This window comes from Desulfovibrio piger, assembly GCF_900116045.1.
Taxonomy (GTDB): Bacteria; Desulfobacterota; Desulfovibrionia; order Desulfovibrionales; family Desulfovibrionaceae; genus Desulfovibrio; species Desulfovibrio piger_A.
In genome coordinates this window covers 164609-212500 of record NZ_LT630450.1, presented here as the reverse complement: position 1 = coordinate 212500, position 47892 = coordinate 164609, and the positions used below count along the sequence as shown (strand labels likewise).

50 protein-coding genes and 1 other RNA gene (1 of these 51 running past the window's edge) are annotated in these 47892 nt (G+C 64.7%); 10 read left to right on the top strand and 41 right to left on the bottom strand.

Annotated features, from left to right (window positions below; genetic code table 11):
- Nucleotides 1-185: 185 nt before the first annotated feature.
- The 12 genes from rny to DESPIGER_RS01065 all read right to left on the bottom strand — a co-directional run bounded on the left by rny (nt 186) and on the right by DESPIGER_RS01065 (nt 13202).
- Nucleotides 186-1736 (bottom strand): ribonuclease Y, encoded by a 1551-nt coding sequence (gene rny, locus DESPIGER_RS01120; protein ID WP_231927598.1) that lies wholly within the window; start codon nt 1734-1736, stop codon nt 186-188.
- Nucleotides 1737-1913: 177 nt separating this feature from the next.
- Nucleotides 1914-2092: non-coding RNA, 6S RNA (gene ssrS / locus DESPIGER_RS01115), on the bottom strand.
- A 17-nt stretch (nt 2093-2109) separates the two neighbouring features.
- The gene (gene zapA / locus DESPIGER_RS01110; RefSeq protein WP_072331948.1) at nt 2110-2388 is read right to left on the bottom strand and encodes a cell division protein ZapA; all 279 of its coding nucleotides are present in this window, start codon (nt 2386-2388) and stop codon (nt 2110-2112) included.
- Nucleotides 2389-2396: 8 nt separating this feature from the next.
- Nucleotides 2397-2642, bottom strand: a complete 246-nt coding sequence (locus tag DESPIGER_RS01105) for a DUF904 domain-containing protein (RefSeq protein WP_072331945.1) — start codon at nt 2640-2642, stop codon at nt 2397-2399.
- A gap of 322 nt (nt 2643-2964) precedes the next feature.
- Nucleotides 2965-4320 carry a bifunctional UDP-N-acetylglucosamine diphosphorylase/glucosamine-1-phosphate N-acetyltransferase GlmU gene (gene glmU / locus DESPIGER_RS01100; RefSeq protein WP_072331943.1) on the bottom strand — a complete coding sequence of 452 codons (1356 nt, stop codon included), beginning with the start codon at nt 4318-4320 and terminating at the stop codon, nt 2965-2967.
- Between the two features lie 394 nt (nt 4321-4714).
- Complete coding sequence (gene clpB, locus DESPIGER_RS01095; protein WP_072331940.1) at nt 4715-7315, bottom strand: ATP-dependent chaperone ClpB; 2601 nt, start codon at nt 7313-7315, stop codon at nt 4715-4717.
- Nucleotides 7316-7518: 203 nt separating this feature from the next.
- Entirely contained in the window at nt 7519-7821 is a 303-nt protein-coding gene (locus DESPIGER_RS01090; protein ID WP_072331938.1) for a chaperone modulator CbpM, read from the bottom strand.
- Nucleotides 7822-7836: 15 nt separating this feature from the next.
- Nucleotides 7837-8760 carry a J domain-containing protein gene (locus DESPIGER_RS01085; RefSeq protein ID WP_072337451.1) on the bottom strand — a complete coding sequence of 308 codons (924 nt, stop codon included), beginning with the start codon at nt 8758-8760 and terminating at the stop codon, nt 7837-7839.
- Between the two features lie 312 nt (nt 8761-9072).
- Entirely contained in the window at nt 9073-10173 is a 1101-nt protein-coding gene (gene secF, locus DESPIGER_RS01080; protein WP_072331936.1) for a protein translocase subunit SecF, read from the bottom strand.
- A gap of 18 nt (nt 10174-10191) precedes the next feature.
- Nucleotides 10192-11772 carry a protein translocase subunit SecD gene (gene secD / locus DESPIGER_RS01075; protein ID WP_072331933.1) on the bottom strand — a complete coding sequence of 527 codons (1581 nt, stop codon included), beginning with the start codon at nt 11770-11772 and terminating at the stop codon, nt 10192-10194.
- A 154-nt stretch (nt 11773-11926) separates the two neighbouring features.
- Nucleotides 11927-12262 (bottom strand): preprotein translocase subunit YajC, encoded by a 336-nt coding sequence (yajC, locus tag DESPIGER_RS01070; RefSeq protein ID WP_083575236.1) that lies wholly within the window; start codon nt 12260-12262, stop codon nt 11927-11929.
- Nucleotides 12263-12443: 181 nt separating this feature from the next.
- Nucleotides 12444-13202, bottom strand: coding sequence for an alpha/beta hydrolase (locus tag DESPIGER_RS01065; RefSeq protein ID WP_072331927.1), 759 nt, complete (start codon nt 13200-13202; stop codon nt 12444-12446).
- Between the two features lie 78 nt (nt 13203-13280).
- Between DESPIGER_RS01065 and DESPIGER_RS01060 the strand changes: the two genes are divergently transcribed.
- The 10 genes from DESPIGER_RS01060 to DESPIGER_RS01015 all read left to right on the top strand — a co-directional run bounded on the left by DESPIGER_RS01060 (nt 13281) and on the right by DESPIGER_RS01015 (nt 24599).
- Entirely contained in the window at nt 13281-14609 is a 1329-nt protein-coding gene (locus DESPIGER_RS01060) for an amidohydrolase (protein ID WP_072331924.1), read from the top strand.
- Between the two features lie 166 nt (nt 14610-14775).
- On the top strand, nt 14776-15039 hold the full coding sequence (locus DESPIGER_RS01055) for a PxxKW family cysteine-rich protein (RefSeq protein ID WP_072331921.1): 264 nt from the start codon (nt 14776-14778) through the stop codon (nt 15037-15039).
- Between the two features lie 152 nt (nt 15040-15191).
- The gene (locus DESPIGER_RS01050; protein WP_072331919.1) at nt 15192-16454 is read left to right on the top strand and encodes a M20 family metallo-hydrolase; all 1263 of its coding nucleotides are present in this window, start codon (nt 15192-15194) and stop codon (nt 16452-16454) included.
- The gene (gene mnmG, locus DESPIGER_RS01045) at nt 16435-18366 is read left to right on the top strand and encodes a tRNA uridine-5-carboxymethylaminomethyl(34) synthesis enzyme MnmG (protein ID WP_072331917.1); all 1932 of its coding nucleotides are present in this window, start codon (nt 16435-16437) and stop codon (nt 18364-18366) included. The genes DESPIGER_RS01050 and mnmG overlap by 20 nt, the downstream gene beginning before the upstream one ends.
- A 371-nt stretch (nt 18367-18737) precedes the next feature.
- The gene (locus DESPIGER_RS01040) at nt 18738-19601 is read left to right on the top strand and encodes a hemolysin family protein (RefSeq protein WP_072331914.1); all 864 of its coding nucleotides are present in this window, start codon (nt 18738-18740) and stop codon (nt 19599-19601) included.
- A gap of 1 nt (nt 19602) precedes the next feature.
- Complete coding sequence (gene lnt / locus DESPIGER_RS01035; protein WP_072331911.1) at nt 19603-21147, top strand: apolipoprotein N-acyltransferase; 1545 nt, start codon at nt 19603-19605, stop codon at nt 21145-21147.
- Between the two features lie 5 nt (nt 21148-21152).
- Nucleotides 21153-22266, top strand: a protein-coding gene (gene prfB / locus DESPIGER_RS01030; RefSeq protein WP_173783277.1) for a peptide chain release factor 2 whose coding sequence is annotated in 2 segments (ribosomal slippage) — nt 21153-21227 and nt 21229-22266 — 1113 coding nt in all. Because the reading frame shifts where the segments join, the coding sequence is not laid out codon by codon here.
- 185 nt (nt 22267-22451) lie between these two features.
- Nucleotides 22452-22727, top strand: a complete 276-nt coding sequence (locus tag DESPIGER_RS01025) for an HU family DNA-binding protein (RefSeq protein WP_006004403.1) — start codon at nt 22452-22454, stop codon at nt 22725-22727.
- Between the two features lie 37 nt (nt 22728-22764).
- On the top strand, nt 22765-23646 hold the full coding sequence (gene dapA, locus DESPIGER_RS01020) for a 4-hydroxy-tetrahydrodipicolinate synthase (RefSeq protein WP_072331905.1): 882 nt from the start codon (nt 22765-22767) through the stop codon (nt 23644-23646).
- Between the two features lie 251 nt (nt 23647-23897).
- Nucleotides 23898-24599 carry a LexA family transcriptional regulator gene (locus DESPIGER_RS01015; protein ID WP_072331902.1) on the top strand — a complete coding sequence of 234 codons (702 nt, stop codon included), beginning with the start codon at nt 23898-23900 and terminating at the stop codon, nt 24597-24599.
- Nucleotides 24600-24756: 157 nt separating this feature from the next.
- On the opposite strand, the gene tnpA is transcribed toward DESPIGER_RS01015, so the two are convergent.
- The 29 genes from tnpA to DESPIGER_RS00870 all read right to left on the bottom strand — a co-directional run.
- A complete protein-coding gene (gene tnpA / locus DESPIGER_RS01010) occupies nt 24757-25212 on the bottom strand; it encodes an IS200/IS605 family transposase (RefSeq protein WP_072331899.1) in 456 nt (151 codons plus the stop codon).
- Nucleotides 25213-25438: 226 nt separating this feature from the next.
- Nucleotides 25439-26179, bottom strand: coding sequence for a DNA-methyltransferase (locus DESPIGER_RS01005; protein WP_072331896.1), 741 nt, complete (start codon nt 26177-26179; stop codon nt 25439-25441).
- A 75-nt stretch (nt 26180-26254) separates the two neighbouring features.
- Complete coding sequence (locus tag DESPIGER_RS01000; RefSeq protein WP_231927597.1) at nt 26255-26995, bottom strand: hypothetical protein; 741 nt, start codon at nt 26993-26995, stop codon at nt 26255-26257.
- Nucleotides 26956-27171 carry a Com family DNA-binding transcriptional regulator gene (locus tag DESPIGER_RS00995; protein WP_072331893.1) on the bottom strand — a complete coding sequence of 72 codons (216 nt, stop codon included), beginning with the start codon at nt 27169-27171 and terminating at the stop codon, nt 26956-26958. The genes DESPIGER_RS01000 and DESPIGER_RS00995 overlap by 40 nt, the downstream gene beginning before the upstream one ends.
- Before the next feature lie 173 nt (nt 27172-27344).
- Nucleotides 27345-28235, bottom strand: a complete 891-nt coding sequence (locus DESPIGER_RS00990) for a tyrosine-type recombinase/integrase (RefSeq protein WP_231927596.1) — start codon at nt 28233-28235, stop codon at nt 27345-27347.
- Nucleotides 28236-28255: 20 nt separating this feature from the next.
- Complete coding sequence (locus DESPIGER_RS00985) at nt 28256-28984, bottom strand: hypothetical protein (protein ID WP_072331890.1); 729 nt, start codon at nt 28982-28984, stop codon at nt 28256-28258.
- Nucleotides 28974-29498 carry a hypothetical protein gene (locus DESPIGER_RS00980; RefSeq protein ID WP_072331887.1) on the bottom strand — a complete coding sequence of 175 codons (525 nt, stop codon included), beginning with the start codon at nt 29496-29498 and terminating at the stop codon, nt 28974-28976. The genes DESPIGER_RS00985 and DESPIGER_RS00980 overlap by 11 nt, the downstream gene beginning before the upstream one ends.
- A gap of 588 nt (nt 29499-30086) precedes the next feature.
- Nucleotides 30087-30905 carry a hypothetical protein gene (locus DESPIGER_RS00975; RefSeq protein WP_072331884.1) on the bottom strand — a complete coding sequence of 273 codons (819 nt, stop codon included), beginning with the start codon at nt 30903-30905 and terminating at the stop codon, nt 30087-30089.
- Nucleotides 30906-30907: 2 nt separating this feature from the next.
- Nucleotides 30908-31492, bottom strand: coding sequence for a YmfQ family protein (locus DESPIGER_RS00970; RefSeq protein ID WP_231927595.1), 585 nt, complete (start codon nt 31490-31492; stop codon nt 30908-30910).
- Complete coding sequence (locus tag DESPIGER_RS00965) at nt 31492-32547, bottom strand: baseplate J/gp47 family protein (RefSeq protein ID WP_072331878.1); 1056 nt, start codon at nt 32545-32547, stop codon at nt 31492-31494. The genes DESPIGER_RS00970 and DESPIGER_RS00965 overlap by 1 nt, the downstream gene beginning before the upstream one ends.
- 103 nt (nt 32548-32650) lie before the next feature.
- A complete protein-coding gene (locus tag DESPIGER_RS00960; protein ID WP_072331875.1) occupies nt 32651-33139 on the bottom strand; it encodes a phage GP46 family protein in 489 nt (162 codons plus the stop codon).
- Entirely contained in the window at nt 33136-33783 is a 648-nt protein-coding gene (locus DESPIGER_RS00955) for a phage baseplate assembly protein V (protein WP_083575234.1), read from the bottom strand. Before DESPIGER_RS00955 ends, DESPIGER_RS00960 begins: the two co-directional genes overlap by 4 nt.
- Nucleotides 33771-34838, bottom strand: coding sequence for a phage baseplate assembly protein (locus DESPIGER_RS00950; RefSeq protein ID WP_072331870.1), 1068 nt, complete (start codon nt 34836-34838; stop codon nt 33771-33773). The genes DESPIGER_RS00955 and DESPIGER_RS00950 overlap by 13 nt, the downstream gene beginning before the upstream one ends.
- A complete protein-coding gene (locus DESPIGER_RS00945) occupies nt 34831-36012 on the bottom strand; it encodes a DNA circularization protein (protein ID WP_072331867.1) in 1182 nt (393 codons plus the stop codon). Before DESPIGER_RS00945 ends, DESPIGER_RS00950 begins: the two co-directional genes overlap by 8 nt.
- Nucleotides 36013-36015: 3 nt before the next feature.
- Nucleotides 36016-38007, bottom strand: coding sequence for a phage tail tape measure protein (locus DESPIGER_RS00940; RefSeq protein WP_072331864.1), 1992 nt, complete (start codon nt 38005-38007; stop codon nt 36016-36018).
- Between the two features lie 64 nt (nt 38008-38071).
- Nucleotides 38072-38566 carry a hypothetical protein gene (locus DESPIGER_RS00935; RefSeq protein WP_072331861.1) on the bottom strand — a complete coding sequence of 165 codons (495 nt, stop codon included), beginning with the start codon at nt 38564-38566 and terminating at the stop codon, nt 38072-38074.
- A 2-nt stretch (nt 38567-38568) separates the two neighbouring features.
- Nucleotides 38569-38925 carry a phage tail tube protein gene (locus DESPIGER_RS00930; RefSeq protein WP_072331858.1) on the bottom strand — a complete coding sequence of 119 codons (357 nt, stop codon included), beginning with the start codon at nt 38923-38925 and terminating at the stop codon, nt 38569-38571.
- Between the two features lie 3 nt (nt 38926-38928).
- Entirely contained in the window at nt 38929-39153 is a 225-nt protein-coding gene (locus DESPIGER_RS00925; protein WP_072331855.1) for a hypothetical protein, read from the bottom strand.
- A 12-nt stretch (nt 39154-39165) separates the two neighbouring features.
- Entirely contained in the window at nt 39166-40641 is a 1476-nt protein-coding gene (locus DESPIGER_RS00920) for a phage tail sheath C-terminal domain-containing protein (RefSeq protein ID WP_072331852.1), read from the bottom strand.
- Nucleotides 40641-40838, bottom strand: coding sequence for a DUF2635 domain-containing protein (locus tag DESPIGER_RS00915; RefSeq protein WP_072331848.1), 198 nt, complete (start codon nt 40836-40838; stop codon nt 40641-40643). Before DESPIGER_RS00915 ends, DESPIGER_RS00920 begins: the two co-directional genes overlap by 1 nt.
- Complete coding sequence (locus DESPIGER_RS00910) at nt 40831-41385, bottom strand: hypothetical protein (protein WP_072331845.1); 555 nt, start codon at nt 41383-41385, stop codon at nt 40831-40833. Before DESPIGER_RS00910 ends, DESPIGER_RS00915 begins: the two co-directional genes overlap by 8 nt.
- Nucleotides 41386-41394: 9 nt before the next feature.
- On the bottom strand, nt 41395-41934 hold the full coding sequence (locus DESPIGER_RS00905; protein ID WP_072331842.1) for a phage virion morphogenesis protein: 540 nt from the start codon (nt 41932-41934) through the stop codon (nt 41395-41397).
- A complete protein-coding gene (locus DESPIGER_RS00900) occupies nt 41934-42356 on the bottom strand; it encodes a phage protein Gp36 family protein (protein WP_083575233.1) in 423 nt (140 codons plus the stop codon). The genes DESPIGER_RS00905 and DESPIGER_RS00900 overlap by 1 nt, the downstream gene beginning before the upstream one ends.
- Nucleotides 42357-42364: 8 nt before the next feature.
- Nucleotides 42365-43306: a hypothetical protein gene (locus tag DESPIGER_RS00895; RefSeq protein ID WP_072331839.1), complete on the bottom strand. Its 942-nt coding sequence runs from the start codon at nt 43304-43306 to the stop codon at nt 42365-42367.
- Between the two features lie 15 nt (nt 43307-43321).
- A complete protein-coding gene (locus tag DESPIGER_RS00890) occupies nt 43322-43696 on the bottom strand; it encodes a capsid cement protein (RefSeq protein ID WP_072331836.1) in 375 nt (124 codons plus the stop codon).
- A gap of 9 nt (nt 43697-43705) precedes the next feature.
- On the bottom strand, nt 43706-44830 hold the full coding sequence (locus DESPIGER_RS00885; RefSeq protein ID WP_072331832.1) for a phage protease: 1125 nt from the start codon (nt 44828-44830) through the stop codon (nt 43706-43708).
- Nucleotides 44831-45204: 374 nt separating this feature from the next.
- Complete coding sequence (locus DESPIGER_RS00880; protein ID WP_072331828.1) at nt 45205-46347, bottom strand: PBECR2 nuclease fold domain-containing protein; 1143 nt, start codon at nt 46345-46347, stop codon at nt 45205-45207.
- Entirely contained in the window at nt 46334-47824 is a 1491-nt protein-coding gene (locus DESPIGER_RS00875; RefSeq protein ID WP_072331825.1) for a phage portal protein family protein, read from the bottom strand. Before DESPIGER_RS00875 ends, DESPIGER_RS00880 begins: the two co-directional genes overlap by 14 nt.
- A protein-coding gene (locus tag DESPIGER_RS00870; RefSeq protein ID WP_072331822.1) for a terminase large subunit domain-containing protein crosses the window boundary here: on the bottom strand, nt 47824-47892 show its end. The gene runs 1302 nt beyond the window's last position; only the last 69 of its 1371 coding nucleotides appear in the window; its start codon lies beyond the right edge, outside the window — the gene reads right to left on this strand; the stop codon is at nt 47824-47826. Before DESPIGER_RS00870 ends, DESPIGER_RS00875 begins: the two co-directional genes overlap by 1 nt.

The following is a 47892-nucleotide window of genomic DNA, read 5'->3' as shown; positions in this document are numbered from 1 at the left end:
ATGCCGTCCGCCTGTACGGAACGAAGGAACGAGACGCAAAGACCATTGTCACGCCCCGGCAGCGACAGGACAGGAGCCACCATACCCAGGCCGGCACATATCCCGGACCCACGGCAAGGGCCCTGGCAAAGCAAAAGGCGGCCACCGAAGTGACCGCCCTGAATGAGGCCTGTTTTCGCTCCGCCCTACTTGGCAAAGCCCATGGCACGGCGTTCGCGGATGACCGTCACCCGGATCTGGCCCGGATAGGTCAGGTTTTTTTCGATCTTCTCCGCAATGTCCTTGCACAGCAGATAGGTGGCATCGTCGTCCACGTTGTCCGGGTTGACCATGACCCGGATCTCGCGGCCCGCCTGGATGGCGTACGCCTTGGACACGCCCTCGAAGCTGGTGGCGATGCCCTCCAGTTCTTCCAGGCGTTTGACGTAGTTTTCCAGCAATTCCTTGCGCGCGCCGGGGCGGGCACCGGAGATGGAGTCAGCCGCCTGCACCAGCACGGCCAGGGCCGTCGAGGGGCGCTGATCCTCATGGTGCGCGGCGATGGCATGGACGATGTCCTTGCCCTCGTTGTACTTTTTGGCGATATCGGCGCCAATGAGGGCATGGGGCCCTTCGACTTCATGGTCGACGGCCTTGCCGATATCATGCAGCAGACCGGCGCGCTTGGCCTTTTTGACATCCATGCCCAGTTCCGCGGCCATCATGCCGCACAGGGCAGAGACCTCCAGGGAGTGCTGCAGCACGTTCTGGGTGAAGGACGTACGGTAACGCAGCTGGCCCAGCAGGCGGATGATCTCGGGATGGATGCCGTGCACCCCGGCATCAAACGTGGCCTGTTCGCCCACCTCGCGCACCTGGGCATCCAGTTCCTGCTCGCATTTCTGGACGATGTCCTCGATGCGGGCGGGATGGATGCGGCCATCCTGGATCAGGCGCTCCAGGGCCATCTTGGCCACCTGACGGCGCAGCGGACTGTACGCGGACAGGATGACGGTCTCCGGCGTATCGTCGATGATGAGGTCCACACCGGTGGCGGCTTCGAGAGCGCGGATGTTGCGCCCCTCACGTCCGATGATGCGTCCTTTCATGTCTTCGCTGGGCAGGGACACCGCCGTGACGGTCTGCTCATTGACGTAGTCCCCGGCATAGCGCTGGATGACGTTGCACAGGATCTCCTTGGCCTTGCGGTCGGCGGTCTCCTTGGCCTCCGTCTCTATCTGGCGGATCATCTTGGCCGATTCATGGCGGGTCTTGGCTTCCACTTCGGCGAACAGACGGGCCTTGGCTTCTTCCGCCGTCAGGCCGGCGATCTCGGAAAGGCGCTGTTCTTCCTCATCGATGCGTGTCTGCAGAAACTCTTCCGACTCGGCCAGCTGGCGTTCCTTGCGGGACAGATCCTTTTCTGCGGCAAGCAGCTCATGCTCCTTGGCCGTGGCCTTTTCCAGCTTTTCTTCCAGCCGGCTGCCCATCTCTTCCAGCTTGCGCTCACGCAGTTTGACTTCGCGTTCGCGTTCCTTGAATTCGTTCTCCAGCTCACGTTTCTGGTTGAAAAGGTCATCCTGCCCCTGGATGAGGATTTCCTTCTTCTGCGCCTGGGCCTCCTTGCGCGCTTCTTCCACGATGCGCTTGGCCAGCTCGTCAGCGTCGCCGATACGCTTGGTGGTCACACTTTTGTGCACCAGCGCACCGACCAGCAGACCGGCCACCGCGGCCAGGGCCAGCCATACAATATCCATAAAGTCCATAACCATCCTCTATAATCAACGGGGATCACCCGGGTATCATAAATGGCGGAAGCCAGTCTCCGCACGAGGTCAACTGGCGGGGACTGGCTTCTGACCGCAAAAACGGCATAAGGATGGCTGCAGGCAAAGACCACGCCGGAGCGTGCAGGGAGTACGGTGCAGGACAGAAAAATCCCCAGAGCGCCGTGTCATGACTTCGATGCAGAACCTGGTCTCCCAGGGGGGGGCCGTGTACTTTTCTACAGGCTTCCCGTAAACGGGCGTGCTCACAAAAAGCAGGGACAGCTCCCGATTTTATGCTTGTAAGGTCAGCACCGAGTCATAAATCACGCACACTCCAGGGAAATATGCTGTCATTGATGACTTAAACGGACTCTTCTTCTATCTTTGAAAGCATGGCTTCGATGCGATTCTGCACATCGTCCAGCTTTTTTTGCGATTGCAACAAATCATCCGCCAGACCAAGAGCCAGAACCGTCAGCAGAATATCTTTGTTACTCTGCATGCCGTGTGACCTCAGTTTCTGGTCTGCAAACCGTTCTTCCACAAGAGCGATGGCCTCATGCACACGCTCCATGTCGGCACTGTGGCGGAACGTGACCGCAGTGCCAAGAACGGTAAGGTTAAAGTGTTCCTGACTCACTCGAAAACCTACTCGGCGCTTTCATGCTCCTGGATAAGTCTCAGCAGAGCATCCATGCGGTTGATGGCATCGCCCCGCACCTGCTCTTCTTTGCTCAGGTTCTCGCGCAGTTCGCGGTTTTCTTCTTCCAAAGACATCTTCGCGGCGATAGTGGCCTCAAGTTCGGAATGGAGACGACGGGTCTCCGCCAGAAGCTGGGCTTTCTGTTCCAAAAGGGCCAGTACCTGCGTTTCGAGTTGCTCTAGTGCTTCCATGATTCTGGGTATAGCACCGGCCCCTACCGATGGCAAGGCGGCCCCTGCGGCAAATCACGATTCCATGCAGGGGTAATCCGCCGTTTTTCTTTGCCATTCAACGAAATTTCCTTCTCTGGAAAAAGAAAAAACTTTTCCTGCGTACCCCACGCAAAGAGGGAGGCTCCGGGCCTCCCCCAAAGGATTTTTTTGTCCGGGGCGCTTTCCCCGGGGCCGGAGCCGCCCGGGCAGTCAGCCAGATGCCTGATGCCGCCGCACGACAGCCGGCCCGCCCGCAGCGGGCAGGCACCGCCGGGAGCTTTCCCCTGCCCTGGCGGGACGATCAGACAGCTTTGCGCGGCAGGTTCTTCTGCCGGCCGCGGGCGATGCCCATCTCACCATCGGGCACGTCCTTGGTGATGACCGAGCCCGCACCGATCAGCGCGCCGTCGCCCACGCGCACCGGCGCCACCAGGGCCGTATTGCTGCCGATGAAGGCCCCTTCGCCGATGGTGGTCTTGAACTTGTGCTTGCCGTCATAGTTGCAGGTGATGGTGCCCGCGCCGATATTGGTGCCCGCGCCGATCTCGGAATCCCCCAGATAGGTCAGGTGGTTGGCCTTGGCGCCCTTGCCCAGGCGGGATTTTTTGAGCTCCACGAAGTTGCCCACATGCGAGGCCTCTTCCAGTACGGCGCCGGGCCGCAGGCGGGCATAGGGGCCCACCAGGGCGGCCTCGCCCACATGGGCATCCTCAAAATGGCAGAAGGAGCGGATCTCCGCCCCGGCTTCGATGACGGTATCGCGCAGCACGCAATGGGAGTCGATGCGGGCGCCCCGGCGCACCACGCTGCGGCCGTAGATCTCGCACGGGCCCGTGATCTCCGCGCCCGGTTCCACCGTGGCCAGCGGGCTGATCCGTACCAGCGCGGGCGCATGCAGCATCACGCCGGAACGCAGCAGGCCGTCCACCACACGCCCACGCAAACACTCTTCGCTGCGGGAAAGTTCCAGGGGCGAATTGACGCCCATCAGGCTCTCGTCCCGGCCGCACTGCACGCCCTGCACCTTGCAGCCCTCGGCCACGGCCAGGGAGATGAGGTCGGTGATGTAGTATTCGCCGCTCTTGTTGGCATTGCCGATGCGCGGCAGCAGACGGGCCGCCAGATCCAGGCGCACGCAGTACATGCCCGCGTTGACCTCGTGCGGTTCGGGCCCGTACAGCGCGGGGTCGTAGTCCTTGGCCTCCACGATGGCCCGCACGCCGCCCCCGGCGGCACGCACCACCCGGCCATAGGCGGCGGGATCGTCCAGCTCGATGGTGGCAAAGGCCAGGTCGGCCCCTGCCGAGGCCTCCACGAAGTGGCGCACCACGTCCTCGGAGAGCAATGGCGTATCGCCGTTGACCACCAGCACACGCTCGCACTGTCCCTCCAGCGCGGGCATGGCCTGCATCAGGGCATGGCCCGTGCCCAGCTGCTGCTCCTGGCGGACGAAGGCCGCGTCCGGGAAGGCGGCCTCCACCATGCCCGCCTGATGGCCCACCACCACCAGCACGCGCCCGTCGAACACGGGGCGGACGGCTTCCAGCACATAGCGCAGCATGGGTTCACCCAGGACGGTCTGCAGTACTTTGGGTTTGTCGGAATGCATGCGGGTGCCCTTGCCCGCGGCCAGAATGAGGGCGGCAGTTTGCAACATGGTGGCTCCTTGCGAAAAAGATGGGGAGAAAATAGCCCCTCAGCCCGCAAAGGGCAAGCTGATGGATACGGGGGGGAGGAAAGGCCCTTTTGGCCAAGTCCCCCCTTTCCCCTCGCACTCCCCTTTTCCTCCCCGAAAACGTTTGCTCTGGAGGATGACGGGCGGTATGGGCGCCAGGAGCGGACACACGGCCGCAGGTCCCCCGCCTGGGGGAACGGATCGGCGGAATCGTGCGGACATGCTTTGGGGGGAAAGCACTGCCCCGCTTTGGTCATTCCGACGGAGCACAAAGACGGGCAGGATACGAAAAAGGCGGCCCCGAAGGGCCGCCTTTGCTGTGCGGATCATCCCGGCAGGCTGGCAGGCAGACATGCCGGAACGACTTTGTTCAGGCTCAGGCGTTCTGGAAGACCAGTTCGCCGTCGCGCACGTCGATCTGGACGGTCTGACCATCCAGGATACGGCCGCTGACCAGCTCGCGGGCCAGGGGCGTTTCCACATACTGCTGCATGTAGCGCTTGAGCGGACGCGCGCCGTACACGGGGTCGTAGGCTTCGCCGGCGATGAATTCGCGGGCGGCATCCGTGATGCCCAGCGTGATCTTGCGTTCTTCCAGACGCTTGCGCAGGCGATCCATCTGCAGGTCCACGATGCGCGTCACCTGGTCGCGCCGCAGGGGCAGGAAGAGCACGGTCTCGTCCACACGGTTCAGGAATTCCGGCCGGAAGTGGCGGCGCAGCTCTTCCATCACCGCCTCCCGGGCGCCTTCCTTCAGGCTGCCGTCCTCACCGATGCCGTCCAGCAGATGCGGCGAACCGATGTTGGACGTCATGATGACGATGCAGTTGCGGAAGTCCACGGTACGGCCCTGGCTGTCGGTCAGACGGCCATCGTCCAGCAGCTGCAGCAGGGTGTTGAAGACGTCGGGATGCGCCTTTTCGATCTCGTCGAACAGCACCACGGAGTACGGCTTGCGGCGCACGGCCTCGGTGAGCTGGCCGCCTTCATCATAGCCCACATATCCTGGAGGCGCACCGATGAGGCGGGACACGGAGTGCTTTTCCATGTACTCGCTCATGTCCAGACGCACCATGTTGTCCTCGGTGTCGAACAGGGCTTCGGCCAGGGTCTTGCACAGTTCGGTCTTGCCCACGCCCGTGGGGCCCAGGAAGATGAACGAGCCCGTGGGACGCGCGGGGTCGGACAGACCGGCACGGGCACGCAGCACGGCATCGGCCACGGCCTGCACGGCTTCATCCTGGCCCACCACACGCTTGTGCAGCTGATCGGCCAGATGCAGCAGCTTTTCGCGTTCGGATTCCATGAGCCGGGTCACCGGGATGCCCGTCCATTTGGCCACGATCTCGGCCACGTCGTCGGGGCGCACTTCTTCCTTGAGCAGACGCGGCCCGTCGGCACCGGCGGCACTGGAGGCCTCGGCCAGCTGTTTTTCCAGGGCCAGCAGGGTGGAGTATTTGAGCTCGGCGGCCTTGTTGAGGTCATAGGCCCGTTCGGCCTGCTCGATGGCCAGCTTGGTCTGCTCGATCTTCTCCTTGATGCCGCGCACGCTGTCGATGGCGCTCTTTTCCTTTTCCCACTGCTGGCGCAGCTCGCCCTGCTGCACCCGCAGCTCGCCCAGTTCGCTTTCCAGCTTTTCCAGGCGGTCGCGGGAGGCATCGTCGGTCTCGCGGCGCAGGGCCTCACGCTCGATCTCCAGCTGCATGACCTTGCGGTTCACCTCGTCCAGATCGGACGGCAGGGAGTCGATCTCGGTACGGATCAGGGCCGCGGCCTCGTCGATGAGGTCGATGGCCTTGTCCGGCAGCTGACGGTCCGTGATGTAGCGGTGCGACAGGGTCACGGCCTCCACGATGGCGGAGTCGCTGATGCGCACGCCGTGGTGGACCTCAAAGCGTTCCTTCAGGCCACGCAGGATGGAGATGGCGTCCTCCACCGTGGGCTCGTCCACCAGCACGGGCTGGAAACGGCGTTCCAGGGCCGGATCCTTTTCGATGTACTTGCGGTACTCGTCCAGGGTGGTGGCGCCGATGCAGTGCAGTTCGCCACGGGCCAGCATGGGCTTGAGCAGGTTGCCCGCGTCCATGGAGCCTTCGGTCTTGCCCGCGCCCACGATGGTGTGCAGCTCGTCGATGAAGAGGATGATCTTGCCTTCGCTCTTCTCCACTTCATTGAGCACGGCCTTGAGGCGTTCCTCGAATTCGCCGCGGTACTTGGCACCGGCGATCAGCGCGCCCATGTCCAGGGCGTAGAGCTTGTGGCCGCGCAGGCCTTCAGGCACGTCGCCCTTGACGATACGGAAGGCCAGGCCTTCCACGATAGCCGTCTTGCCCACCCCGGCCTCACCGATGAGCACGGGGTTGTTCTTGGTACGGCGGGACAGGATGCGCACCACCCGGCGGATCTCGGCATCACGGCCGATGACGGGGTCCATCTTGCCCTGACGGGCGGCTTCCACCAGGTCACGGGCGTACTTGCTCAGGGCCTCCACCGTATCCTCGGGGGTGGGGCTGGTCACCCGCGCGCCGCCGCGCAGGCTCTCCATGGCCTGGCCGAAGCTGGCGCGGCTGATGTTGTATTCCTTGAAGACCTCGCCCAGCGGCGTGCCGGGCGCGTTCTCGGCCAGCGCGGCGAACAGATGGTCCACGCTGACGTATTCGTCCTTCATGCGCCGGGATTCGTTCTCCGCGTCGCCAAGCACCTTGGCCAGGCGCTGGGTGATGGAGATGCGGTTGGGGTCCATGCCGCCGCCGGAGACGGAGGGACGCTTGCGCAGTTTTTCCTCCACGGCCACGGCCAGGGCGGCGGTCTGCACGCCCATCTGCTCCAGGATGCGGGGCACGATGCCCTGTTCCTGACGGATCAGGGCCAGCGCCAGATGCTCGCTGTCGATATCCTGATGGCCCATGCCCACGGCGATGCTTTGCGCCTGGGTCACGGCCTCGCGGGCTTTTTCCGTGAATTTGTTGATGTCCATATATCCTCCACAATGCCGCTATGGACGGGGCCCGTCATGCGGGCCGCCCCACGGCGGAAGGTAAGCAAAATCTTTTTTGTGCGCGGGCCACGCGGGCGGCGGGCTTCAGAGGGCCCGGAGCCTGTCCGGGCGGCGGCACAGGGCCGGAGAGGTCTGCGGGCCGCCGCACGGATCCGTGTCCGCGGGCTTTCCGGCACAGGGGATCAGTCTTCAAATCCCTGCAGTTCGCGTACCTTGTGCTCCAGCGCGTCGATGCGCTCCAGCAGGTCCACGATGATGGTGCCGCCCACCACGGGCAGCTCGAAGTCACAGCAGATGCGTTCCAGTTTGCGCACACGGTAGATGTCCGCGTCACGGAAGAACTGGACGCTCCCCTCCGTGCGGCTTTCCAGCCAGCCCAGGGCCATCAGCTCACGCAGACGCTCGGGCGCGATGCCGGTACTTGCCATGAATTCCTCGCAGGCCATGACCACGGTGGTCATGTCGTCTCTGTCAGACGTGCTCATATCACAACCTCCATCCTAGCCGCGGGCCCGGAAGGACGACGTGTCCGCCAGCTGCTGCCACAGGGCCTTCTCCTTGTCCGAAAGCTGCCCGGGCACCCGGATCATCACGCGGGCCAGCAGGTCGCCGCGGTGCTGTGCCGAACCAAGCCCCTTGCCGCGCAGGCGGAACTTGCGCCCCGAGGACGAACCGGCGGGGATGTTCATCTCCACCTGGCCTTCCAGGGTGGGCACGGGCACACGGGCACCCAGGGCCGCCTCCCACGGGGCCAGGATCACGTCGCACTGCAGGTTGTCGCCGTCCACCTTGAACACGGGATGCGGCAGATAGCGCACCCGCAGGAACAGGTCGCCGGGCGCGCCGCCGGGCGCGGGCTCGCCCTGCCCGCCCAGACGCAGCTTGGCGCCCTCGCGGATGCCGGAGGGCACGTTCACCTCCAGCGTCTTGGGACCGAAGGACGTCTGCAGGCTCACGCTGCGGCGGCCGCCACGGGCCACCTCTTCCAGCGTCAGGGGCAGCTCGGCCTCCACGTCACGGCCGCGACGCGGCTGCTGCTGCCGGAACCCCCCGAACGGGTCGCCGCCGAAACGGCTGCCGCGCCCGCCGAACAGGGTCTCGAAAAAGTCCGAGAAGCCCGCACCGTCGAAATTCTGGCCGTTGAAGTTGAAGTGCATATTTTCAAAGCCCGGAGCGCCCTGGAACTGCTGGCCATGCTGCCAGTTGGGGCCGAGCTGATCGTACATACGCCGCTTTTCAGGGTCTTTGAGCACTTCGTAGGCTTCGTTGATATCCTTGAATTTCTCTTCGGCCTGCTTGTTGCCCGGGTTCAGGTCCGGGTGGTACTTGCGGGCCAGCTTCTTGTAGGCTCTGGCAATCTCGTCCGCACCGGCGGAACGCTCCACGCCCAGAAGTTTGTAATAATCCTTGTATTCTACTGCCATGATGCTCTCCCCCAATCGGGTCTTCTTGCCAATAGGTAAGACGTTCTTGCCCGGCGTCAAGAAACCGTCACACAAAAAATATTCTCCGGCATCGCCCCCTGTCCGGCCGGGGCACAGCAGCCATGCGGGGGCGCTCCCCGGCCCGGGGGCCGCCCCCCGCATGGCCGGGAGCAGACACGGCCTCCCCGCCGGCAGACGCTCCCTGCCCGAGCGCCGCAGGCGCTGGGCGGCAGGCCGGGGCGCGCAAAAAAAGCCGGGAAGGACCAACGTCCCTCCCGGCCATGAGATCAGGCTCCGGTGTGCCCGGAACGGCTAGACGATGCCGTGCTCGCCAGGCTTTTCATACACGGGGCGCTCCTGCTGGTGCACATAGAACTCCGTGTCGCCCAGGGCCAGCAGGACGGCCGAAGACACATAGATGGACGATGCCGTGCCCACGAACACGCCGATGAGCATGGTCAGGGCGAAGTCGTGGATCACACCGCCGCCCAGCAGGTACAGGGCCAGGGTCGCCACAAAGGTGGTACCGCTGGTCAGGATGGTACGGGACAGGGTCTGGTTGACGCTGCGGTTGATGAGGGAGGCCAGGGGCTGCTTGGGCGCGGCCCGCAGGTTCTCGCGCAGGCGGTCATAGACGATGATGGTGTCGTTGAGCGAGTAGCCCACCAGGGTCAGCAGGGCCGCCATGACGTTGAGGTCGATCTCCACGTTCATGAGCGACAGCAGGCCCACCGTGATGAACACGTCATGGATGAGGCCCACCAGGGCGCCCAGGGCGAAGTTGAGCTTGAGGACGAAGCAGACCACCAGGGTGATGCCCAGGGCCACCAGCACCAGCCAGCCCATGCCCAGGCCCGTGAGCCCGGCCAGGTACATGCCGCCCCAGAGGACGGCGGCCATGGCCACACCGGCCATCCAGCGCTGTTCGAAGCGGCCGGAGATGTACACGGCGATGAGCAGGGTCGCATAATACAGGGCGCCCAGGGCCTTGTTGGTCAGGTCGTCACCGACCTTGGGGCCCACCATTTCAAGGCGCTGGATCTCCACATCGTTGCCGGGGAAAGCCTTGGCCAGAGCGGCCAGCACACTGGTGCGCAGGGCCGCGGCATCGGTGTTTTCGGCCGAGGAGAAGCGCAGCAGGTAATCACGCGCGCCCTCGCCGAAGCGCTGGGTGCTGATGCCCGGCAGCTCGGGGATGTCCAGGCTCTTTTTCAGGACCTCGTCCTCCACGGGCTGGGCGAACTGCACCTGCACGATGACGCCGCCGGCGAAGTCGATGCCCATGCGCAGGCCATTGCCCCACAGCGCCGATCCCAGCCCCACCAGAAGCAGCAGGATCGAGATGGCGTAAGCGATATGGCGCTTGCCGATAAAATCTATCTTGGTGTCATGCTTGATGAATGCGAAAGCCATGATTCTCTCCCGGCCAGCCTAGATGCTGATGCCCTTGGGGCCGCACTTGCGCGCCCAGTATTCAAAGATGGCCCGCGACACGAAAATGGCCGTGAACATGGAAGCCACGATACCCAGCGACAGCGTGACCGCAAAACCGCGGATGGGGCCCGTGCCGAACTGGTACAGGATCACCGTGGCGATGATGGTGGTCAGGTTCGAGTCGGTGATGGAGATGGTGGCGCGCTCGAAACCGGCCTTGACGGCCGCCAGGGGCGAAAGGCCCAGATGCAGTTCCTCGCGTATGCGTTCGTAGATCAGCACGTTGGCGTCCACGGCCATACCGATGGTCAGCACGATGCCGGCGATGCCGGGCAGGGTCAGGGTGGCGCCGAAGGCGGCCATGCCCGCCATGACGATGAGCATGGTGAAGCAGAGCATGACGTCGGCGATGACGCCGCTCATTCCGTAGTAGATGGCCATGAACACGACCACGGCGGCGGCACCCACCAGGGCGGCGTTGATGCCGCTGTCGATGGATTCCTGGCCCAGGGAAGGGCCGACGGTGCGTTCTTCCAGCACCGACACGGGCGCGGGCAGCGAACCGGCACGCAGCACGATGGCCAGGTCCGTGGCTTCCTGGGTGGTGAACTGGCCCGTGATGACGGCACGGCCGCCGGCGATGCGCTGCTGGATCACGGGCGCGGAGTAGACCTTGTTGTCCAGCACGATGGCCATGCGGCGGCCCACGTTCTCGCCCGTGATGTTCTCGAACAGGGTGGCGCCGCGGCTGTTGAAGCTCAGGCTGACGCTGGCGCGGTTCTTCTCGAAGGTGGGCTGGGCATCGGCCACGTCCTCACCGGAGAGCATGGTGTCCTTTTCCACCGCGATCAGGCGCGTGGCGGTCTCGCTGCCGTCATGGCCCTTCTCCAGCAGGGGCAGGGCCATGAAGCCGCTGGGCAGCACGGCCTTGTTGGGGTCCACATCGTCACGGACAAGGTGGAATTCCAGGTGGGCGGTCTGCCCCAGGATCTGCACGGCACGGCGCGGGTCGGACAGGCCGGGCAGCTGCACCTGGATGCGGTTGCCTTCCTGCTTGCGGATGTCGGGCTCGGCCACACCGAACTGGTCGATACGGTTGCGGATGGTCCGCAGGGCCTGGTCCAGGGACATGTCTTCGATGCGGCGGATCTCTTCGGGGCGGAACTCGGCCACATAGCGCAGGCCGGCTTCCGAGCGCCGGGGTTCGGCCACCTTCAGCTGGGGGAAATGCTTTTGCAGGATCTCCTGCAGCCTGGCCTCATCCTCCACACGCGGCAGGACAAATTCCAGTGTGTCATTGCCCACCACGCGGGGATGCAGCACGACGATCTTCTCGTCCTTGGCAAGGCGGCGGATATCCTGCCCGGCCAGCGCCAGCGAGTTGCTGACAGCCTTGGCCACGTCGACCCCCAGGGTCAGGTGGATGCCGCCCTTCAGGTCCAGGCCAAGGTTGATTTTTTTGGATGGTAGGACGTTTTCCAGCGCCGTACCGATATAGGGCACGCTGGGCAACGCATAGACAAGGCAGAGGCCGAACACGAGCACGGCCACGGCCAAGCGCGAGCGCAAACCAATCATTTGGGATACCTTCCGCACTTGATGGGGGATGTCCGTACAAACGGAAAGAGGCGGCCGGCCGGAGCCGGAGCCGCCGACACGGCCCGGCGCCCCCCTGCGGACAGGGAGACGCCTAAGCCGCAACCATTACCGATTCCGAAACAAGGACGGAATGCTATTTCTTTTCTTCGGCCTTGACTTCAGCCTTCTCGGCGCTCTTGCCGACCAGGCCGCCGATGGCGCCGCGGCTCATGCGCAGCTTGGCGTCACCACATTCGATGACCACTTCTTCTTCGCTGATCTCCATGATGCGGCCGATCAGGCCGCTGCTGGTCATCACGTGGTCGCCGCGCTTCAGTTCGGCCAGCATCTGCTTGTGGGCCTTGGCGCGCTTCTGCTGGGGACGGATCAGCAGGAACCAGAAGATGGCGAACATCAGGATCAGGGGAACAAACTGCATCAGCATGTCGCCACCGCTGGGGGCGGCGCCGCCGGCCTGGGGGGTACCCATGGCGAAAGCAACGGATTCAAACAACAAGACGAACCTCCAAAGGGATGCTGTAGGCAGGCCGCGCACTATGCGGGATGCCCGGGGTAACAAATTTTCAGCGCACAATCATATCCTGCTGCCCAAAAACTTGCAAGCCCTTCTCCTGAGCGGAAAAAACGGCATCCGGCGGCCGAAAAGCTCCTCAGCCCTCCAGCACGGCCCGGACGAAATCGCAGGCGATGCGCACCACCTCGCCCCGGCTCTCCCGGTGTGCCAGGGGCAGATGTCCGCCGTGCCGGCTGACCGTGCGCAGCACATGGGTCTCGGCCCTGCGGGAGGACGTGCAGATCCACTCCACGGCATTGCGGCGCGGGCAGCTGCTGTCGTGCCAGAGCTGGGCATAGCAGACCGGGACATCGCAGGCGGGCAGCAGGGCCCGCAGCCGGGGCTGCTCACGGGCGATCTCGGCCATGTGGCGCCAGCAGACCACCCGCTCGTGCCCCTGCCAGGGCGCTGTCTCCCGCGCGGCCTCGCTGCGCGGGGAACAGATCTCCACCGGCTGGCGCCAGGCTTTCCAGGCCAGCCGCCAGCGCAGGGCCCGCTCGCCCAGGCGGCCGGGGCGGGACGACCAGAAGAGCGGCGCGGCGAAGACCAGCAGGCAGCGGGGCGCGGGCAGGCCCCTCGCCCGGGCCCAGAAGAGCGTATCCAGCGCCAGCAGGCCGCCCAGGGAATAGCCCGCCAGCAGGGGCGGCTCCGGGCTCCGGCCGGCAAGGACGGCGTAGGCCTCATGGGCCGCCGCGCTCCACTGGCTCCAGCGGCTGCGCACGAAGGCCTCCCAGCCGGCACCATGCCCCGGCAGGCAGGGCGCATGGCACGCCACGCCCCATGCCGCCAGCCCTTGCGCCAGCGCGTCCATATCAGCGGGCCCTCCCCCCAGACCGTGAAGCAGCAGCGCGTCCATTCTTGCCCTCCCCGACGCATGAGGATACAACTACGCCTGTTTTTCCTGTCCGCAGACCTTAACCTGTCAGGAGCATCCATGCAAACCTGCGACACGCTTCTCCATGCCGGTGTCCTGCTGACCCAGGACGATGACCGGCGCGTCCTTGAAAACGCCGCCCTGGCCATCGACGGCGGGCGCATCGTCGCCCTGGGCTGCGGCCGGGATGTGACGGCCGCATGGCAGGCACGTGAAATCCTCGACCTTTCCGGCATGCTCGTCATGCCCGGCCTTGTCAACGCCCATACCCACGCGGCCATGACCTTCCTGCGGGGCCTGGCCGACGACATGCCGCTCATGGACTGGCTGCAGCAGAAGATCTTTCCCGTGGAACAGGGCCTGACGCCCGACCTGGTGCGCCTGGGCAGCCTGCTGGGCTTTGCCGAGATGCTGCGCACCGGCACCACGGCCTGCGTGGACATGTACATCTTCGAAGCCGCCGTGCTGGAAGCGGCGGACCGGGCAGGTCTGCGCTGCCTGGCCGGCGAGGGCGTGTTCAACTTTCCCTCGGCCTGCTGCCCCGATGCCGATGCGGCCCTGGCCTGCACCCGGGAGATGGCGCAGCGCTGGGCCGGGCATGACCGCCTGCATGTGGCCGTCATGCCCCACAGCGTCTATACCACCACGGCGGCGCAGCTCACGGCCTGCCGGGAGCTGGCCGACGAGCTGGGCCTGCCGCTGCACATCCATCTGGCCGAGACCCGGCAGGAAACGGCCCTGAGCCTGCAACAGCACGGCCTGCGCCCCGTGGCCCATGCCGACCGTCTGGGCCTGCTGCGCCCCGGGACCATCCTGGCCCATGTAGTGGACGTGGATGCTGACGAGATGGCCCTGCTGGCCCGGCGCGGCGTGAGCGTGGTTCACAACCCTTCTTCCAACATGAAGCTGGCTTCCGGGGTGGCGCCGGTGCCCGCCATGCTGGACGCCGGGGTACGGCTGGCCCTGGGCAGCGACGGGGCCGCCAGCAACAACCGGCTCAACATGTTCACGGAGATGGGCCGCGCCGCACTGCTGCACAAGGCGGCGGGCGATCCCGAGACCATGCCCGCCCGGACGGTGCTCGACATGGCCACACGCGGCGGTGCGGCGGCCCTGGGCAGCGACGGCGGCGTCCTTGCCGTGGGCTGTCCCGCGGACTGCATCGCGCTGGACCTTTCCGCGCCCAACATGCAGCCGCTGTTCAATGCGGCCTCCCACGCCGTCTACGCGGCCACAGGCATGGAAGTGGCCCTGACCATGGTGGCGGGCGAGGTCCTGTACCGCGACGGCCGCTTCAGCCGCTTCGACTACGCGGCCCTGTGTGCGGAAGTGCGCGAGATGCGCCGCTTCGTCCTGCGCCGTCTGGGCCTGCCCGAAACGGTGGCCTGAAGCCGCAGCCCCTTCGTCCCGCCTGCCGGGAATGTCCCCGGGCGGCAGCAGGGAGCCGCCCCGGGCGGGGATCCTGTGCACGGGGGGACTTGACACCATTGTTTTTTGGTCTATAGTGCCCCATTCAGACTGAAACGAAAGCGCTTCGGCGCATGGAGGTATCGTTATGGCTGCTCTGCTTAATGCCGTGAAAACCGCCGAAGGCGTGGTTGTGAACGGTTTTGTGGTTTCCCCCGTCATTGACAAGTGCGAAGGCTGTGACCGCATTCGCGAGTTTGAAGGCGAAAACTTCTGCTCCAGCTACGCCAGCCCCGCCAGCAAGTGGTCCGGTGGCCGCTGCAACTTCGCGACCCATGTGAAGGTGCAGGTCGCCGCCGCTGCCAAGGTCAACCCCCTGAAGGCGTCCAAGCGCGCCGCCAAGGGCCGCTAGATCATACGCGGCATGCGGGACGCGCCCGGCGCGGACATCCCGCACCGATTGCAATTTTCTGGCACATTGCACAGGGGAGGCTGTCGCGGCAGCCTCCCTTTTGTCATTTGTCCGCAGGGGCATCGCCCCGGACGGCTTCAAGGAACAGCATCATGAACACGAGTTCGCAGGACAGCGCCCTGTCCTCCCTGCGGCACTGGCTGGATCAGCGCCAGGACCGTGTGGCGGCCCTTCAGGGCGACCTGACCGCCTTCCGCGCCCTGGGCCCGGAAAACGGCGGCGAGGGCGAGCTGGCCAAGGCCCTGTATATCGAAGACTGCCTGCGCGCCTGCGGGGTAGGCGACATCCGCCGTCTGGATGCCGCCGACCCGCGCGTGCCCTCCGGGCTGCGCCCCAACGTGGTGGCCCGCATCCCCGGCCGCTCCTCCCGGACGCTCTGGCTTTTTGCCCACATGGACGTGGTGCCGCCCGGCGATCCGGCCCTGTGGCATTCCGATCCCTGGCAGGTGGTCCGGCAGGGCGACCTGCTCATGGGGCGCGGTGTGGAGGACAACCAGCAGGGCCTGGTGAGCATGCTGCTGCTGGCCGAAGCCCTGCACGCCTGCGGCATCACGCCCGAGCGCAGCCTGGGCCTGGTGTTCATGGCCGACGAGGAATGCGGCAACGACTACGGCCTGGCCCATGTGCTGGAACGCCACGCCGCCCTGCCGGAAGAGCAGCGCTTCCTGCGAGCTGACGACCTGTATATCGTGCCGGACTCCGGTTCCCCCACGGGCGCGGACATCGAAGTGGCCGAAAAATGCCTGTGCTGGCTCAAGGTCGGCATCAGCGGCGTGCAGTGCCATGCCTCCACGCCCCACAAGGGCCGCAACGCCTTCGTGGCCGGCGCGGCCGCCGTGCTGGCCTGCATGGAGCTGCACAAGGACTTTCCCCGCCGCGACGCCCTGTTCGACCCGCCCTGCTCCACCTTCGTGCCCAGCCGCCACGATGCCAACGTGCCCAGCGTCAACATCCTGCCCGGACATGACCGCTTTTATGTGGACTGCCGCCTGCTGCCCGGTGTGGAGCCCGAACATGTGCTGGACGCCGCCCGCCGTCGCCTGACGGCCGTGGCCGAACACCACGGCGTGGGCATCGACGTGGCCATCGACCACTGCCAGCGCGCCTCGGAAACGGCTGCGGACAGCCCCGTGGTGGCGGCCCTGCGCCGTGCCGTCACGGACATCTATCAGGTGGAGGCCCGGCCCGTGGGCATCGGCGGCGCCACCGTGGCCGCCCTGCTGCGCCGGCAGGGCCTGCCCGCCGCCGTATGGAGCTGCATCGACAGCACCTGCCACCAGCCCGACGAACATTCTTCCATCACCGCCACCCTCAAGGACGCCCAGGTGTTTGCCCATGTGCTCATGCAGCGCTGAGAACCGTTTTGACTGTATCGTGACAGGCGGCGGCCATGCCGGTTCCGAGGCCGCCGTGGCCCTGGCCCGCCTGGGCCTGCGCGTGCTGCTGGTCTCCGGCAATGTGGACCGTCTGGGCTACCTGTCCTGCAACCCGGCCATCGGTGGTCTGGCCAAGGGCCACATGGTGCGCGAGATCGACGCCCTGGGCGGCATGATGGGCCTGTGGGCCGATGCCGGGGGCATCCAGTTCCGCACCCTCAACATGAGCAAGGGCCCGGCCGTGCGCGCCACCCGCGCCCAGATCGACCGCGAGGCCTACCAGAAGGTCCTCAAGAAGACCCTGTTCTCCACGCCCGGCCTGCGCATCTGGCAGGACTCCGTGACCGAGGTGCTGGAAGAGAACGGCCATGCCTCCGGCGTGCGCACGGCTCAGGGCCTGACCTTCCATGCCCGGCATGTGCTGCTCACCACCGGTACCTTCCTGGCCGGCCTCATCCACATCGGCCTCACGCATCTGCCCGGCGGCCGTCTGGGCGATGCCCCGGCCACGGGCCTTTCCGACAGCCTGCGCCGCCTGGGCCTCACGCTGGGCCGCCTCAAGACCGGCACCACGCCGCGCCTGCTGCGGGCGTCCATCGACTTTTCCAGGCTGGAGGAACAGCCCGGCGATACCCCGCCGCCGCGCTTCAGCTTCCGTGGTCCCGGCCCGGTGCTGCCGCAGGTGCCCTGCCACATCACCTGGACCAACGAGGCCGCCCATGCGGCCATCCGCTCCGGCTTCGACCGCTCGCCCCTGTTCACCGGGGTCATCCAGGGCACGGGCGCCCGCTACTGCCCCTCCATCGAGGACAAGGTGGCCCGCTTCCCCGAACGCGAACGGCACCAGATCTTCCTGGAGCCCGAAGGCCTGGACAGCCCGGAGGTCTACGCCAACGGCATCTCCACCAGCCTGCCGCTGGACGTGCAAGAGGCCATGCTCCACGCCATCCCCGGCCTGGAGCATGCCGTCATGGTGCGCCCCGGCTACGCCATCGAATACGATTACGCCAACCCCGTGCAGCTGCACGGCACCCTGGAGACCAAGGCCCTGCCCGGCCTGTGGCTGGCGGGCCAGATCAACGGCACGTCCGGCTATGAAGAGGCCGCGGCCCAGGGACTGTGGGCGGCCCTGAACATCGCCTGCCGGGAAAAGGAGCTCGACCCCTTCGTGCCCGGACGCGATTCCTCGTACATGGCCGTGCTGGTGGACGACCTGGTCACCTCCGGCACCGAGGAGCCCTACCGCATGTTCACCTCGCGGGCGGAGCACCGCCTGCTGCTGCGCGAGGACAACGCCGACGTGCGCCTGACCCCGCTGGGCCGCAAGATCGGCCTGGTGGGCGAGGAGCAGTGGCGCCTCTTCAACGACAAGATGGAACACGGCCACGCGGTGCGCCGCCTGCTGCAGCAGGTGCGCGTCCAGCTGTCCGACGGCGAAGAGGCGGAGCAGGCCGCTCCGGCAACGCCGGAAGAGACGGAGCTGCGTACCGCGCTGCGCGGCCGGACCCTGGAAGAGGCCCTGCGCCGTCCCGACATGGATCTGGAACGCCTGGCCCGCCTCTCCGCCCCGCTGGCCGAAGCCCTGGCGGATCGCGACCCGCGCGATCTGGAGACCGTCCAGGTGGACGTCAAATATGCGGGCTATCTGGAGCGCCAGCGCGAGCTCATCGCCCGTGCCGCGCGTCTGGAATCCGTGGAGCTGCCCGCCGATCTGGATTACCGGCAGGTGGCGGGCCTTTCCCGCGAGGTGGAGGAAAAGCTGGACCGCGTGCGGCCCCGCAACCTCGGCCAGGCCGGGCGCATCTCCGGCGTGACCCCGGCGGCCGTGGGCTGTCTGGAGATCCATCTGCACAAGCTGGGCCTGCTGCGCGGCAGGCGGCAGTCCCTCTGATACCTTTCCCGGGACCTGCGGCCCAGCCGCGGGTCCCCTTTTTTGTGCCGCGCATCTTTGCCCGGCAAACGGAGGATGCGCTGTTGACGTTGGGGAATGTTCCCCGTTATCCTGCGAGGACGGGGGCCCTTTGCGCCTGAGCCTCCGGCCCGCGCTGCGCACACGGCGGGAAAGCATGGTCCTCCTGCCCCGGCGCGGCATCCGTTCCCGCGGCCGCCCGGACGCGTCCACGGCAAGGCGGGGCCAGCCCGCCGCCTTCGTGGCCCGCGTTCCCTGCGGCGTTCCCCTCACCCCAGCCCGTGCCGCGGCACGGCGACATCTTTGCCCGGCGCCGGCGCGGCGCGCAGGCAAAGCCCTTCTAGGAGGCTGTTTTGGACGGTGGTTCCGACTGTCATAGTAGCAATGGCACCATCTGGTCGCGTCTGGCCCGCTTTTTCGGACGCGAAGACGATGAATCCCTGGAAAAAGCCATCATCGAGGCCCGGGCCGAAGGCGAGGTGGAGCCCGACGAGGAGTCCATGCTCCTGGGCATCCTGCGCTTCAACGACCTGCAGGTGCAGGACACCATGACGCCCCGCACCGACATCGACTGCGTCCCCGAGGACATGCTCCTGCCCGAAGTGGCCAGGGTCATCGTGGAGTCGGGCCACTCCCGCATCCCTGTCTTCCGCGACACCCGCGACAACATGGTCGGCATGCTCCACGCCAAGGATATCCTGAGCTGCCTGCTGGACCCCAAGATGGCCGACCAGCCCGCCAGCGCCATCATGCGCGAACCGTTCTTCGTGCCCGAGACCAAGCCCATCCGCAACCTCCTGCAGGAATTCCGCGCCAGCAAGCAGCATATCGCCATAGCGCTGGATGAATACGGCGGCACCTCGGGCCTGATCACCATCGAAGACCTGCTGGAAGAGATCGTGGGCGACATCGAGGACGAGCACGACGCCCCCCGCGAGGAGGACATCCGTCCCCTGGGGGCCCATGTCTACGAACTCACGGGCCGTGCCCTGCTGGAAGACCTGGAAGAACTGGGCGTGGACCTCAGCTCCGACGAGGTGGACACCATCGGCGGCTACCTGAGCATGGAAGCTGGCCATGTGCCCGCCCCCGGCGAGGTCTTCACCCTGCGCGGCTGGCGCTTCGAAGTGCTGGATGCGGACAAGAAGCTCATCCGCCACCTGCGCATGGAACCGGCCCGGGAAAACACGCCCGAGGCCCCTGAAACGGAAGCCTGAGATGCGTGACGCCTGGTTGCGTTCCACCCCCCTGGGCCCCGGCCTTGCGGGGGCTGCGGCGTTGTGGCTGTCGTTCCCCAACGGCTGGATCTCCCTGCCGCCGCTGGCCCTGCTGCTGCCCCTGTGCCTGGCCCTGCTGGGCACGTCGGCGCCCTCGGCGGGCGCGGCCCTGCGCCGCGGCTGGCTGACCTCCATCGCGGGCATGGCGGCCGTGCTCTACTGGCTGACCATCCCCATGGCCACCGTGGGCAACCTGCCCCTGGCCCTGGCGGCGGTCTGCGCCCTGCTGGTGGCCACCTGCCTGGCCAGTGCCGGCGGCCTGTTCTGCCTGCTGGCCCACGCCCTGCGCGGACGCGGTCCGCTGGCGCAGGCCTGGCTGCTGGGCCTTGCCTGGTATTTTCTGGAATACGCCTACGCGCTGGTGGCGGGCTTCCCCTGGCTGCCCCTGGGCGGTGCCCTGGCGGCCTGGCCCCTGTGGATACAGGCGGCCGACGTGACGGGCGCCTACCTGCTGGCCGGCCTGTGGGTCACGGTGATCCTCTGCCTGCGGCACTGGCGCCGGCCCGCCTGTGCGGGCACCGGTCTGCTGCTGGCGGTCCTGCTGCTGGGCTACGGCGCCTGGCGCCTGCACACCACGCCGCTGGAGAGCGATCCCCGGGGCGGGGACAGCGTGGCCGTCCTCTTCGCCGAGGGCAACATCGACCAGAACCAGAAGTGGGTGCCCGTCTACCAGCGCCGCACGGTGGAGACCTATCTGCGCCTGACGCGGGCGGAACTGGCGCGCCACCCCGGCGAAACGCCCCTCATCGTCTGGCCCGAGACGGCCCTGCCCTTCAATTTCGACAATAACGGCATCCTGTCCGCGCTGGTGCGCAACCTGGCCCGCCAGGCCCGGAGCCCCCTGCTGACCGGCGTCCCCGGCTTCCAGCATGACGCGGCGGGCAACATGCAGGTCTTCAACCGGGCCCTGCTCCTCGATCCCTCGGGCGGCACCGCGGGCCATTATGACAAGGAGCACCTCGTGCCCTTCGGCGAATATGTGCCGGAGTGGCTCAACTGGAACTTCCTTGCCGACCTGCTCCAGGAGGTGGGCGTCTACACGCCCGGCCATTCCGCCGCGCCCCTGGTGCACGGGGACCTCCGCCTGGGCATGCTCATCTGCTATGAGGCCATCTTCCCCTGGCTGGCGCAGGCCCGTGTGGAGCACGGCGCCAACGTGCTGGTGGACATCAGCAACGACGGCTGGTTCGGCCGCTCGCCGGCGGCGCTCCAGCATCTGTACCTCGCCTCCCTGCGCGCCGTGGAGCAGGGCCGCTGGCTGCTGCGGGGCACCAATACCGGCATCTCCGCCATCATCGACGCCCGCGGCCGCGTGACCGTCCGCGGAGGCCAGTTCGAAGAAGATGCCCTCTGGGGGCGTTTCCGTCTGCAGCAGGGGGCCACCGTCTATCACACGCTCGGGCCCTGGCTGCCGCTGGCCGCCGGACTGCTCTGGCTCGGCATCTTTTGGGGCACGCGTCGCCCCTCACCTTCAACCCCCCGATAGTTCCCATGTTGCAACTCAGTGATCTTCGTGCCCGTTGCCAGCCCCTCGACCAGCGTTTCGACAACCTTTGGGGGCGTCTTTGACGTCGCGGCCAGCGAACAGCGCCTTGCCGCCATCGAAACGGAACTTTCCCGCCCCAACGCCTGGGACAATCCTGAAGCCCTGACCCCCCTGCTGCGCGAAAAACGCCGGCTGGAGGACGAGGTCTCCCGCCTCAACGCCCTCAAGACCTGCCATGACGACATGCACGAATGGCTGGAACTGGCTGTGGAAAGCGACGAGGACGAGGCCCTGGAATCCCTGGCGAAACAGCAGGACGCCCTGGACGCCCTGCTGGACGAGACGGAGCTGGTCATGCTGCTCTCCGGTGAGGAGGACAACCAGGACGCCATCCTGGAGATCCACCCCGGCGCGGGCGGCACGGAATCGCAGGACTGGGCGGAGATGCTGCTGCGCATGTACACCCGCTGGGCTGCCCGGCGCCACTTCACCGTGGAAGAGCTGGACTACCTGCCCGGCGATGAAGCCGGCATCAAGAGCGTGACCCTGCGCATCTCGGGCCCGCATGCCTTCGGTTTCCTGAAGAGCGAACGCGGCATCCACCGCCTGATCCGCATCTCGCCCTTCGATGCTTCCGGCCGCCGTCACACGTCCTTCGCCTCCGTGGACGTCATGCCCGACGTGGGCGACGACATCCAGCTGGACATCAAGGAGACGGACCTGCGTTTCGACACCTTCCGCTCCAGCGGCCCCGGCGGCCAGAGCGTGAACACCACCAGCTCCGCCGTGCGCGTGACCCACATCCCCACGGGCATCTCGGCCCAGTGCCAGAACGAGAAGTCCCAGCATCACAACAAGGAATCGGCCCTGCGCATCCTCAAGGCGCGCCTGTACAACCTTGAGCTGCAAAAGCGCGAAGCCGAACGCGCCGCCCAGTACGCGGGCAAGGACGCCATCGCCTTCGGCAGCCAGATCCGCACCTACACCCTCCAGCCGTACCGCCTGGTCAAGGATCACCGCACCAACAGCGAATGCGGCGATGTGGAAGCCGTCCTGGACGGCCAGATCGACCAGTTCCAGCATGACTACCTGCTCTACAGGCACGAGCAGCAGCGCTGACGTCAGTCCCCATGCCCCGGAAAGGTGAGTACGCAACACGGGTATTTTCCTCACCTTTCCGGCATATTTTCCTGCCATTTTCAGCCCTGCAACTTTACCTCGCCCGGCAAAAAGGATAGGATTCCTTATCATAACGACTGGCAGCCTTTTTATTTACGCTCTCCTTTCACCGACGAGGAGGAACGATGAACAAGAGCGAACTCATCAAGGCCCTGGCAGAAGAAAGCAATCTTCCGTTCGATGATGCGTCCTTGGTGGTGAACACTTTCATTGATGCGATGAAGGATTCGCTTATCGCTGGCGACCGTATCGAAATCAGGGGGTTCGGGAGCTTCAAGATCAAGGAATACAGCGGCTATGCCGGACGCAATCCCAAAACCGGCGAAAGCGTCTCCGTCGTGCCCAAACGCCTGCCCTTCTTCCGTGCCGGGAAGGAGCTCAAGGAATATATCAACCAGTAACCGCCGTCCCATCTAGCCCAGTTCCAAGGAGTGGACCATGCAATTTTTCGGTGCCCTGACCGCCCTCGTCACGCCGTTCAAAAACGGCGCCGTTGATGAAGCCGCCTATCGCGAATTCATTGAATTCCAGATCAGTGAGGGAATCCACGGCCTTGTGCCTTGCGGCACCACCGGCGAATCGGCCACGCTCTCTCACGAAGAGCATGAACGTGTCATCGAGATCTGTATCGACCAGGTCAAGGGCCGGGTGCCCGTCCTGGCCGGTGCCGGTTCCAACAATACCATCGAAGCCATCCGCCTGACCCGCTTCGCCAAGAAGGCCGGGGCCGACGGCGCGCTGCTGATCACCCCCTATTACAACAAGCCCACCCAGGAAGGCCTGTACCGCCACTTCAAGGCCATCGCCGAGGCGGTCGACATGCCCCTGGTCCCCTACAATGTCCCCGGGCGTACCGGCACCAACCTGCTGCCCGCCACCCTCAGCCGCCTGGCCCATGACTTTCCCAATATCGTGGGCGTGAAGGAAGCCACCGGCGACATGAGCCAGTGCAGCCTGATCATGGAGCAGTGCCCCAAGGGCTTCAGCCTGCTTTCCGGCGACGACTTCACCGCCCTGCCCCTGATGTCCATCGGCGGCAGCGGCGTCATCTCCGTGACTTCCAATATCGTCCCCGGCAAGGTGGCCGCCATGTACAATGCCTTTGCCAAGGGCGACATCGCCACCGCCATGGGCATCCATCATGACCTCTTCGTCCTGCATCAGGCCATGTTCATGGAAAGCAATCCCATCCCGGTCAAGACCGCCCTGGCTCTCATGGGCCGCATGACCGGCGAGATGCGCCTGCCCCTCTGTCCGCTGACCGACGAGCACCTGGAACGCCTCAAGGGCGTCCTGGCTTCCAAGGGACTGCTTGCCTAGTTCCGGCATAACGTCTTGCGAGCCCCGCTCCGGCGGGGCTTTTTTTTGCCCTGTGAAGGCCCGCCCCTTCCCGGCATGCTTATGCCCGGGGCCGGGGAGCGGCCTGCCGGGCGCGTGTCCGCCCCCCGTCCGCAGGGAGGCAGGCCTTCCGTGCCTCCGCCCCGGCCCGTCCGGCCTTGCCGCTGCTTGCCTTCCCCCTGTCCTGCTGCTAGCATGATGGCGTTTCCCATACCGTGCCGAGGAGAGCAGCCATGACCGATTCCCGTCTCGATCCGACAATCGTGCAACGCCTCATGCAGGCGCTGGAGGCGGACACCGCCGCTGAACTGGCCCGGGCCCTGGGCCTGCCCCTGACGGATGTGGAACAGGCACTGGCCAAAGGCGAGATCCCGGATGCCTGGGTCCGCATCTGCGCTGCGGAAACAGGCTGCAATGCCGACTGGCTTTTCTTCGGCCGCGGCCCCATGCGCCTCCCGCTGGTGGAATCCGGCGCCATGCCCGCCTGCCTCATGCTGGAAGATGCCGATGACGATGTGGACATGATCACCGTGCCCCTGGTGGTGGCCCGCCTGTCCGCCGGTTCCGGCAGCCTGGAGGTCAGCAGCGAGCAGGAAGGCGGCTATGCCTTCCGCAGCGACTTTTTGCACCGCAAGGGCAATCCCCGCCGCATGGTGCTCATGCGCGTCTCGGGCGACAGCATGGTGCCCGAGATCCAGGACAACGACCTCGTCCTGCTGGACCAGGGCCAGACCGAGATCGTCTCCGGCCGCCTCTACGCCATCGGCTTCGAGGATGCCATCTACATCAAGCGCATCGACCTGCTGCCCGGCCGGATCGTCCTGCACAGCACCAATCCCGCCTACCCTCCCGTGACCCTCGACCTGAGCGGCGACTGCGCCGAACAGTTCCGCGTCATCGGCCGTGTGCTCTGGTCCGGCCGCGAATACCGCTAGCTGCGTAGACCGGGCCATATTTTTTCTATGCCGCATGAAAAATCAGAACCACCCGCAAAGCGGGTGGTTTGCTCTGGCCCTATAAGGGCCTATTACCGGCTGCGCCTAAAGACGCTGGCTTTCACGTTGTTCAAGCCCAGTGCCCTTGCCGCCTTGACTACCCCTTAAAGGGGTCTTGATATTCGCGTGATGTCAGCTTGTCTCTTATAATATCGTGGCGTTCCTGATCCTGGATATACTTTTTAATCGTTGCCTCATTAAGCCCCACCGTACTGACATAATATCCTTCGGCCCAAAATTTTCTGTTGCCGAACTTATACTTAAGGTTTGCGTGTTTATCGAATATCATCAATGAACTTTTCCCTTTCAGGTAGCCCATGAAATTTGCCACACTGATTTTAGGAGGTATGGACACCAGCATGTGGACATGATCCGGCATCAGATGCCCTTCCAGAATCTCAACCCCTTTATATTTGCAGAGACATTGCAAAATTTCTTTTATACTTTCACGAAGCTGTGCGAAGATTATTTTCCTTCTATATTTTGGAGTAAAGACGATATGATACTTGCACAACAACTTCGTATGTGCTAAACTATGAGCCTTAGTTTTCATAACAAAAACACCTTTCCGTTAACGTTGCGATGGGCTTGAACAACTTCATCGTATCGGAAAGGTGTTTTTGTGTGTATAACGTATTGTCTCCACCCGCATAGCGGGTGGTTTTTTTGATGCGCGCCGTCAAAAATCCCCTTGGGGAAGCGTAATAACATGCGCAACATAGTATTTCATAGGATGCAACATAATTGCAAAAGGCGAGGTCGTTGGACCCCGCCTTTTTCTATGTGCGCTCAGCGAGCACGGCTGTCAGCCTGCTGCGGCTGATCTCGTAATATTCCGGCGACAGTTCCATGCCGATATAACCCCGGCCAGTCCTGATACAGGCCTCCCCTACGCTTCCGCCGCCCATGAACGGATCTAGGACAGTAGCCTGTGCAGCGGCCACGGCAAGCAGATTTTCGATCAGGGGCACGGGTTTGCTGGTCAGGTGAACCTTTCGTGCAGCAACTACCGGATAAGAGTACACGCCCGGAAGACATGAGCGAGCATGCTCGATGATGCGTCCCTTGGAGGCAAATAGGACATATTCGCACTGTTGCCGGAAACGGCCCATTTGCGGGCGAGCGCTGCGCTTGTCCCAAGGCACGATGCCCAGCCATTTCCACCCTGCGGCTTGTACGGCGTCGCTTAAGGCCGGAAGCTGTCTCCAGTCCGTAAAGACCATGAGCGGCGCACCATCGCGGGCAATGCGCCAACATTCTCCAAGCCACAACGTACACCACATGGCCCAGCTATGCTGGTCTTTGGCATCGCCAAGCATCGGAGGGTACCGACGTTTTACCCCGCTCAATTGGTATTTTTGCGCCGGGTCGGCCTGTCGTGTACTCAGGGAGACACCGCCGCTGGAGTACGGAGGATCGGTCAGGACAGCGTCCACGGAGCCGCTCTTCAGCGTTGTCAGGATAGCCAGCGCGTCACCTTGGTATAGAGTGACGTTGTCCGCCTGAAAGCGTGGAACCATAAAATTTCCCCAGTTAGAGCTCGCGGCCCTCAATAACGGGGCTCATGGCCCTCAGATAGTTTTATCTGATTATCTTTACAGCCCATCAGGCATCTGCCGTTTGGGATACGGAAGAATCGGCAGGCGAAGGCGCCGGAGCCAATCCGTTTTCAAGAAGCGGATGTAACGATATTGGCGCAGCATGATCTTTCGTGCCCTGTCCAAATTGGCCCGCAGGTATGCTCCACGTTTGTTGCCCTGCCTTTTGGCTGTGGCCAGTATATTGTGATAGACCTCGCCGTCCAACGCGTAAAACGGACTCTCATGGCATCCAAGATACAAAAATGAACACGCCTGATAGACCACGCCCAGGCCCTGGCAGCGTTCGTCCGCATAGGACTGTACCCAGGCCACGGACGGGCAGGCGCGGCGGATGTATTTCAAGCTGTAGCTGATCGCCCGGCTCTCACTGTTGCGCGGGGCATCGTCCGACAGCCACATACGGTTGAGTTCCAGGTATTGTCCTTGTGTAGTGTTTGCCACCACTTTGCCAGCTCTGGCCGGATTGAGGGCATAGCCCCATTGCAGGACGCCAACGATGGCCCCTTCGAGAAAAACTCCCAAGTTTACGTAACTATTGTTGACAACGCTATGGCTGTAGTGTTCGCGCCGGATAATTTCACGGGCTGTAGCACAGGGGATTTGGGCTACAAAATAATCGGCCGTGCCGAACCCTTGCACCCCTGTTGCTCCCATGATGTAGCCGGGCGGCCCGGCCAGGGGGGGCAGCCAGTCGCTCAGGACCGGCGGATGGTATGGTCTGCGGTTTGTGGCCATAGTGCCTCCATAGGAGAGGCTCCATGGCCTGCCTGATCGGGGCGCGTGGCCCGCAGGAGGTGATATGCCCCACAGCGGGGGCATTTATGCTCAAGTGATGCTTCAACTATCCAGCCTCTGGCCAGAAGTTTGCCGCAATGGCGGCAACGGATCTCGGTAAGTTGCTCCTGTTTCATGGTATGCAATCATGTTGCGCCCCATGATATAACCGCCTATACTGATGACGTCTCTCGCCGAGACTTCCGACAAGGCGGATACTCTGCGGATAGAGGGTCGTTTTTTCTATCCGTGGGGCCGTGGCGGGCTTGTCAGGCCCGTCGGTGGGGGCGTTGCGGCGCCCCCGCCACTGTCAAATCTTGTCGAGTTTCAGTCCTGGCGCGGCGTTGACCGCTTTTTTCCGAAGCCTGTAGCGTGTGTGCTGATAGACACGCAGCAGCGTGGTCGGGTCAGCATGGCCCATGACCTCCGCCACCGCTTTCACGTCCGCGCCATGCTCAAGGGCTTCCGTGGGCATGGCATGGCGCAGGCTGTAGGGCGTTATGCGCCGCGTGATGCCCGCCGCCTTGCGGGCCTGGTGCCACGCATGGCCTATGCATCGCACCGGCCGTCCCTGCCAGTGAATAACCCACGGACAGGCCAGCTTTTCGTCTTCCTCTCTCCACTTCCGCAACAGGGGCAGGATGTCGTCCCGGATGGGGACGATCCTGCTGTCGTCCTTCGCGCCCTTGGCAGCGTTGGGCATCCTCATATAGCCCGCCGCCAGATCCACATCCGCCCATGCAAGCCGAAAAAGCTCGCTGGGGCCGATACGCGGCCCGGCCGCCATGCCCAGGACAATCACACGCCGGATATGCGGCGCGGCTACCTTATACATGCGCGCAGCCTCGGCCCGCGTGGGCGGATCGATGCGCCGTGCCCTGGGGCGGTGCAGCCGGAAACCCGCCAGAGGCGACGCGGGCAGGCGGCCCGTCTCCACTGCCCAGGCCAAGACGGTACGCCACAGGCGGACGCGGTGGTGCGCTGTGGTGGCCATGACGCCGCGTGTTTTCTGGACCGCCAGAAACTCCCGTACTTGATCCGCCCCCACCCGGCGGGCCTGCCAGCCCCCGAACAGGGCCAGAAGCTGGTTGAGGTGATGCCGGGTACTGGTGCGGGTCACGTCCCGCGTGATCTGGTGGGCCAGATAGTCCTCTGCCAGTTGGCGGGCCGTCATAGTGGTCCGTTTGTGTTTTGTTGCCATATGGCCTCCTTGTGGGAGGCCTATAGCATACCCTCCAGCCTAGCCATGAGCGCCTGCGCTTGGTTGGGGCTCATGCGCGGGCCATGGTGCCCTTCAAGCCGTATCCACCAGCGTGTGGCATGGCAGTTCTCGGCCCGGACCTGTCCGCCCGCTGTGGCCACCAGCCCCCGGCAGACACCGGGCAGCCAGTTGGCGGGGCGTAGCAGGCCGCGCAGGTCCTCGTCGTTCCATGCCTGGCCCAGATGGGCCAGCCAGTCTCGTGCCATGATGTGCCAGCCATGCCAGAAACGGGGCTGATCAAACACGCAGCCCACGGCCTCGATGCTGCCGCCGTGATGCGCCCAAGATCCAAAGGACCGCACATCAAAGCGGTCCGGAGCGCACCAGTTGCGGATCAGGCAGCCACGCAGCATGACCCGCATGCCGGACTGCGCTTCCGGTCCCCGCCGCCCGAAGTCCTCGAGGATACAGTCCTCGAAAATGACGGTCTTGCCGCGTTCAACGTTCACTTTATCCGTATCCCCGGAGCCGCACAGCACCAGCTTGGCCGCGCCCCGGATGACACAGCGTCGAAAAACGGCACTGCTGCCCCATACCACGCCCACAGCCTCATCCAGCTGCCCCAGCGGGCAGGCGGACAGGTCGATGAGGCAATCCTCTACCAGCCAGTCCTGCCCGTTGCTTATATCCAGGCCATGCCCGCTCGCGTCCGGAGCGGTGATGGTCTGGCCCGCCAGGCTATACGTCATAGTCCACGACCACGGCCTGCACGGCCTCTACGGTCTCGGCGGCATCCACGGCGGCCAGCAGCTCGTCACGGCGGGCGGCGTGCAGAGCCTGCACATACGCCAGCCCCTCCGCATCCTCTACGGCCAGAAGGGCCGCGCCCACGGCTACGTCCTGCGCAGTAGGGGCGGTGGAGGGCATGGTCAGGGAGGCCGCCAGAGCAGCGTCGTAGCCGTTCTGGATCTCGCTTTGCTTGGCGGACTTGGCATCGGGGAGCGCACGGGCGGCAGCCTCCTCGGTGGCTTTCTTCTCCAGGCGTGCTTTTTCCGCCTGCCAGAGCTTCACATACGGCACGACCTGCTCGTCATAATCTTCAGCAGTCAGCGGCTTGTTGGGGCCATCCGTCCACTCGGTATGGCCAGTGTCACCGTGCCATTGCAGGGCATGCAGATTTGTCGGGGCGTCAAACGGGAAAACGAGGGCCGCGCCGTCGACGATGATCAGATTATCGGCGGGAACTACGGTAACTTGAGGCATAGGAAAGCTCCTGGTTATGCCGCATGGCGGCGATTAAAAATGTCTATCCGGCACTGTCGGCGCCACGACGTTGAGCGTGGAGCAGCTGGCTGGCCACACACATAACCTTTACGGATCTGCTTTGGAGGGCAGCAGCGCCAATCGAAATGTATGCCGACTAGACGACGCCTACGGTCCGAGCCAAAAGACAAGACAGACCGGTGGTTCTCAGCCTCACACCCATAGTCTGTCTGGGGTCAGCTCCGAGGCTGCCGACAGCCTGCCGCCGTACTATGCCGGGCATTATGTGATCCGCGTCTGAGCCCCGGTAGACGCGGGGTTGAGGGTGGTGGCCGGGTGTATCCGGCACTGTCGGGGACACCACGCTGTCCATCGAGCAGATGACAGCGCATGCCCACCAATGGCGTCATGTCCAAACATGGATTTCTGGGGAAACGCATGCTGATGGCGTTACAAAAAATGGCAACATCAATGGCGATACGCACGGAACCACAACTACCGTAGGCGGCTCTCAGCCCCATACCCATACGCTGGACGGTGCATCTGGAGAAGCCAACGGCCTGCCGCCGTACTATGTACTGTCGTACGTCATGCGATGCGCATGATCAGCGCAAGCGCATAATATGGCGGCAAGCTATCCACCTCTCCAGACGCCCCGGAAAGTGTATGTGTGTGGGGCTTAGACCCTCCAGTCGAAGTCGTAGGGATTTGGGATCTGTTCTCCGTAGACTCTCGATACGATGCGCCACTCGCCTCCCAGGCCCCACCGTTACCAATGGTATATTTATGCGTATGACTGGCCAGCTGCTCCACCGTGAGCGTGGTCTCGCCGACAGTGCCGGATAGACTGTGGGCATGCGTCTCCGAACCGCCAGTGGAGCCGGCTTTGTGGTCTTCCGACGCACCCAAAATAAACCGCCCTTGCAAATTCGGCACAGAGCCGCCCTGACCATCACTACCGCCATCACATTTGACCCAGTTCTCGCGGGGTTCGGACTCGCCAGGCATAATGGCACGGCGTCCGTCACTGCCGCCAAACGTAACTCCGTCAACGGCAATAGGGACTCGCTTCGGGAAAACAGACCAGGGATCAATACCTGTCAGGCTGATGGTCCCGTCTTCGCCGATATCGATATTGGCACCGCCTTTGACGAGCCCGACCGTTTCGTTGGTAGCGATGGGAACTTTGTCGCTGATCAGCTTGCCGATGGCCTGGAAGAGCTGGGTCAGGTCTTCGCTGCTGGGCGTGAGGCCTGCCTGTTTGATGACATGCAAAAGCTCCCGCTGGCCCTGCTCAATGGCAGCCGCGGGTACGGGCGAGCCAAGGATGCCGAGTTCCGGGTTGCCGTCGACATAGTGGGCTTCTTCGCCCTGGGCTTCCTGCCCGATGGGGGGCGCGTATTTCATGCTTATTCCTCGTATCCGATGATGAGTACCGTATGGGCCGGGGCGTAAAGGCGCAGCAGGCATTCCAGATCTTCCCGGCGGGCAAAGTCCAGCAGGCGTTCCCCCGGCACACTGGCCCCGCAGCGAAAGCGCAGCACACGCTGCCCCCTGACCACCACGGACCAGACGAAGCGCACGTCGTGGTCGCCGTTGAGGCGCTGGCCACAGCGGGAAAGCCCGGTCAAAAACGGCTTGTACTCCGTCACATGGATGGAAAGCCCCAGCAGGGCCGCCAGCTGCTGAAAGTAGGCGATACGCTGGCCCCCGGCGCCGGTCAGCTGGGCTACCACGGCCGCACGGCGGGCCTGCAAGGTACTGTCCCAGGCGATGGCGCAGTCTCCGGGCAGGCCGCAGACGCGCTCCCAGTCGGGCAACAGCTCCGCGGACTGCCGTGGATCGGATTCCCGTACCAAGGCGCTGCTCCGGCTCTCCGTGCGGCCGTATTCCCGCGCCAGACCGTCCAGCAGGCGGCCCCAGACGCTGTCCGGGTCTGTGGGCAGGGCCTGACCCGGCGGCTGCAGGGCAAAGAACTGCTCGCGGTAGGACACTATGCCTCCTCCCAGGTGATGCTGCCCGGCACGGCGATCTTGCCGGTGGGAATCTGGATATTCTGGGTGGGAGACAAGAGAACGTGGTCTTCCTCGCCTTCAGCACCGGAAATGGCCTCGTTAAGGCGGGAGATGACGACCGTGCCGCCGGGCACGGCATCGCGACGCAGGACGGCCCAGACGGCCTCGGCCACCACCACGCGAAGCCGGGGATTGTCCGGGCTGATGCGCAAATCAAGGCTGACGGGCTCCGGCACGGGGGCCACCACATAGACATCCGCCGTGACCGGCCGCAGACCGTCCAGATGATCCGCAACGCGCTGCACGTCTTCCGGCTGGGGGATGCCGTTTTCATAGGCATCATCCATCATGAAGCGCACGGTCACGGAGCCGCGGCCCATCTCGCCCGGGTAGCACCAGGCGCGGGTCACGCCCGCCACCTCCAGTGTCCAGGTAACGTAATCGCGCGCGGCCCCGCCCGACGGCAGGGTGCGGATGCGCGACAGCAGGCGTGTGCGCAGGGAGGCATCCGTCTCCGCTGCCGCGCCGCCGGTGATGTTGCCGGAAGCTGCGGCCCGGGCCTGGACGCCTGCCACCGGTATGGTCAGCTGCAAGGGCGTTGCGTCGGATGCATTGCCGTCCGGCCCGGCCTCCACAGCCTCGATGGCCGCACGGGCCGTACCGTCTTCGATCCAGGCATCGGCCAGGGTCACGTAGATCTGCCCGGACGGGCTCTGTACTTCCGTACCGGTGGGGATGGCGGCACCATCCTCGCCGCTGAAAGCGGCATACCCGGCTGCCTGTATGGCGGTCCGGCGTGTGATGCCCCAGATGGAGGCCCAGCGTTCCAGATGTTCGGCCTCGGCCGTATCCGGCATGATCTGCCGGGCCAGCCAGTCCAGATAGCCGTACAGGCCGTGGGCCACGCCGCCCTCCATGCGGGCCAGGATGGCCAGCAGGCGGCGGCGCAGCCAAGGCTGGCCGTCAAGACGGCTGTCCATATCGGCCTGGATGCGGGCAATGAGTTCCTGAAGGGAGGGACGTTCAAATGGCATGGACACATCATGCCCGGAGCGTCTGTAAAAATCTGGTGAGGATTCTCACAAAAAAGCCCGGTAAAAACCGGGCCATGCTTCAGTCGTTGCGACGCGGGAGGCTTCAGACGGACAGAGGAAATGTTTCCCGGTATTCGCTGGTGTCGGGCAAGGTGATCGTCACCTCAAGCGCAAGCCAGCCAGACCTAGGGCTGGAGGCCGTGACGCTGACAGCTGTGGCCACACCGTCTTCCACCAGCCAGGCGAGGGCTTCTTCAGCATAGTGCCGCGCCCTTTCCAGTACGCCGGCAAGCTGCTTTTCACGGGAAAGCAGCCAGAGACGGGAACCGATACGGTCCCCGGAGGCGCTGCCTCCGCCGATGCCGTAGTCGGTCATGGGTGCCACGGTGTCTGCCCACCAGCCGCGCCTGTCATCGCTGCCATTGGGTAGGATGTCGTCATCGTTTGCCCTCCTGTCCAGGAACAGGGACAGGATGACGGCCGTGCGCAAGCTGTCTTCGGCCACTAGATCCCCGGCCTCCATGCCGCAATCCGGCCCGGCCACGTCCAGAGGAGCAGGAGGCAGCAGAGCCAGGTCATTGACGCGCATCATTGCGGCGCCCCCGTGGTGCCGCCGGAATCGCCGGGATGGGTGTGGTGGGCGGTGGAGATGCCTTCGGCCGTCACATCGCCGCTGGCGGTGATAGTGCCCTGTTGCGTGGTATTGCCGGTGATGGCCATGTCGGCAGCAATATCCGCCGTGCAGCCGCCCGATCCTCCGCCAAGGCCAAAGGACGGCGTCTCATAGCTGACGCTCTGCGAGGCTTTGACCGTGTAGGTCTTCGTTTCCACCGTGGCATCCTCTTGGGCATGGATGGTCAGATGCAAGGTCTCGATCTCAATATGCCGGTCCCGTTTGAGGGTGATTTTGTCGCCCTCGTCGGTATAGATGCAGACCTCGCCGCTCTTGAGACCGGCCACACGCACGCCGCGGTTGCCGAAGTTCACGCCCACGCAGGCGCCGCGCTGTCCGGCCACATTGAGGACCACACCTTCCGCGCCCGGCAGGGGGTTGGAGGTGAAGCCATACGGCTCCATATGTTCCACTCCGTCCATGACCTCGTCGGCCAAGATGCTCACCTGCACGCTTTGCAGGCCTGTCCCGGAATTGACGGCCAATAGCACGGCACGGCCAACCAGGGTGGCCATGCGCCGTTGCAGGGAGCGCAGGAGGCGCCCGGGGATCATTGCAGCCATAACGAGGCCTCCTTGCCTTTTTTGCCCTTTGCCCCTTTGGGCATCTCGGGCAGCAGTTCATAGGCTTCCTTGGGGGACAGGGAAAGTTCCGTAAGGCAGCCCCGGTCGTCCATGTGCCAGCTCACATTGACGATGAGCCAGGTGGCCATGGCCTGCCCGCTGCTGTCCAGGATGTCGGCCAGACGATTGGGCTGCCAGAGCTCCGTCCCCGCATACCAGCCGTTGACCAGCGCCCGGGCCTGATGCCCCTTGCCGTAGCGCACGGCAACTTCGTGGCGGGCGCGGGTGGTGGCGCTGCCGAACTCCTCCTGTTCCGCGATGACGGTCAGGGGGCGGTAGCGGGGCACGTTGGGATCGGTGGCCGTCCCCTTGGCCTGGGCATTGCCGGGGCCGTCCCAGGTATCGGAACCGGCGGACTGGCCTTTGACAGTAACTTCCGAAAAGCGATCCTTCATGCTGGAGGACAGAGCAAGGCGCAGCAGATTGCCGCCCATCTGCAAAGCGGCGGCCGCCTTGTGTGTGCCGGCGCGGGTGATGACCAGACGGCCGTCGCCGTCGCTGGTGAGCATGACGGCATTGGCCCGCGCCAGCCGTTCCAGCATCTCGAAACAGGTCTCGCCTTCTTCGGTCTTGAAACCGGGTACGGCCTTGTTGCATTCCGCTTCCACCATGACCTCGATGCCGAACAGTCCGGCCCAGCGGCGGGCCAGCGCGGGCAGGTCCGCGCCCTTGAGTTGCAGGGAGGGCGGGCAGCAGTCCACAAGATCCGCCGTTTTGTCTCGTCCGGAGACGCGATACTCGTGGGAGGTGGCGCTCCAGGAGACTTCCACATCATCCACATAGCCCGTGATGACGGCCCGGCCGTCGATGGTCACACGGCAGGCGGCCCCGGCCTTGATGCCGCGCGGTTCATTTTGCTGCGGCCAGCGGTCGGTGACGGACAACCTGAAGGTCCCGGCGCACTGCTCCAGGCCCCGGCTGATATCTATGGATTTCCAGCCGCCGTAACGCCGGCCGTCCACCTCCAGGATAATGTCGGGCTTGCGGCTACTCACTCAAGACCTCCAGCGGGGTGCCGCCCGGTACGCGGCCGGGATGGCGGATGCGGTTACGGGACACGATCTCATCGGCACGCCCGGCATCCGCATGGATGCGGTAGGCGGCCACCAGCGCGGGCACGGTGCCCGGCAGGGTCACGGCACGCACGCGCGGCAGCTCCGCGCCGCGTGTGGTCAGGTCCGTCACTACGGCCCGGCGCAGCTCGGCAAGCCCCAGAAAGACGGCATCATCAGCCGCCGGCTCGATGGTATCCAGGCCTTCCACCACGGCATCCCGATCCGCCAGAGCGTCGTCGGCCGTGGCGTACTCCGCGTGGGCCGTGGATGCGGCGGCCTCTATGACCACTACCTGGGCGACGGTATCGCGGATCACGCGCTCGGCTTCGGTGGTGATGGAAGCACTGCCGCCCAGGATACTTTCCAGCGGCGCGGTGCCTTCCCCGGATGCGATGCTGAAGGACGCATCCGGCACGGGAGCAGCCAGGGCTTTTTCCCCGCTCTCATTGCCGAGCAGCCCCCCGAAGAGCCCCACCAGGGCATTGAAGAAGGCCGCGGGCGTGGAGATCAGGCTTTGAACATAGGCAAGCCCTTCCGCAATAAGGCTTTGGGGCAGGCCCAGGTATTCCATGGCAAGGCTTGCCGCGTCATTGAGCGCCGTGACAGCTTTGTCGATCTCGTCCAGGGCGAGCGCGAAGGCGGATAAAAAACTGTTCTTCAGGGCTTGCCGGACACTGGAGGCGGCCGAAGCGACCCCCTTGGCCGTATCGGCGGATGAGGTGGGGTTCGCGAGCTGTCCGGCTTCCCGAAAGCGGATATCCAGTTCAAGCAGCCCCCCGCGCTCCATGCTCTCGCGCAGGCGGTAGTCGTCCACCACCACACTGACCTCGCCATGCCAGGGATGCACCAGCTCGCCGGGGCCGTAGGCTTCCAGGGCCTTGAGCACGTCCGCCCGGGCCGAGGCGTAGTCATACGTGCGGCCCTGGATGATGTAGCCGCGCACCGAAAACTCCCGCGCCCGGCGGCCCAGGTCCTCACTGTAGGGCGTATCCCGCAACGGGTACTCGTGCAGCACCACACGGCGACCGCCCGAGGCTTCCACATCGTCCACCTCGAAACGGGCGCCCCGGAAGGAGGCCTCGCGCAGGTTGCTGAAAAAGCTGCGGGCACGCATGGCTTACTCCATCATCTCGTCGGCTATCTGCCGGGAATAGGACAGGCCGCTGTCGATATTGCCGTTACTGGACCGGATGGCGGCCTGGGCATTGCCCGTCACGTTGACGTCCACAGCGATGCCGCCCGTGGGGATGGCGGCGACGACCTGCTGCATGGAGGTCAAGAAAGTCTGCATCGTTTTCTGCAGGGCCGGGTTTTCACCTTCCCCAACGCCGAGCCAGTTTTTGACGGTGGAGACTAGGCTTTGTCCAAGCTCCGAGCCCAAGATGCCCCCGGCCACACCTCCCACGACACCACCGGCGGCAGCGCCGAAAGGTCCGAGAAAACCGCCAAGGAACGCACCCGCCTTGGCGCCGGCCGCCGTGCCCGCCCAACCACCGGCAAGGCCGCCGGCCGCGTCCGTAGCGGCGTCGACCTTTTGAGCCATGGTGGCATCGGAATCAAAAAGGACCGGTGCCACTGTCGCGGCCGCAGTCAGCACAGCCGCGCCCCGGCCCGCGCTTTTGGCCCCGTCAAGCTGTGCCCCGGAGACCGTTTTGCCCTTGCCGGCCTTTTTTCCGCCTGGAGCCCCCGGAGCTGCGGGAGCGCCACCCGATTGGCCCAGCATGGCCTCACGGGTAAGGCTCATCTGTTTGTTGACCACATAGACGGGCAGCGGCAGCTTGAGCCCGGCAAGCCCAGCCTGCCGGGCCACGGTGGAGACAAGCCCGCCGGCCGCCTTGCTGCCCAGGCGGGAAAGGCCCATGCCCGCCAGCTTGAGGGCGCCATATCCGGCCACGCCCGCAGCGGCCGCACCGCCCAGCAGTTGCTTGCCGGACAGGCCTTTGTCGTCCAGGAGCATGGCGATGCCGCTTGCGATGGCCTCATTGAAGGGCCTGGCGAAGTCATCAGCGGCCTGGGAAAGCGCCGCCTTCAGGCGTCCCACCTGGTCCACACTGTTGTTGATGGCGTCCGGCAGGTCGCGGGCGATGGTGCCGGATGCGCCCTCGATCTCCGCGTTGAGCTTGTCCAGATTGTCTAGCACACCGGCGCTGAACAGGTAACGCAAGCCCCGCTGGGTATCTAGGTCCGTCTTGGCGAAGGCCTGGGAAAAGGCCTTGTCCCGTTCGGCATCGGTCTTGAACTTCTGGTACTTCTTGGCGATATCCCGCAAAACATCGAAGGCGGCCCGCCGTTCGCCTTTGGCATCATAGAATTTGACGCCCGTGACCTTGGCAGCTTCCTTCAGGTAGTTCTGGTTGGTGAACAGACGCAGCGTGGAGTCCACCAGCGTGGCCAGGCGCTCCGGCTCTTTCTCCATCTGGGAAAGCTGCTCGATGAAGGCCAAGCTCTGGGTGTAGCTCAATCCGGCGCTCTTGGCGTTGACCCCCACGCGGGAAACGATGGAGGAAAGATCTTCCAGCTCCGCCTTGCCCAGACGTCCGGCCACGGTCATCTGGTCCAGCAGCTTGACGGCTACACCGGCCTTGGACAGATCAAACTTGAAGCTTTCCCCCACCACACTCAGGGCACTGGCCAGCTGTTCGCCGCTGGCCCCGGTGACGGCCATAGCAGGGTTGATGGCCTTGATGGATTCCAAGGCCTGCGCATACTCCATCCCCGAGGCCCCCAGGTCATCCAAGCCGGCCTTGAGCTTTTCGATGGGTTGACCCGTTCGCTGTGCCATGGCGAAGAGTTCGCGCCGGGCATCGACCGCCTGCTGTGCGGTCAGGCCCATGGTCTGGCTGGTACGCATCAGGCCCTTGTCCAGACGGGCGCTGTCCATGACAGCCTGGGCCGCCTTGTAGCTGACGCCCAGTCCGGCCAAGCCCGCGGCATAGCGCCCGGTCAGGGCCTCAAGACCTTTCCCGGCCTGGGCGGCCACACCATTGAGGCCCCCCAGACTGGAACGTATCTGCCGGGCCATGCCCGATATGGATGCAGAAAAGGCCTTGGCCCGGGTAATGAGATTACCGCCAAGATCAAGCGTGAAGGAGGTGCGCAGGTTCGCCACGATGCAATCCTATTTCACATAGTGCAAAAAACGGAGGAGCCTCTGGAGCGGCCAGGACGCCCCCTCATTCACCGGCAGCCCCGCCCGGCTGGCCAGCCGGGCCAGCAGCATCTCGAGACTGGTCGCTACCGGCAGCATTTCGCCCCCGGCCGGCTACTCCTTCCAGGCTTTTTTCCGCTCCCTGATCCAACAGGCGGGCGGCAAAGTTAAGGCTGTCCAGATCTCGGGCCGAGGCTTTGCCCAGATGTTCCAGGGAGAGCGGCCCATCGAACTTGCCGCCGTTATCGTCCTCCAGACGTGCGATCTGACGGCGCAGCAATTCCGCCCCCATGCGAGCCGGGGAGGAAACAAGCTCCAGGCCCGTAGCCGTGGAGACCAGGCGTTCCGCGGCTTCGGCCGCGGCCAGCACGGCCCCGGCATTGAGCTGGCGCAGCACGGCCGCCGTGTAGGTGGCAGAGCCCACCACAAGGCCGTCTTCAAGCTCGACGCGCACCTGGCCGCCTTCGGCCACGGTAATACCGTCCACAGGGGTAAAATCCTTCAGAGCGGGTTGGGTCATGGCTAGATCCTTTCGCACGAGATGGCGCTGAATTTGACGTTGATGGTGCCGTTTTCCGCGTCCAGTTCGCCCTGTTCGGTCACAAAGGCGCTGCGCAGGACGTACCGGTCTCCGGTATCGGACTCATAGACCACGGTGGCGTCCCTGATGGCATTGATGGCCGTCAGGTCCGTATCCCGGGTGTGATAGACGGAACACTCCAGTTCCGGTTCCTTGGTCTTTTCGGCAAAACCATGCACTTTGCCGCCGCCCACTTTGGCCTCGCGCGTGACGCCGCCGGGGTTCAGCTTGGCACCGTCTTCGGTGCGCCATTCCTCGCCGTCCACACGGATGACGGCCTTGCCTGTGATCTGCGGCATGGCTTACTCCTTTCCCCCGGCTTCACGCCGGTGGATCTCGTCCAGGGTGGCGCCGGGATGGCCGCCCTCGGCGTGAATGACGAGCACTTCCAGATTTTCGTCATCCAGCCCGATACACACCTCGGAAACCGCGGCCAGATCCAGGCCGAAGGTGGTCTTGTCGTCGTACATGACGGGCATGTCCGGCGGCAGTCCGGCCAGTTTTTCCATAAGTTCTTTGACGGTCATATGCGTCCCTCCTTACAGGACAAAGCGGGTCAGGCAGGCGAAGATGCGGAACTGGTTGACCAGATCCGGCGGGGCCAGCACGTCCACGCGGTTGCGGTCGTCCGCATTGCGTTCCACGATGAGCTGTTCCTTGAAGGTCTCCACGTTCTCCACCAGGCCCTTTTCTTCCAGCTCGCGCATCAGGGCGATGAGTTCCGCCCGGATGACCGAGGGCGTGACCACGGCATTGCCCGGCCCGTAGGCCGTACCGTCGTCAGCCAGCTTGTGGCGCGGGAACTTCTGCTGGATGCGGGCGTTGACGGCATAGCGCCAGTAGCCCAGGGTGGCCACGGTCTGCACGTCAAGATACGAGGGATCGGGCGAGCCCCAGGCATTGGTCTGGTACATGGTCACTTCACGTTCAATCTGCACCGTATCGTCGCTGGCGATGCGATAGGTGGCGATGCCGTCATAAAGCAGGATATTGCGCTCTTCCATGCTCCAGCGTTTTTCCCGGGGCGGCGCCATGACGCCCACAAGCTCAAGGGTCTGCAGGGGCCGCGCCGGGTCATTGGCCAGCGAGGTCGCGGCCTGCAGGGCATAGGCGGCGGCCACGTTCCAGGGCGAGGTGGGGATGGAGCCGATGCCCATGCAGCTCACCAGCTGCGAGTTCCCGGCATTGCCGTAGGTGGAGGTCTCGGACAGGGTGCCGCGATAGGCCAGAAAAGCCTGGCATTCCTGCTGGCGCAGGGGGCCGAACTGCGCGTCCAGCCATTCTTCCAGCAGCACACGGCCGTCCTTCTGGTTCCAGGGCAGCACCAGCGCCTTCCACCAGGTATCGCCCATGGCGGCGATGATGCTTTCCATGTCCGGGTCAGCCGCGCCCGAGGCCATTTTGCCGCAGGAAGCGGTAAGGCCCGCAGGGAAGCTGTCGTCCGTGGACAGGTTGACGGCCAGGTCGATGTCGTTGCCCGTGGCGCCCTTCCATTTGCATGTCAGGGTCAGCACACCGGGCGAGGCGTCCTTGACCGCGGCGGTGACGGGCAACTCGCCGTCGGCATTGACGGCCTGCACCACGCGTTCCACGGTGGCGGCCAGCTCTTCACCGCCTACGGCCTGCACACGCACGCGCCTGCCGCCCACATAAAGGCACAGCACGCCCGTGGCCGTACATTTGCCGGACAGGGTCACTTCGCCGGTAGCGGCCACAGCGGATTCATCGTCCGGCACGGCCATGGCCCAGATCTCCAGCATGGTGCTGTTGCGCTTGGCATAGCGCACCATGTCCGCGATCTGGCTGCCCTGGCCCCACAGGCGGGCCGCCTGGTCCGCGGTGTTCATCAGCACGGGTTTGAGCAGCTCGCCCGCGCAGTCGGCTTCGGCCTGTCCCAGCAGCAGGACGCGCCACTCCATGACCGGCGTGCCGGACACGGCTCCGGAGTTGTCGAACTCGATATAGGTGAGCGGCACGCGGATATCCGCGGGGATGGCATTGAACGAGACAGCCATTATCCTTCCTCCCTGTCATCGGCGGGCCGGACAGGGACCGCCGTATGGGTTATGCTCACGTCGCCGTCCTTCCGGCGGCGCAGCCAGTAGGCACGATGCGGTCCCCAGGGAACCACGGCCCCGGCGGGCGGCAGGATCTCGCCCGTATCGGGCCGCCGCACCACCAGTCCGGCGCGAGGGGTGATATGTCTACACATGCGGGTCCTCCTTTGCGGCCAACGGGCCGGGAAGATGCGTTTCGATGGTCACAGGGCCATCCTTTTTTTCGCGCGTATAGCAGCGCAAAAAGTCGTCCAGATCCGGCCGGGCGATGACGTGGGAAACGTCCAGGGCCTGCTTCCAGGAGACGGTCCACAGGGCCACATTGTTGGATGCCTGGTCACCGCTGGTGAGATTTGCGGCCCGCACGCTCTCCGGACGCATGCAGTCCAGGCCGAAGCGCTGGTCCGCCACCGCGGCCATGACCAAGGCTGCCAGCACCAGCACGGCGCTGTCCGCGGGCTGGCCGTCACAGCCGGGACCGGAGACCAGGGACAGACCCACATTGATGGTCACATAGGGGCTGCGGCCCACAAGTTCCGCGCCGTCCGCGCCCAGGATCTCCACGCCCACTCCGGGAGCGGCCAGACACAGGCGTCGCATCTCCGCATCGTCCAGAGAATTGCCCAGCTCGCAGACCGTGACGGAGGGCGGCAGATGTTCTCTCAAATGGGCCGCGATGGCGGCCCGGTACTGGTCAAGCATGGTGGTTCCTTATGCACGCATTTTGGCCATCTTTTTGCGCATCCAGTCCTCGGTGAGGTCCTGGATGACGCGCTCGTCGGTATCGGACAGGCCCAGATATGGCCGGGCCGGGATGGTGCCGCCGGGATGATGGACGGCCCGGCGGAAGCCGATGCCGGGGATGCTCAGGGCACGCGCCCGCCGTGCCCGGATGATGTGCGGCGGGATGATGCCGCCGAACTGGTGGATGGCCGCATAGACCACGTTGGTGCCCACTTCCACACTGCGGGCAGTGAGCTGCGGCCCGGTCTCGGCGATGGAATCCCGCAGGCGGCCGCTCTTGATGAGCGTCTGGCCGCCGGTCAGTCTGGCCCGCAGGGATTCCGGCCAGCGGGAGCCGTCCGGAGCCGTGCCCGTCTCGAAACGGCGGGACACGGACGTGACCAGCTCGTTGCCGATGGCGGCCAGCAGAGGGCGGAAGCGCACCCGGGCAAGCTGCTCCCGAAAGCGCCGGGCCATGGCCTGCACTTCCTCGTCCTTGAAGGTGAACTCCAGGGTAGCTCCGGCCATCAGTAGTCCTCCAGACGGCGGCGGAAGTCGGACGGACGCACGGCATAGCCGATGCGTCCTGTGCCGCCGCTGCCCGCCGGGGCCGGGTCATAGCCCGGCCCCAGACTGGCCTCTCCCGCGGCCAGCTTGTCCAAAAGATCCCGCGCTTCACGGGCACGGCGCTCGTACATGCTGGCTTCCGTGGCGCCGGTGCGGGGCAAGGCCCCCACGGCCAGATCCACGGCGATGCGACGCAGCACAGGCGGCACGGGGCTTACCGGCACGGCAAAACGCGTACCCAGGATGGCGTCGATCTCGCTGGCGGCTTCGGCCAGGGCCTGTTCCACAGCGGCCGTGTCCGGCCTGCCTTCCGCGTCCTTGCCCGCCAGCAGGGGGTAGACTTCCTTGTAGCGGGCACGGATGTCTTCAGGTGTGGCATACATGATGCCCCCTAGCCGGCGGCGATGGCCCCGGTGATGAGGCAGCCCGCATCCTTGGCCAGCACCAGTTCCTTGAGGCTTTCGCCCGCCCGGATGCGGATGCCACCGCGCAGGCCGATATCGGGGTCCGTGCGGCTCCCGGCAAAGGGCTGGCCATAGGGCACGGTCAGGCCCCAGGTGACGCCGCGCTGTTCGCTGGCGGTCATGTCGCGGTAATGGAAGGCCATGCCCGTGCCCCAGACACGCTCGGGGACAGGCGTCTTGCCCTTGACCTGCCGGGTGACGCGGGCCTTGCCGATGTAGAGCTGGTTCAACTCGAAGTAGCTGCAGAACTCGGCCGTGGTCAGCTTCTTGCCCACCAGCTCGCCCTTGATGGCCTTGATGAGCAACGGATTGCGGGAAAGCCTGTCCCAGACCTTCTGGCTCATGACGCCGATGTTGGGCCGCATGAAGGGCTTTTCCAGCATCTCGGTGATGATCGCTTCCGCGTCCACTTCGGCGTTGTCGATGCCCTGACCGCCGGACAGCTCCTTCACGCAAGCCGCGGCATAGTTGTTTTTGTCCTGCACGAGGCGCGCCACGCGCAGTTCGCGGTCCAGTTTGACCAGGGAGAGCAGATACTCCGTGGATTCACCGGCAATGTCCCGGCCGTCCTTGCGGCCCTGGTCGATGTCATCCTGCGGGATGGGGTCTTCCAGACCGTAGTCTTCGATGGCTGCCGTGGCCAGGCTGTTGGACAGGCTGACCTCATTGGGGCGGCCCTTGCGTCCCACGCGGCTGTCGGGCGCGGCAAAGGATTCCAGACCGTAGATGTTGTACTGGAACTCTTTTTTGCCGATGGCCTTGACCCTGGGCATGACATGATCCGCCACATAGTCCGAGGGCTGGTTCATGTAGGCCAGGGCAATGGCCGTCAGTTGGGGATTGGTGGCAAAGGGTGTGGTCGTTGCCATGATGCTCTCTCCTTATTACGCGCCTGCCGTGGCCAGAAAGCCGGGCGCGAACTGGTAGTCGATGATCTCTCCGGCATCGGTGGCGGCTTTGCAGGCAAAGCCGATGATGCGGTCCCCGGCAGCCGTGGCCTTGACGGCGCGGCCTTGGGCATCGCTGGTCAGGGGATCGCCCGCGGCCACCGCCGCGCCAGCCTCAACTTCCGGCTGGTCACTCATGGCCACATCGGCCCCGCCGTTGGGCTGCTTGCCCAGCTCGTCGGCCGTACCGACAAGCGCCTCCGTGGCGGCCGTGGCCTGTTTGTAGCCACCGCTGCCGTCGTGAGCCACGATGCGGAAAGGGGCCAGCTCGCCGGTGATGGAAAGATTGACGTAAAGATCGGTCCTGGGCATGGCGGTCTCCTATTTGCTGACGTGGGCCACGGCGTCGGTGACGCTCACCGTGACGCCCTTGGTGCGCATCTCCTCGCAATAGGCAAGGGCGCGCTGGGCAATGTCATTGGACGAGGTATCCGGGGCTTCTTCGCCGCCGGGCGCGGCTTCGCTGAAATCCACCTGTTTGGGCAGGCGTTCCAGGAAGGCGGCCATGAAGGCGGCCGGGCTCATGCTGGTGGTCTTGCCGCCGTTTTCGGCGAAGTCGAAGGTCCCTTCTTCGTCCAGGCCGGCCATGAAGTCCGCAAGGCCCACGCTCTGGGCGGGCGTCAGGCGGCCGTCGGCCAGGGCCTTGTCCACCAGACGGCTGGCGCGCTCCTTGCGGGCGATGCCGGTCAGATAGGCCACCTTGCGTTCCAGCTCGTCGGCACGGGCCTTGGTCTCGGCGAAGTCGATGTTTTCCGCCGGGGGCGTTTCCTGTTTCTGCATGCTCTTCTCCTTGGGAGGGGTAAGGTTTTCCGCAAAAGCGGGAATCTCGGCCGCCTGGGCCGCGGATGCCGCGGCCATCTCCTGAAGGCCGCTCACGGCATACGAGGGGATGGCCCTGTCCGCCATCTCCGTGCCGTCCTTTTCCACGACGTATTCACGCAGGCCCCGGAACAGATCGGCCAGCCAGCGCAACAGGCCCGGCGATTCCGCAAAGTCAAAGCTGACGCAGCCCTCTTCCGTGTCGCCTTCAGCAAAGTTCACCGGCACCGGGGCAAGGCCCTTCACCGCCGGGGGCTGGGCGCCCAGAAAACCCACATGGCGCAGGTAGTAGACGCCGGGAACGGGATTGTGGGGGCTGTCGGGCGTGTAAAAGCTGGCCGAGACTTTTTTGAAGCGCCCGGCCCGCACCATCTCCGCGAACGCCGGGTCCAGCTGGCGGGGCGTGGCAAAAAGGCCGCCCTCATCCGCCGTAAGACCGCCTACCCATCCCCAGGCCGGAGCGTCGGCCCGGGGATGCCCGATGACCAGCGGCGCTTCGTGCCGGGTCGGGTCGTAGGCTTTGGCCGTGGCGATCAGGTCGCCCTCGCCAAAGTCGATGGTTGCCCCCTGCATGGACGTATGTCGGCCGGGGCGAAAAATATGGATGGCATGGTTGTTGTCCTGCATGCTGTCCTCCTTTGGACATCATGCACAGGATGCCGGGGGAAATCTGGTGAGGATTCTCACAAAAAAACACAAAGCCCCGGCACAGGGACGGGGCTTCGGAAGGGGAATGCATGAAAAGTAGTGCAAGACGGCCTTACGAACAGGTGTTTATAAACGCCTGTAAACGGGGTAGGCGGGACGAAAGCCCGTCAAGGAAGGCAAGTGCCCGGGACGAGACAAACATGCGGCACAGGGCAAATTTGACGTTTTGGGCAAAACACGTATGATGACGCTATCGAAGGCGCGGTTCGGGGACGATCCATCATGCCGTGCCGGGTTCCTGCGCCATCGTCGGCGAGTGTGGACGCAAGGCCCTTCCGTGTGGAGGGCCTTTTTTAACGCCCATAGACAAGGATGCCGCGCCGCATTTTCTGCAGTTCCCGTGCCTTGGAGCTGCGGATCAAGGTCACGTCCCCCAGCTCTCCCTTGCGCCACTCGGCGATGAACCACACATACAAGCTTTTGGGCATGGCGAAGGCCTTGATATAGCGCCGACGCAGCTCCACACGCCCGGTCAGTCTGTCCTGGTAGGGCATGAGCCATATCTCGAAGGGCTCTTCTATGATCTCCGGCAACAGGGGAATGGCGGGCGCTCGATCCGGTTTGAGGTGTTCGCCCAAGGTCGCGGCCGTGATGCCGACACTCAGACCATCCGGGCCGGTGAACGTATTTGCCGGTCCTCCAAGCATCTTCCTGACCGCGTCCATGACTTCCCCGCGTCCGTCCGCTTCAGGACCAAGCCCGGCCCTTGGCGTATCCTGCGGCACAGAAACAGGACGCTTGTAGGTCGTGAAATCCCGGCTGGAGGCGATGGGCTCCCATGCCGCTTTTTCCGGCCCGGTACTTACCCGCTCCGCCTTGCCTACATTGTAGGCCCAGTCTTCCGGCACATCTCCGGGAAAGGTCTCCACGTTCTCGCTGACCTGCCAGCCTTCGGCCTCCATACGGGCGTTGCTCACGTTCTGCACCGTACATTTGCAGCCCCAGCCGTTGGGCGGAAAGTGGGCGTCCCAGAAGGGGTCCTCGATGGGCAGGATGACGCCGTGCCAGACGGCGTGCTCCGGGCGCTTGGTAGGACGCTGCACCTGCACATAGCGCAGGTACGGGTGCATCTCGCGATCTTCCCACATACGCTTCCAGTGTCCGGCCATATTGGCTGTGCGCATGTTGGTATTGAAGATGACCGCGCTGCGCCAGCCCGGCTCGCCCCGGTACTGCCAGCCGTGGGCTTTGACCATGCGGTCAAAGTCGTCACGGAAGGCCGCAAGCGTGGTCCCCTGTTTCATGGCCAGCAGCAGGCTTTGCTGAAAATCGGCCAGCAGGGCGTCATTGGCGGCCCCGGCCACCATGAAGGCCTTGGCGTGCATCTGCGCGGGCAGGTCCCGGTAGGTCGTGACCGGCACGCGCACCTTGCGCTGGAAATGAGCGATGGCATCCTCAAAAGGTCCACCGCCGAAACGCACCTCACTTTCCGGCATCGCTGTCCTCCTCACCGGCCAGGCCCGCCAGGTGGGCCGTGGTCATGGCCCCGTAGAGGATCTGGGCAAGATCATCCACGCCGGACAATTTATTCAGGGCAAGCATGCGCTCCGCAAAGGAGGCCAGGTCCTCGCCTTCCGCCACAGCCTTGTCCAGTTCCGTGCGGATGGCATCGATCATGGAGGTTTGCGGGGCATCGGCCAGCGTCATGGCCTGCCGAGCCAGCGTATCGCTGTAGGGCTCGGCGGGGGCATGGCCTTCCGTGCCGGCTTCGGCGAACTCCGCCCCGGATGCGCTTGCCCCGTCGCGCCTGCGCTGCCAGGCGTCGCCGTAGCGGCGGGCGATCTCGTCGTCGGTCAGTTCCAGACCCAGGGCCGCCGTGTCCTTGTCCTTCTGGGCATCGGCCTTGACCTTTGCGGGGTCTTCCACCCGGCGCCAGACCTGGGGCGGCCGCGCGCCGGGAAAGTTCCACTCCGTCAGCCAGACAGCCGGACCGGTATTGAAAGACTGGCACAGCATATCCGCGTCAGCCTTGACCACGCTGGTGCCGATGCCGCTGTGGACCTCGGCCGTGCCGCTGTACTGGCCGATGCGCGAGGTTCCGGTCTGGGAAAGGATAATCTTGGCAATGGCATCGTCCCAATAGGCGAGGAAGTCCTTGAAGTCCCCGCTGCCCCGGCTGGTGGATTCCACCAGGGAAACGTCGAAGCCCTCGGGCAGGGCCACGGCCCCTTCGCTGCGCAGGGACAGGGCCGCGGCCAGAGCATCCTTTTTGCGCTTCTCGTTTTCGGCCTCCGATTCATCGGAAGGATAGACGGCCTTGGTGGTAGGCACCCCAAAGCGGTCCAGGTAGGCGGCCCAGAAGCGGGCGCCGTTGCGCTTGAGGTACACGGGCCACCACAACTGGTGCCCAAGGCCCATGCCGTAAGGGTTATCATCGTCTTCCGCGCCCCAGGTCACCAGCCAGAATTTGCGCGGCGGCATGACAAGCCAGCGGCTCTCCACCAGCAGCTTCAGCTGCCTGTCCTTGGCGAAGCCGAAACGCCAGGGCGCGCGCACGCGGATGTCCCGCAAAGTGATGCGGCTGCCGTCCCGTCCCCACAGGCATTCGGCCACACCGTAGCCGTACAGCAGGGAACCGTGCATCTTGCGGCAGGCCGCGTCAAAGTTGAAGCCCGCCAGCTGCTCGCGCAAAAAGTCCGCGGCCGCCACGTCCGCAGGCGCATCGCCGCCGGGGATAACCTCCCATTCCGCTTCCACCAGCTTGTCCTGCCGTTGCTGCATGAGGGCGGCCACCTGGTCATCACGTCGCAGTTTGCCGTATTCGCGCAGATCGCCGCCCAGGGAGGCCAGCACGCTGTCCGGAGCGGGCACTACTTCGGCCACGAAGTTGGCAAGATCAAGGATGCCGTCGGAACGGACCTGCATGTCCGCCCGGGCAGGCAGGGCGTTGGGGTTGGCAAGGATGTCGGGCATCAGAACATTCTCCTGTAAGGCATGAAGGCGGCGTCGGGATCAGTGAAGCGCCCAAGGCCCCCACGGGC

Coding starts and splice junctions, on each gene's coding strand:
- rny (WP_231927598.1), bottom strand. CDS start 1,736: ATGGATATTGTATGGCTGGCCCTGGCCGCGGTGGCCGGTCTGCTGGTC.
- DESPIGER_RS01105 (WP_072331945.1), bottom strand. CDS start 2,642: ATGGAAGCACTAGAGCAACTCGAAACGCAGGTACTGGCCCTTTTGGAA.
- glmU (WP_072331943.1), bottom strand. CDS start 4,320: ATGTTGCAAACTGCCGCCCTCATTCTGGCCGCGGGCAAGGGCACCCGC.
- clpB (WP_072331940.1), bottom strand. CDS start 7,315: ATGGACATCAACAAATTCACGGAAAAAGCCCGCGAGGCCGTGACCCAG.
- DESPIGER_RS01090 (WP_072331938.1), bottom strand. CDS start 7,821: ATGAGCACGTCTGACAGAGACGACATGACCACCGTGGTCATGGCCTGC.
- DESPIGER_RS01085 (WP_072337451.1), bottom strand. CDS start 8,760: ATGGCAGTAGAATACAAGGATTATTACAAACTTCTGGGCGTGGAGCGT.
- secF (WP_072331936.1), bottom strand. CDS start 10,173: ATGGCTTTCGCATTCATCAAGCATGACACCAAGATAGATTTTATCGGC.
- secD (WP_072331933.1), bottom strand. CDS start 11,772: ATGATTGGTTTGCGCTCGCGCTTGGCCGTGGCCGTGCTCGTGTTCGGC.
- yajC (WP_083575236.1), bottom strand. CDS start 12,262: ATGGGTACCCCCCAGGCCGGCGGCGCCGCCCCCAGCGGTGGCGACATG.
- DESPIGER_RS01065 (WP_072331927.1), bottom strand. CDS start 13,202: ATGGACGCGCTGCTGCTTCACGGTCTGGGGGGAGGGCCCGCTGATATG.
- DESPIGER_RS01060 (WP_072331924.1), top strand. CDS start 13,281: ATGCAAACCTGCGACACGCTTCTCCATGCCGGTGTCCTGCTGACCCAG.
- DESPIGER_RS01055 (WP_072331921.1), top strand. CDS start 14,776: ATGGCTGCTCTGCTTAATGCCGTGAAAACCGCCGAAGGCGTGGTTGTG.
- DESPIGER_RS01050 (WP_072331919.1), top strand. CDS start 15,192: ATGAACACGAGTTCGCAGGACAGCGCCCTGTCCTCCCTGCGGCACTGG.
- mnmG (WP_072331917.1), top strand. CDS start 16,435: ATGTGCTCATGCAGCGCTGAGAACCGTTTTGACTGTATCGTGACAGGC.
- lnt (WP_072331911.1), top strand. CDS start 19,603: ATGCGTGACGCCTGGTTGCGTTCCACCCCCCTGGGCCCCGGCCTTGCG.
- DESPIGER_RS01025 (WP_006004403.1), top strand. CDS start 22,452: ATGAACAAGAGCGAACTCATCAAGGCCCTGGCAGAAGAAAGCAATCTT.
- dapA (WP_072331905.1), top strand. CDS start 22,765: ATGCAATTTTTCGGTGCCCTGACCGCCCTCGTCACGCCGTTCAAAAAC.
- DESPIGER_RS01015 (WP_072331902.1), top strand. CDS start 23,898: ATGACCGATTCCCGTCTCGATCCGACAATCGTGCAACGCCTCATGCAG.
- tnpA (WP_072331899.1), bottom strand. CDS start 25,212: ATGAAAACTAAGGCTCATAGTTTAGCACATACGAAGTTGTTGTGCAAG.
- DESPIGER_RS01005 (WP_072331896.1), bottom strand. CDS start 26,179: ATGGTTCCACGCTTTCAGGCGGACAACGTCACTCTATACCAAGGTGAC.
- DESPIGER_RS01000 (WP_231927597.1), bottom strand. CDS start 26,995: ATGGCCACAAACCGCAGACCATACCATCCGCCGGTCCTGAGCGACTGG.
- DESPIGER_RS00995 (WP_072331893.1), bottom strand. CDS start 27,171: ATGAAACAGGAGCAACTTACCGAGATCCGTTGCCGCCATTGCGGCAAA.
- DESPIGER_RS00990 (WP_231927596.1), bottom strand. CDS start 28,235: ATGGCAACAAAACACAAACGGACCACTATGACGGCCCGCCAACTGGCA.
- DESPIGER_RS00985 (WP_072331890.1), bottom strand. CDS start 28,984: ATGACGTATAGCCTGGCGGGCCAGACCATCACCGCTCCGGACGCGAGC.
- DESPIGER_RS00980 (WP_072331887.1), bottom strand. CDS start 29,498: ATGCCTCAAGTTACCGTAGTTCCCGCCGATAATCTGATCATCGTCGAC.
- DESPIGER_RS00975 (WP_072331884.1), bottom strand. CDS start 30,905: ATGAAATACGCGCCCCCCATCGGGCAGGAAGCCCAGGGCGAAGAAGCC.
- DESPIGER_RS00965 (WP_072331878.1), bottom strand. CDS start 32,547: ATGCCATTTGAACGTCCCTCCCTTCAGGAACTCATTGCCCGCATCCAG.
- DESPIGER_RS00960 (WP_072331875.1), bottom strand. CDS start 33,139: ATGATGCGCGTCAATGACCTGGCTCTGCTGCCTCCTGCTCCTCTGGAC.
- DESPIGER_RS00955 (WP_083575234.1), bottom strand. CDS start 33,783: ATGGCTGCAATGATCCCCGGGCGCCTCCTGCGCTCCCTGCAACGGCGC.
- DESPIGER_RS00945 (WP_072331867.1), bottom strand. CDS start 36,012: ATGCGTGCCCGCAGCTTTTTCAGCAACCTGCGCGAGGCCTCCTTCCGG.
- DESPIGER_RS00935 (WP_072331861.1), bottom strand. CDS start 38,566: ATGACCCAACCCGCTCTGAAGGATTTTACCCCTGTGGACGGTATTACC.
- DESPIGER_RS00930 (WP_072331858.1), bottom strand. CDS start 38,925: ATGCCGCAGATCACAGGCAAGGCCGTCATCCGTGTGGACGGCGAGGAA.
- DESPIGER_RS00925 (WP_072331855.1), bottom strand. CDS start 39,153: ATGACCGTCAAAGAACTTATGGAAAAACTGGCCGGACTGCCGCCGGAC.
- DESPIGER_RS00920 (WP_072331852.1), bottom strand. CDS start 40,641: ATGGCTGTCTCGTTCAATGCCATCCCCGCGGATATCCGCGTGCCGCTC.
- DESPIGER_RS00915 (WP_072331848.1), bottom strand. CDS start 40,838: ATGTGTAGACATATCACCCCTCGCGCCGGACTGGTGGTGCGGCGGCCC.
- DESPIGER_RS00910 (WP_072331845.1), bottom strand. CDS start 41,385: ATGCTTGACCAGTACCGGGCCGCCATCGCGGCCCATTTGAGAGAACAT.
- DESPIGER_RS00905 (WP_072331842.1), bottom strand. CDS start 41,934: ATGGCCGGAGCTACCCTGGAGTTCACCTTCAAGGACGAGGAAGTGCAG.
- DESPIGER_RS00900 (WP_083575233.1), bottom strand. CDS start 42,356: ATGTATGCCACACCTGAAGACATCCGTGCCCGCTACAAGGAAGTCTAC.
- DESPIGER_RS00895 (WP_072331839.1), bottom strand. CDS start 43,306: ATGGCAACGACCACACCCTTTGCCACCAATCCCCAACTGACGGCCATT.
- DESPIGER_RS00890 (WP_072331836.1), bottom strand. CDS start 43,696: ATGCCCAGGACCGATCTTTACGTCAATCTTTCCATCACCGGCGAGCTG.
- DESPIGER_RS00885 (WP_072331832.1), bottom strand. CDS start 44,830: ATGCAGGACAACAACCATGCCATCCATATTTTTCGCCCCGGCCGACAT.
- DESPIGER_RS00880 (WP_072331828.1), bottom strand. CDS start 46,347: ATGCCGGAAAGTGAGGTGCGTTTCGGCGGTGGACCTTTTGAGGATGCC.
- DESPIGER_RS00875 (WP_072331825.1), bottom strand. CDS start 47,824: ATGCCCGACATCCTTGCCAACCCCAACGCCCTGCCTGCCCGGGCGGAC.